Source organism: Insolitispirillum peregrinum (assembly GCF_900156605.1).
In the GTDB taxonomy this organism is placed as follows: Bacteria; Pseudomonadota; Alphaproteobacteria; order Rhodospirillales; family Rhodospirillaceae; genus Insolitispirillum; species Insolitispirillum peregrinum.
In genome coordinates this window covers 746,550-794,815 of the sequence record NZ_FTOA01000002.1, presented here as the reverse complement: position 1 = coordinate 794,815, position 48,266 = coordinate 746,550, and the positions used below count along the sequence as shown (strand labels likewise).

Annotated in this window: 55 protein-coding genes (1 of these 55 only partly in view); 29 read left to right on the top strand and 26 right to left on the bottom strand. The window is 61.6% G+C overall.

Annotation, left to right across the window (positions count from 1 at the left end):
- From BW995_RS20745 to BW995_RS07620, 15 genes are all read left to right on the top strand, one after another.
- A partial coding sequence (locus tag BW995_RS20745; protein WP_175617011.1) for a histone H1-like repetitive region-containing protein occupies positions 1 to 636 on the top strand: 636 nt, incomplete at its 5' end.
- A 135-nt stretch (positions 637 to 771) separates the two neighbouring features.
- Complete coding sequence (locus tag BW995_RS07685) at positions 772 to 2,613, top strand: extracellular solute-binding protein (protein ID WP_076399556.1); 1,842 nt, start codon at positions 772 to 774, stop codon at positions 2,611 to 2,613.
- 14 nt (positions 2,614 to 2,627) lie between these two features.
- On the top strand, positions 2,628 to 3,743 hold the full coding sequence (locus BW995_RS07680; protein ID WP_076399555.1) for a microcin C ABC transporter permease YejB: 1,116 nt from the start codon (positions 2,628 to 2,630) through the stop codon (positions 3,741 to 3,743).
- Complete coding sequence (locus tag BW995_RS07675; RefSeq protein WP_076399554.1) at positions 3,740 to 4,783, top strand: ABC transporter permease; 1,044 nt, start codon at positions 3,740 to 3,742, stop codon at positions 4,781 to 4,783. The genes BW995_RS07680 and BW995_RS07675 overlap by 4 nt, the downstream gene beginning before the upstream one ends.
- Before the next feature lie 5 nt (positions 4,784 to 4,788).
- Positions 4,789 to 6,408, top strand: a complete 1,620-nt coding sequence (locus BW995_RS07670) for an ABC transporter ATP-binding protein (protein WP_076399553.1) — start codon at positions 4,789 to 4,791, stop codon at positions 6,406 to 6,408.
- Between the two features lie 61 nt (positions 6,409 to 6,469).
- Positions 6,470 to 7,693: a murein transglycosylase A gene (gene mltA / locus BW995_RS07665; protein ID WP_076399552.1), complete on the top strand. Its 1,224-nt coding sequence runs from the start codon at positions 6,470 to 6,472 to the stop codon at positions 7,691 to 7,693.
- Between the two features lie 63 nt (positions 7,694 to 7,756).
- On the top strand, positions 7,757 to 8,419 hold the full coding sequence (locus BW995_RS07660) for an MBL fold metallo-hydrolase (RefSeq protein ID WP_076399551.1): 663 nt from the start codon (positions 7,757 to 7,759) through the stop codon (positions 8,417 to 8,419).
- A 66-nt stretch (positions 8,420 to 8,485) separates the two neighbouring features.
- Positions 8,486 to 9,469, top strand: a complete 984-nt coding sequence (locus tag BW995_RS07655; protein ID WP_076399550.1) for a DnaJ C-terminal domain-containing protein — start codon at positions 8,486 to 8,488, stop codon at positions 9,467 to 9,469.
- A gap of 239 nt (positions 9,470 to 9,708) precedes the next feature.
- Positions 9,709 to 10,215 carry a FixH family protein gene (locus BW995_RS07650; protein WP_076399549.1) on the top strand — a complete coding sequence of 169 codons (507 nt, stop codon included), beginning with the start codon at positions 9,709 to 9,711 and terminating at the stop codon, positions 10,213 to 10,215.
- Between the two features lie 138 nt (positions 10,216 to 10,353).
- A complete protein-coding gene (locus BW995_RS07645) occupies positions 10,354 to 12,747 on the top strand; it encodes a heavy metal translocating P-type ATPase metal-binding domain-containing protein (RefSeq protein WP_076399548.1) in 2,394 nt (797 codons plus the stop codon).
- Positions 12,744 to 12,965: a cbb3-type cytochrome oxidase assembly protein CcoS gene (gene ccoS, locus BW995_RS07640; protein ID WP_076399547.1), complete on the top strand. Its 222-nt coding sequence runs from the start codon at positions 12,744 to 12,746 to the stop codon at positions 12,963 to 12,965. Before BW995_RS07645 ends, ccoS begins: the two co-directional genes overlap by 4 nt.
- Positions 12,952 to 13,689: a Crp/Fnr family transcriptional regulator gene (locus tag BW995_RS07635; protein ID WP_139332806.1), complete on the top strand. Its 738-nt coding sequence runs from the start codon at positions 12,952 to 12,954 to the stop codon at positions 13,687 to 13,689. The genes ccoS and BW995_RS07635 overlap by 14 nt, the downstream gene beginning before the upstream one ends.
- A 158-nt stretch (positions 13,690 to 13,847) precedes the next feature.
- Positions 13,848 to 14,672, top strand: coding sequence for a 3-methyl-2-oxobutanoate hydroxymethyltransferase (gene panB / locus BW995_RS07630; protein WP_076399546.1), 825 nt, complete (start codon positions 13,848 to 13,850; stop codon positions 14,670 to 14,672).
- Positions 14,673 to 14,783: 111 nt separating this feature from the next.
- Positions 14,784 to 15,662 carry a pantoate--beta-alanine ligase gene (gene panC / locus BW995_RS07625; RefSeq protein ID WP_076399545.1) on the top strand — a complete coding sequence of 293 codons (879 nt, stop codon included), beginning with the start codon at positions 14,784 to 14,786 and terminating at the stop codon, positions 15,660 to 15,662.
- Between the two features lie 167 nt (positions 15,663 to 15,829).
- Positions 15,830 to 16,228 (top strand): NifB/NifX family molybdenum-iron cluster-binding protein, encoded by a 399-nt coding sequence (locus tag BW995_RS07620; RefSeq protein WP_076399544.1) that lies wholly within the window; start codon positions 15,830 to 15,832, stop codon positions 16,226 to 16,228.
- Between the two features lie 220 nt (positions 16,229 to 16,448).
- Here the strand turns inward: BW995_RS07620 and BW995_RS07615 are convergent, their stop codons facing one another.
- Together BW995_RS07615 and BW995_RS07610 are read right to left on the bottom strand one after the other, a co-directional pair.
- Positions 16,449 to 18,023 (bottom strand): PepSY-associated TM helix domain-containing protein, encoded by a 1,575-nt coding sequence (locus BW995_RS07615; protein WP_076399543.1) that lies wholly within the window; start codon positions 18,021 to 18,023, stop codon positions 16,449 to 16,451.
- Positions 18,024 to 18,407: 384 nt separating this feature from the next.
- Complete coding sequence (locus tag BW995_RS07610; protein ID WP_076399542.1) at positions 18,408 to 18,845, bottom strand: carboxymuconolactone decarboxylase family protein; 438 nt, start codon at positions 18,843 to 18,845, stop codon at positions 18,408 to 18,410.
- 66 nt (positions 18,846 to 18,911) lie between these two features.
- On the opposite strand from BW995_RS07610, the gene BW995_RS07605 reads away from it, so the two are divergent.
- Positions 18,912 to 19,388 (top strand): MarR family winged helix-turn-helix transcriptional regulator, encoded by a 477-nt coding sequence (locus tag BW995_RS07605; protein ID WP_076399541.1) that lies wholly within the window; start codon positions 18,912 to 18,914, stop codon positions 19,386 to 19,388.
- Between the two features lie 73 nt (positions 19,389 to 19,461).
- On the opposite strand, the gene cysK is transcribed toward BW995_RS07605, so the two are convergent.
- From cysK to coaBC, 4 genes are all read right to left on the bottom strand, one after another.
- Positions 19,462 to 20,421, bottom strand: coding sequence for a cysteine synthase A (gene cysK, locus BW995_RS07600; protein WP_076399540.1), 960 nt, complete (start codon positions 20,419 to 20,421; stop codon positions 19,462 to 19,464).
- A gap of 102 nt (positions 20,422 to 20,523) precedes the next feature.
- Positions 20,524 to 20,979, bottom strand: coding sequence for an RrF2 family transcriptional regulator (locus BW995_RS07595; protein ID WP_076399539.1), 456 nt, complete (start codon positions 20,977 to 20,979; stop codon positions 20,524 to 20,526).
- A gap of 65 nt (positions 20,980 to 21,044) precedes the next feature.
- Positions 21,045 to 21,524 (bottom strand): dUTP diphosphatase, encoded by a 480-nt coding sequence (gene dut, locus BW995_RS07590; protein WP_076399538.1) that lies wholly within the window; start codon positions 21,522 to 21,524, stop codon positions 21,045 to 21,047.
- Positions 21,525 to 21,530: 6 nt separating this feature from the next.
- Positions 21,531 to 22,763, bottom strand: coding sequence for a bifunctional phosphopantothenoylcysteine decarboxylase/phosphopantothenate--cysteine ligase CoaBC (gene coaBC, locus BW995_RS07585; protein WP_076399537.1), 1,233 nt, complete (start codon positions 22,761 to 22,763; stop codon positions 21,531 to 21,533).
- Between the two features lie 410 nt (positions 22,764 to 23,173).
- Here coaBC and BW995_RS07580 point away from each other — a divergent pair, with 410 nt between their 5' ends.
- From BW995_RS07580 to BW995_RS07570, 3 genes are all read left to right on the top strand, one after another.
- Positions 23,174 to 24,412 carry a polyhydroxyalkanoate depolymerase gene (locus tag BW995_RS07580; RefSeq protein ID WP_076399536.1) on the top strand — a complete coding sequence of 413 codons (1,239 nt, stop codon included), beginning with the start codon at positions 23,174 to 23,176 and terminating at the stop codon, positions 24,410 to 24,412.
- 177 nt (positions 24,413 to 24,589) lie between these two features.
- A complete protein-coding gene (locus tag BW995_RS07575; protein WP_076399535.1) occupies positions 24,590 to 25,048 on the top strand; it encodes a YcgN family cysteine cluster protein in 459 nt (152 codons plus the stop codon).
- A gap of 21 nt (positions 25,049 to 25,069) precedes the next feature.
- Positions 25,070 to 25,780, top strand: a complete 711-nt coding sequence (locus BW995_RS07570; protein ID WP_245821322.1) for a M48 family metallopeptidase — start codon at positions 25,070 to 25,072, stop codon at positions 25,778 to 25,780.
- A 6-nt stretch (positions 25,781 to 25,786) separates the two neighbouring features.
- Here BW995_RS07570 and BW995_RS07565 read toward each other — a convergent pair whose 3' ends face one another.
- Positions 25,787 to 26,866: a glucosaminidase domain-containing protein gene (locus BW995_RS07565; protein WP_139332805.1), complete on the bottom strand. Its 1,080-nt coding sequence runs from the start codon at positions 26,864 to 26,866 to the stop codon at positions 25,787 to 25,789.
- A 231-nt stretch (positions 26,867 to 27,097) separates the two neighbouring features.
- Between BW995_RS07565 and BW995_RS07560 the strand changes: the two genes are divergently transcribed.
- The 10 genes from BW995_RS07560 (at position 27,098) to BW995_RS07520 (ending at position 38,018) form a co-directional block, all read left to right on the top strand.
- Entirely contained in the window at positions 27,098 to 28,387 is a 1,290-nt protein-coding gene (locus BW995_RS07560; RefSeq protein WP_076399533.1) for an NAD(P)/FAD-dependent oxidoreductase, read from the top strand.
- Positions 28,388 to 28,413: 26 nt separating this feature from the next.
- The gene (locus BW995_RS07555; RefSeq protein WP_076399663.1) at positions 28,414 to 29,847 is read left to right on the top strand and encodes a hypothetical protein; all 1,434 of its coding nucleotides are present in this window, start codon (positions 28,414 to 28,416) and stop codon (positions 29,845 to 29,847) included.
- A 211-nt stretch (positions 29,848 to 30,058) separates the two neighbouring features.
- Positions 30,059 to 31,711, top strand: a complete 1,653-nt coding sequence (locus BW995_RS07550) for a DNA/RNA non-specific endonuclease (RefSeq protein WP_076399532.1) — start codon at positions 30,059 to 30,061, stop codon at positions 31,709 to 31,711.
- Positions 31,712 to 32,309: 598 nt separating this feature from the next.
- Positions 32,310 to 32,699, top strand: a complete 390-nt coding sequence (locus BW995_RS20965) for a GntR family transcriptional regulator (RefSeq protein ID WP_217696053.1) — start codon at positions 32,310 to 32,312, stop codon at positions 32,697 to 32,699.
- On the top strand, positions 32,651 to 32,977 hold the full coding sequence (locus BW995_RS20960) for an FCD domain-containing protein (RefSeq protein ID WP_217696052.1): 327 nt from the start codon (positions 32,651 to 32,653) through the stop codon (positions 32,975 to 32,977). The genes BW995_RS20965 and BW995_RS20960 overlap by 49 nt, the downstream gene beginning before the upstream one ends.
- Positions 32,978 to 32,981: 4 nt before the next feature.
- The gene (locus tag BW995_RS07540; RefSeq protein WP_076399531.1) at positions 32,982 to 34,079 is read left to right on the top strand and encodes a branched-chain amino acid ABC transporter substrate-binding protein; all 1,098 of its coding nucleotides are present in this window, start codon (positions 32,982 to 32,984) and stop codon (positions 34,077 to 34,079) included.
- A gap of 168 nt (positions 34,080 to 34,247) precedes the next feature.
- The gene (locus tag BW995_RS07535; protein WP_076399530.1) at positions 34,248 to 35,162 is read left to right on the top strand and encodes an ABC transporter permease subunit; all 915 of its coding nucleotides are present in this window, start codon (positions 34,248 to 34,250) and stop codon (positions 35,160 to 35,162) included.
- A complete protein-coding gene (livM, locus tag BW995_RS07530) occupies positions 35,162 to 36,481 on the top strand; it encodes a high-affinity branched-chain amino acid ABC transporter permease LivM (RefSeq protein ID WP_076399529.1) in 1,320 nt (439 codons plus the stop codon). The genes BW995_RS07535 and livM overlap by 1 nt, the downstream gene beginning before the upstream one ends.
- A complete protein-coding gene (locus tag BW995_RS07525) occupies positions 36,478 to 37,305 on the top strand; it encodes an ABC transporter ATP-binding protein (RefSeq protein WP_076399528.1) in 828 nt (275 codons plus the stop codon). Before livM ends, BW995_RS07525 begins: the two co-directional genes overlap by 4 nt.
- Complete coding sequence (locus BW995_RS07520) at positions 37,305 to 38,018, top strand: ABC transporter ATP-binding protein (protein ID WP_076399662.1); 714 nt, start codon at positions 37,305 to 37,307, stop codon at positions 38,016 to 38,018. The genes BW995_RS07525 and BW995_RS07520 overlap by 1 nt, the downstream gene beginning before the upstream one ends.
- Before the next feature lie 313 nt (positions 38,019 to 38,331).
- On the opposite strand, the gene rplQ is transcribed toward BW995_RS07520, so the two are convergent.
- The 19 genes from rplQ to rplP form a co-directional block, all read right to left on the bottom strand.
- Positions 38,332 to 38,763 (bottom strand): 50S ribosomal protein L17, encoded by a 432-nt coding sequence (gene rplQ / locus BW995_RS07515; protein WP_076399527.1) that lies wholly within the window; start codon positions 38,761 to 38,763, stop codon positions 38,332 to 38,334.
- A 237-nt stretch (positions 38,764 to 39,000) separates the two neighbouring features.
- Positions 39,001 to 40,017, bottom strand: a complete 1,017-nt coding sequence (locus BW995_RS07510) for a DNA-directed RNA polymerase subunit alpha (RefSeq protein WP_076399526.1) — start codon at positions 40,015 to 40,017, stop codon at positions 39,001 to 39,003.
- Positions 40,018 to 40,221: 204 nt separating this feature from the next.
- Positions 40,222 to 40,614, bottom strand: coding sequence for a 30S ribosomal protein S11 (gene rpsK, locus BW995_RS07505; protein ID WP_076399525.1), 393 nt, complete (start codon positions 40,612 to 40,614; stop codon positions 40,222 to 40,224).
- A 25-nt stretch (positions 40,615 to 40,639) separates the two neighbouring features.
- The gene (gene rpsM / locus BW995_RS07500) at positions 40,640 to 41,008 is read right to left on the bottom strand and encodes a 30S ribosomal protein S13 (protein WP_076399524.1); all 369 of its coding nucleotides are present in this window, start codon (positions 41,006 to 41,008) and stop codon (positions 40,640 to 40,642) included.
- A gap of 126 nt (positions 41,009 to 41,134) precedes the next feature.
- Positions 41,135 to 41,791, bottom strand: a complete 657-nt coding sequence (locus tag BW995_RS07495) for an adenylate kinase (protein ID WP_076399523.1) — start codon at positions 41,789 to 41,791, stop codon at positions 41,135 to 41,137.
- Complete coding sequence (gene secY / locus BW995_RS07490) at positions 41,788 to 43,134, bottom strand: preprotein translocase subunit SecY (protein WP_076399522.1); 1,347 nt, start codon at positions 43,132 to 43,134, stop codon at positions 41,788 to 41,790. The genes BW995_RS07495 and secY overlap by 4 nt, the downstream gene beginning before the upstream one ends.
- A 205-nt stretch (positions 43,135 to 43,339) precedes the next feature.
- A complete protein-coding gene (gene rplO, locus BW995_RS07485) occupies positions 43,340 to 43,813 on the bottom strand; it encodes a 50S ribosomal protein L15 (protein ID WP_076399521.1) in 474 nt (157 codons plus the stop codon).
- A gap of 60 nt (positions 43,814 to 43,873) precedes the next feature.
- Positions 43,874 to 44,062 (bottom strand): 50S ribosomal protein L30, encoded by a 189-nt coding sequence (gene rpmD, locus BW995_RS07480; RefSeq protein WP_076399520.1) that lies wholly within the window; start codon positions 44,060 to 44,062, stop codon positions 43,874 to 43,876.
- 11 nt (positions 44,063 to 44,073) lie between these two features.
- Entirely contained in the window at positions 44,074 to 44,703 is a 630-nt protein-coding gene (gene rpsE, locus BW995_RS07475; RefSeq protein WP_076399519.1) for a 30S ribosomal protein S5, read from the bottom strand.
- Between the two features lie 13 nt (positions 44,704 to 44,716).
- A complete protein-coding gene (gene rplR, locus BW995_RS07470) occupies positions 44,717 to 45,088 on the bottom strand; it encodes a 50S ribosomal protein L18 (protein ID WP_076399518.1) in 372 nt (123 codons plus the stop codon).
- Between the two features lie 11 nt (positions 45,089 to 45,099).
- Positions 45,100 to 45,636 (bottom strand): 50S ribosomal protein L6, encoded by a 537-nt coding sequence (rplF, locus tag BW995_RS07465; RefSeq protein ID WP_076399517.1) that lies wholly within the window; start codon positions 45,634 to 45,636, stop codon positions 45,100 to 45,102.
- A gap of 13 nt (positions 45,637 to 45,649) precedes the next feature.
- Positions 45,650 to 46,048, bottom strand: a complete 399-nt coding sequence (rpsH, locus tag BW995_RS07460) for a 30S ribosomal protein S8 (RefSeq protein ID WP_076399516.1) — start codon at positions 46,046 to 46,048, stop codon at positions 45,650 to 45,652.
- A gap of 15 nt (positions 46,049 to 46,063) precedes the next feature.
- Entirely contained in the window at positions 46,064 to 46,369 is a 306-nt protein-coding gene (gene rpsN, locus BW995_RS07455; RefSeq protein ID WP_076399515.1) for a 30S ribosomal protein S14, read from the bottom strand.
- 19 nt (positions 46,370 to 46,388) lie between these two features.
- Positions 46,389 to 46,934, bottom strand: coding sequence for a 50S ribosomal protein L5 (gene rplE / locus BW995_RS07450; RefSeq protein ID WP_076399514.1), 546 nt, complete (start codon positions 46,932 to 46,934; stop codon positions 46,389 to 46,391).
- A gap of 12 nt (positions 46,935 to 46,946) precedes the next feature.
- Positions 46,947 to 47,261 carry a 50S ribosomal protein L24 gene (rplX, locus tag BW995_RS07445; RefSeq protein ID WP_076399513.1) on the bottom strand — a complete coding sequence of 105 codons (315 nt, stop codon included), beginning with the start codon at positions 47,259 to 47,261 and terminating at the stop codon, positions 46,947 to 46,949.
- Complete coding sequence (gene rplN, locus BW995_RS07440; protein WP_076399512.1) at positions 47,261 to 47,629, bottom strand: 50S ribosomal protein L14; 369 nt, start codon at positions 47,627 to 47,629, stop codon at positions 47,261 to 47,263. Before rplN ends, rplX begins: the two co-directional genes overlap by 1 nt.
- Positions 47,630 to 47,675: 46 nt before the next feature.
- Positions 47,676 to 47,912, bottom strand: a complete 237-nt coding sequence (gene rpsQ / locus BW995_RS07435; protein ID WP_076399511.1) for a 30S ribosomal protein S17 — start codon at positions 47,910 to 47,912, stop codon at positions 47,676 to 47,678.
- A gap of 36 nt (positions 47,913 to 47,948) precedes the next feature.
- Positions 47,949 to 48,146, bottom strand: a complete 198-nt coding sequence (rpmC, locus tag BW995_RS07430) for a 50S ribosomal protein L29 (protein ID WP_076399510.1) — start codon at positions 48,144 to 48,146, stop codon at positions 47,949 to 47,951.
- 3 nt (positions 48,147 to 48,149) lie between these two features.
- Positions 48,150 to 48,266: the 3' portion of a 50S ribosomal protein L16 gene (gene rplP / locus BW995_RS07425; RefSeq protein WP_076399509.1), read on the bottom strand. 303 nt of this gene lie beyond the right edge of the window; the window shows 117 of its 420 coding nt (coding positions 304-420); the start codon falls outside the window, past its right edge; its stop codon occupies positions 48,150 to 48,152.

Here is a 48,266-nt window from a genome sequence, read left to right as displayed (position 1 = left end):
GAGAAGCTCGCTGCTGAAAAGGCCGCAGCGGAGAAGCTCGCCGCCGAAAAGGCTGCGACGGAGAAGCTCGCTGCTGAAAAGGCTGCAGCGGAGAAACTCGCCGCCGAAAAGGCTGCGACGGAGAAGCTCGCCGCCGAAAAGGCTGCGGCAGAGAAGCTCGCTGCTGAAAAGGCCGCAGCGGAGAAGCTTGCCGCCGAAAAGGCTGCGACGGAGAAGCTCGCTGCTGAAAAGGCTGCAGCGGAGAAACTCGCCGCCGAAAAGGCTGCGACGGAGAAGCTCGCTGCAGAAAAGGCTGCCACGCAAAAAGTAGCCGCCGAGAAGGCCACAGCAGATAAACTCGCGGCCCAGAAAGCCGCAGCCGAACAAGCCGCAGCCGAAAAGGCTGCTGCCCGTCAGGCCGCACGAGAAGAGGCCGACCGCAAGGCGGCAGAACGCAACGCGGCCATCGCCCAGCGCGCTACTCAGGCTACATCGACGCAAACGACCGCCACCAAGGCAACCACCGCCCCCGCCAGCCCGACGACCAGCTCTTCTGCCGCCAAAGCTCCCGCCTCCAGCACTCCGGCTGCGAGCACGGGAGGGGCGGTTATCAAGCGTGCCCACATGAATGCAAACGGCCAGTGGGTGTGGGAATAAGCCCCTCGTTGTGTCCGTCACACGGGTCTGGACACCACGGGTGGCAGGCTTGATTGATCCGATTTTGCAACCCATTATGAGGGCGTGTCATCCGTGACACGCCCTCTCCCTGCTGCTTCAGGAGCTTGCCGGCCCATGCTTTCTGTCTCCCGTCGTGCGCTGCTGGCGCTGCCGCTGTGGTGTTCTGCCCTGTTTGTGGTCCCGGCTCTGCCAGCCTTTGCCGGTGATGCTCCCCGCCATGCCCTGACCCTGCACGGCAGCCCGAAATACGGGCCGGACTTCAAGCATTTTGCCTACGTGAACCCGGACGCCCCCAAGGGTGGCGAGTTGAAGCTGGCGGCGATGGGCAGCTATGACACCTTCAACAGCTTTACCATCAAGGGAACACCTCCGGCGGGCATTGGTATGGTGTACGAAACCCTGCTGACCCCGGCGGCCGACGAAGCCTTTACCGAATACGGCCTGCTGGCCGAAAGCGTCACCCTGGCGCCGGACAACACCGCTGTCACCTTTACCCTGCGCCCGCAGGCCAAATTCAGCGACGGCAAGCCGGTCACCCCCGAAGACGTGATCTGGTCGTTCAACACCCTGAAAGAAAAAGGTCGGCCCTTTTACGCCTTTTATTATGGCGATGTGAAAGAGGTCAGCAAAAGCGGTCCCCGTCAGGTGACCTTTACCTTCAAGGATGGCAGCAACCGCGAATTGCCGCTGACTCTGGGGGAAATGCCGATCCTGCCGAAACATTTCTGGGACGGCAAAGACTTCTCGGCCAGCACACTGGAGCCACCGGTTGGCAGTGGCCCTTATCGCCTGAAGAGCTTTGAAGCCGGGCGCTATGTGGTCTATGAGCGCGTCGCCGACTGGTGGGCCAAAGACCTGCCAGTGACCCGGGGCCTGTATAACTTTGACACCATCCGCTACGACTATTACCGCGACACCACCGTTGCGCTCGAGGCGTTCAAGGCCGGAGCCTATGACGTGCGGCCGGAAAACGTCGCCAAGCTGTGGGCCACCGGCTACGACTTCCCCGCCGTCAAGGACGGCAAGGTGCTGAAGCTGGACGTGCCGCACAAGATGCCCTCCGGCATGCAGGGCTTTGCCTATAACCTGCGCCGTCCGCTGTTCCAGGACGACCGGGTGCGGCAGGCGCTGGCGCTGGCCTTTGATTTTGAATGGTCGAACCAGAACCTGTTCTACGGCCAGTACCTGCGCACCGTTTCCTATTTCGACAACTCGGAACTGGCCGCCACCGGCCTGCCCGGCAAGGATGAACTGGCGCTGCTGGAGCCGTTGCGCAAGGACCTGCCGCCCGATGTCTTTACCACGGTGTATCAGCCCCCCTCGACCGCCGGAGACAATGGCCTGCGGGTCAATCTGCGGCAGGCGATGGAGCTGCTGAAGGCAGCGGGCTGGAGCGTGAAGGACGGCGTGCTGACCAACGCGCAAGGCCAGCCGTTCCGCTTTGAAATCCTGCTGTCCGACCCGACATGGGAACGCATCGCCCTGCCCTTTGCCCAGAACCTGAAGCGACTGGGGATCGAAGCGTCGGTGCGCACCGTTGACAGCGCCCAGTACCAAAGCCGGATGGATACCTTTGATTACGACATGACGGTCGAAATCTGGGGCCAGTCGCTCAGCCCCGGCAATGAACAGCGTGATTTCTGGGGCTGTGCCGCCGCCAAACAGGATGGCTCGCGCAATACCACCGGCATTTGCTCACCAGCGATTGATGCCCTGATTGAAAAGGTGGTGCAGGCGAAAGACCGCAACGAGCTGATCACCGCCACCCGTGCCCTTGACCGCGTGCTGTTATGGAGCCATCAGGTCATCCCGCACTGGCACATTTCCAGCAGCCGGGTTGCGCTGTGGAACCGGTTCGGCATGCCTGCCGTCTCGCCGATGCAAGGCATGCAATTGATGGCCTGGTGGGCGGACCCCAAAGGGCTGCCGGTCGGTTTTCAGCCCAAAGCCGAATAAGGGGGCCTGCACCGATGGGCGCGTACATCCTTCGCCGTCTGCTGCTGATTCCGCTGACCCTGTTGGGTATCCTGACGATCAACTTCTTTATCGTCCAGATTGCCCCCGGCGGCCCGGTGGAACAGGCAATTGCCCAGATCAAGGGCACCGCCGTTGATGCCACCAGCCGCCTCAGCGGTGGCGGCGAAGGGGAAGTCCGCAGCCCCTCCCCCGGCTCCTCTGCCAGTGGATCGGGCGGCAGCCCGTCGTCCAGCTATCGTGGGGCGCAAGGACTGGACCCGGCCTTCGTCGCCCAGCTTGAACGTCAGTTTGGCTTTGATAAACCGCTGCACGAACGTTATCTCCAGATGCTGCGCGATTATCTGGTGTTTGACCTTGGCGACAGCTTTTTCCGTGGCCGCAGCGTGTTCACGCTGGTGCTGGAAAAGCTGCCGGTGTCAGTGTCGCTGGGGCTGTGGTCAACGTTGCTGATCTACATCATCTCGATCCCGCTGGGGATTGCCAAGGCGGTGCGCGATGGCTCGCGCTTTGATACCGCCACCAGCTGGGCAATCATCATCGGCTATGCCATCCCGTCGTTCCTGTTCGCCATCCTGCTGGTGGTGCTGTTTGCCGGAGGCAGTTATCTCAACTGGTTCCCGTTACGCGGCCTGACCTCGGAAAACTGGGCCACCCTGTCATGGGGCGGCAAGGCGCTGGATTACCTGTGGCACATGGCCCTGCCGGTGCTGGCGCTGACCATTGGCGGCTTTGCCAGCCTGACCATGCTGACCAAGAACTCGTTCCTCGAAGAAATCAACAAGCAGTACGTGATCACCGCCCGCGCCAAGGGGCTGGAAGAAAAGCAGATCCTCTATCGCCATATCTTCCGCAACGCCATGCTGCTGGTGATCGCCGGTTTTCCGGCGGCACTGGTGTCGATCCTGTTTGCCGGCAGCGTGCTGATCGAGGTGGTGTTCTCGCTCGACGGGTTGGGGCTGCTCGGCTACGAAAGCGTGGTCAACCGCGACTACCCGGTGATTTTTGGCACCCTTTACGTGTTCACCCTGATTGGTCTGGTGCTGAACCTGATCAGCGACGTTACCTACACCCTGGTCGATCCGCGCATTGACTTCGAGGCCCGCCAATGAGCCGCCGCTTAAGCCCCCTCACCCGCCGCCGCCTGTCGGCCTTTTGCGCCAACCGTCGCGGCTTCTGGTCGCTGTGGATTTTCCTCGCCCTGTTCCTGCTGACGCTGGGGGCCGAGTTCCTCGCCAATGACCGCCCGCTGCTGGTGGCCTATGACGGCGGGCTGTATGCACCGGTGCTGAAAGACTACCCAGAAACCACCTTCGGCGGCGACTTTGATACCTATGCCGATTACCGTGACCCCTATCTGCAAGGATTGATCAGCGAAAAAGGCTGGATGATCTGGCCGCCGATCCGCTTTTCCTATCAGACCGTCAATCAAAACCTGCCACAACCGGCCCCCAGCCCGCCGACCACCACCAACTGGCTGGGCACCGATGACGGGGGCCGCGATGTGCTGGCTCGCCTGATTTACGGCTTTCGCCTGTCGATCCTGTTTGGCCTGACCCTGACCCTCACCTCGTCGGTGGTCGGTGTCGCGGTCGGGGCCGTTCAGGGCTACTTCGGCGGCTGGCTCGACCTGCTGGCCCAGCGCTTTCTGGAAATCTGGTCCGGTTTGCCGCAGTTCTTCATTCTGGTGATCGTCTCCAGCGTGATGATCCCCGGCTTCTGGACCCTGCTGATCGTGCTGATGCTGTTCTCGTGGACCTCACTGGTGGCAGTGGTGCGCGCAGAATTCCTGCGGGCGCGCAATTTCGACTATGTGCGCGCCGCCAGGGCCCTGGGCATGTCCGACCTGCAGATCATGGTCCGCCACGTCCTGCCCAACGCCATGACCGCCACCCTGACCTTCATGCCGTTCGTGCTGTCCGGTTCGATTGTGGCCCTGACCTCGCTGGACTTCCTCGGGCTGGGCTTGCCACCGGGCAGCCCGTCGCTCGGCGACCTGCTGCAACAGGGCAAGGAAAACCTGCAGGCGCCATGGCTGGGGATCACCGGCTTTCTCACGCTGGCGGTGATGCTGTCCCTGCTGGTGTTCATCGGCGAGGCGGTGCGCGATGCCTTTGACCCACGCAAGACCACCCAGCGCAACACGGGATAACCAGCATGACACACCCTTCTGCGACCCTGCCGGTTTTATCGGTGCGCGATCTGGCGGTGGCCTTTGGCTCTGGCGACCGGCAGGTGATGGCGGTCAAAGGCGTCTCGTTTGAGCTCTACCGGGGCCAGACGCTGGCGCTGGTCGGGGAATCCGGCTCGGGCAAGTCGGTCTCGGCGCTCAGCCTGCTGCAGTTGCTGCCCTATCCGTTTGCCAGTCACCCGCGCGGCAGCATCACCTTTGAAGGCCAGGAACTGCTGGGAGCCTCGCCCACCGCCCTGCGCCAGATTCGCGGCAACCGCATCGCGATGGTGTTTCAGGAGCCGATGACCAGCCTGAACCCGCTGCATTCGATTGAAAAGCAGGTCGGCGAAGTCCTGATCCTGCACCGGGGCCTGCGCGGCGACGCCCTGCAGGCCCGCATCATCGAGCTGCTGGAGCTGGTCGGCCTGCCCGATCCGCGCCAGCGGCTGAATGCCCTGCCGCATGAACTGTCCGGCGGGCAGCGTCAGCGGGTGATGATCGCCATGGCGCTGGCCAACGAGCCGGACATCCTGATTGCCGACGAGCCGACCACCGCGCTGGATGTCACCATTCAGGCGCAAATCCTGCGCTTGCTGAAGGATTTACAGGCCCGGCTGGGGCTGGCGGTGCTGTTCATCACCCACGACCTGACCATCGTCCGCCGCATGGCCGACCATGTGTGCGTGATGAAGGACGGCGAGATCGTCGAATCGGCCCCGGTGCAGCAGTTGTTTCAGGCCCCGCAACACCCCTACAGCCGCCTGTTGCTGGCCTCGGAACCCGGCGGTGCCCCGGCCCCGATGGTCGTTGACGCCCCAACGGTGATGGCGGTCGAAGACTTCAAGGTGTGGTTCCCGGTCAAAAAGGGCCTGCTGCGCCGGACGCAGGGACATATCAAGGCGGTCGATGGCATCAGCCTGTCGGTACGGGCGGGACAGACGGTTGGGGTGGTTGGCGAATCCGGCTCGGGCAAGACCACCCTTGCCATGGGCCTGCTGCGCCTGACCCAAGGTAGTGGCGCGGTGACCTTTGGCGGGCAGCGGATCGACACCCTGTCACCATCGGCCTTGCGGCCCTTGCGGCGGGAAATGCAGATCGTCTTTCAGGACCCCTATGGCAGCCTGTCACCCCGCATGACCGTCGGCGAGATCGTCGGCGAGGGGCTGGCCATCCATGCTGCCTCGGCTCCGCAGAGCGAGCGGGACGCACAGGTACTCGCCGCCTTGCAGGAAGTCGGCCTGTCTGCCGAACACGCCGACCGCTATCCGCACGAGTTTTCCGGCGGACAGCGGCAGCGCATCGCCATTGCGCGGGCACTGGTGCTGAAACCGCGCTTCATCGTGCTCGACGAGCCGACCAGTGCGCTGGACCTGTCGATGCAAAGCCAGATCATCGACCTGTTGCGCGGCCTGCAACAGCGTTATCAGTTGGCCTATCTGTTCATCAGTCATGACCTGCGGGTGGTGCGGGCACTGGCCGACCATCTGGTGGTGATGAAGGATGGCAAAGTGGTTGAACAAGGCCCGGCCAGTGATATTTTTGCCGCCCCCCGCCATCCGTACACCCGCGACCTGATGGCTGCTGCCTTTGATCTGGTCGGGTGATCCGGCCCCCGTTCGCACACACAGCAAGACCCTGACGGTCTACCAAGGAGTCCTTTTCACCATGCGCTCTCACGCACCGGGCAAACAGCCTGCCGCTTACTCCGGTTTTGCGGCAGCAGGCAGGAGTTTTGTCCGCTGGCTGGCCCTTGCCGGACTGGCCGTTGCCGTTGCGGGCTGTGCAAGCTCCCCCTCCTCGTCGCCATCATCGTCCACTCCGGCGGCAACGGGGTCTGCGCTGGTCAACAAGCCCGGCGAGCTTCCCGGCTTTGTCGGTGACGGGCGCAACACCAGCTATCCCGAACTGCCCCGCCTGTTCACGCTGGCCGCGCCGCTGCCCGCCTCGGTGGTGAAAGACGAGACGCTTGCCCCGATGCTGGCCACCCAGCGCAAGGTGGTGAACGCGCGCACCTTCCCCGCCAGCCAGCCGCTGGATGGTCTGCCCGCACCGGTGACCCAGCGCAGCGCACAGGCAGTGCTGGAGGCGCTGGAACGCTGGAGCCACAGCAACCGCCCCTTGAGTGATTTCGTGCAGGGCTATCAGTTGCAGGGCGACGGACGCGGCAACGTGCGCTTTACCTCGTACTACACACCGACCATTTCCCTGTCCGACCGGCGCGGCGGTGCCTTTACCGTCCCCATCTACCGCAAACCCGACGGTAACGGCCCGTTCCCGTCGCGCACCGACATCAGCCGGGGGGCGCTGGCCGGGCGCAATCTGGAAATCGCCTGGACCAACAGCCTGATTGACCTCTATTTCCTGCAGGTGCAAGGCTCGGGGGTTGGCATTTATCCCGATGGTCGCCGCCGTCTGCTGTCCTATGGTGGCAAGAACGGTCATTCCTATGTCAGCATTGGCCGCAAGCTGGTCGAGCAGGGGGAAATTCCCGTCGATCAGGTGTCGATGCAGACCATCCGCGCCTGGATGACCAGCCATCCGGGACAGGCGGAATCGGTGATGAACCTCAATGGCTCGTATACCTTCCTCAGTTTTGCCCAGAACGAGGTCACCGGCTCGGCGGGGGTGCCGCTGACCCCGCTGGCCAGCGCGGCCACCGACTCCACCATCCTGCCGCCGGGCACGGTGGTGCTGATCGAAATGCCGATTCTCGATGCCGCCGGGCGGGTTGACCATTATCAGCCGCGCCTGCTGGCGGTGCAGGACCGTGGCGGTGCCATCAAGGGCAGCGAGCGTCTGGATATTTATGCCGGTGCCGGACCGCAAGCCGAGCAAATGGCCGGGACCCTCAAGCACTTTGGCCGACTGTGGCTGTTATTGCCGAAATAATGCGATTATAAGGTAACGCACGGAACGGACCGATAACCCTGCCGCTGGCAGAAGGGGATGGCGATGGCAGAGCAGACCTTTCAGTTTGGTGACTACGAGCTGCGGCAGGTGGTGACAGCCCCGCCCTATTACGAGAACTGCTATGTGGTCCACCATCGCCCGACCGCCAGCACCATGATCGTTGATCCCGGTGCCAGCCCGCGCGAGATTCTCGCCGCCGCCGACCGGATGGGCGGAACTGTCACCGCCATCCTGCTGACCCACGGCCATCCCGACCACGTTGCCGGATTGCAGCAGGTGGCCGACAGCACCAAGGCCCCGGTCTATGCCCACCGCAACGAACAGGTGATTCTGGATGCGGCAGCGGAATGGGGCATGGCCCTGCTGCGCACCGCACTGACCGTGCCGCCGGTCACCTATTTCGCCGATCAGGCGGTTCTGGATCTGGCGGGCGGGGTCACGGTGGTGGCAACGCCGGGACACACACCGGGGGGGGTCTGCTACAGCTTCCCCGGCTTTGCCCTGACCGGTGATACCCTGTTTGATCACGGCTTTGGCCGCACCGATTTTCCCGGCGGCGATCCGGCCCATCTGCGCGCCTCGATCACCGCCTTTCTTGACGCCGTGGCTCCGGAAGACCAACTGTTTTCCGGGCACGGCGGGCCGTGGGCGGCGGCGGTCGCCCGTGTCTGGTGGCACAACGGCGGTGCAGCCATGCTGGGATAACCCCCTGCCCTGATCACCCTGCCGCCACTGTCTGTACTGTTTATTCAAGGGAGCTGAGGCTCTGCCATGCGGGACCCCTACGAGCTGCTCGGCGTTGGCCGAACCGCCACCCAAAGCGAGATCAAGACCGCCTATCGCAAGCTGGCGCGGACGCTGCACCCTGACCTGAACCCCAACGACCCGAAAGCGGAAGACCGCTTCAAGGAAGTCTCGTCCGCCTATGAACTGCTGTCGGACGACGACAAGCGCAAGCGGTTTGACCGCGGTGAAATCGATGCCGAAGGCCACGAGCGGCGGCGCGCCCACACCGGCCAGCGCCGTTCGTCTGGTTTTGGTGGTGGCGGCTTTGGCGGTGCGGGCTTTGGCGGGCGCACCAACAACAACCGGGGCCAGAACACCTGGTGGTTTGAAGACCTGCTGAACGACGAGGACGACTCTCCGTTTGCGGCGGGCCGTGGACCGGGCGGACGTCAGCACACCTCACCCAAGCGTGGTACCGACACCCGCTATCCGGTGACGGTCAGCTTTGAGGATGCTGCCATGGGCTGCTCGCGCCAGATCACCCTCAGCGGCGGCAAAACCGTTTCGGTCAAGGTGCCCCCGGCCAGCGAAACCGGCAAGATTCTGCGCCTGAAAGGCATGGGAGCCCCCGGCATGCATGGCGGCCCCGACGGCGATGCGCTGGTCGAGGTCACCGTCAGTCCCCACGGTGTTTTCCGCCGCGAGGGCGTGGACGTGCTGGCCGACATCCCGGTTTCCCTGACCGAAGCCGTGCTGGGGGCCAAAATCACCGTGCCGACCGTCGATGGCAAGGTAACGGTCACCGTCCCCGAAGGATCGAACACCGGCACCACCCTGCGTCTGCGCGGGAAAGGCATCCCTAGGGATGGCAAACCGGAAAGCGGGCGCGGCGACCAGTTGTGCAAGCTGAAAATCGTGCTGGACGACCCGGCAGACCCCAAACTGAAATCAATGGTCAGCAAGCTGCATCACGAAGGCGGCAGCAGCGGAGTGATTGCCGCCCTGCGTGCCAAGCTGGGGCTGGATTGATCAACGGTCTGGCCGCGGCTACGGTTGAGGCAACCGTTACCAACCCGTGTTGCCAGAGGCAACCGTTACCAAAATGTAGGGCTGCCCCGCTCGCCGCAGGGGGTGTGTTCTGGCAATGGCCGTGGTAAAGGAAGGGGCTTCCGGCCAAGACCGGACGTCCCGCACCCGGACATCCCGCGCCCGGCGCGGCTCGCGTTTCTCCCGGTACGATGAACCCGGTACGATGAAAAGGACTCTTCATGGTTAAGCAGCGCCCCGATGGCTGGTGGTATCCGTGGATCTTCGTTGGCATGTTCATGGTGGTTCTGTCGGTCAACGCCGCCATGCTGTACTTCTCGACCTCGACCTTCAACGGTCTGGAAACCCGCCATGCCTATGAAGAAGGCAACAGCTACAACGCCCTGATCGCCGCCGAAGAAAAGCAGAAGACGCTCGGCTGGTCGGTGCAACTGGGGGCCGAATCCGCCCAGACCACCGCCGATGCCGCCAACGGCCCGCGTCTGGTCCGCCTCAGCCTGACCATCAAGGACAAGAACGGTGCCCCGATCGAGGGCATGGAAGCCCAGTTGCAGATCCGCCGCCCGACTCTGGAAGGCTATGACCAGTCGGTGACACTGGACCCGGTTTCGCCCGGCTTTTATGCTCGTACCGTCGAACTGGCGATGCCCGGCCAGTGGGAAATCCGCCTGATGGCCCGCCATGGGCAGGACAGCTATCGCCTGCGCGACCGCATCGACGTGCGCTGACGCAGGCCCGGCAATCTGCCCCCCCCGGCCACCTGCCCCCAACGACACACGTCCCGTCTGTTGACCGCATGACATCTCCCCGGAAAGCGCCGCAGCACCGCTTTCCGGTCTGTGCGTTCATGTTGCAAGAGGTTCGCCATGTCTGCCTCCTCCGCCCCCGACATCAGCCCGAAAGTCTGCCTGCACTGCGGCAGCCCGATCCTGAGCGACGACGGAACCCATCCGGAGGGCAGCAGCGACGATTTTTGCTGTCGCGGCTGCAAGGCGGCCTATGAGCTGGTCAATGGGCTGGGTCTGTCCAGCTATTACCAGCGCCGCTGCATTGACCCGGACAGCAAACCCTTGCGCCCCGAGGATCACGAGGCTGAAACCGACCTGTCGGCCCATGTCCAGACCGACAGCGACGGCATCCACACCCTGCATCTGATGGTCGAAGGCATCCATTGCGCCGCCTGCGTCTGGTTGATCGAAACCATTCTTGGCCGCCAGCCAGACGTTGTGCAGGCGCGGATGAACATGACCACCCGCCGCCTGATCCTGCGCTGGCAGGGAGACGGCAGCGCCAGTGCGCTGGTCGATCCGATCAACCGTATCGGCTATCGTCTGGTGCCCTATGATCCCGCCGCCCTCAATCTGGAAACCGTCCGCCACGAAAAGGAACTGCTGCGCTGCATGGCCGTCGCCGGGTTTGCGGCGGGCAACGTCATGCTGCTGTCGGTGTCCATCTGGGCCGGGGTGGACATGGGGGAATACACCCGTGACATGTTCCACTGGCTATCCGCCCTGATTGCCTTTCCGACCATTGCCTACACCATCCGGCCCTTTTCACGCTCGGCACTGGCGGCCCTGCGCAATGGCCGCACCAACATGGATGTGCCGATCACCCTGGGGGTGATGCTGGCCGCCCTGATGAGCCTGTGGGAAACCATCCACGGCGGCCATCACGCCTATTTTGATGCTGCCGTCACCTTGCTGTTTTTCCTGCTGATCGGGCGCTATCTCGACAGCCGGGCGCGTGGACAGGCCCGCTCGGCCGCCGAACATCTGCTGGCGCTGGGGGCGCAGGCGGTGACCGTCCTGCGCGACGACGGCAGCCGCGTGGTGCTGCCGCCCCGGCAGGTAGAGGTCGGAATGGTGGTGCTGGTCGCCGCTGGCGAACGCATTGGCGTGGATGGCGTGGTGCGCGATGGTCAGTCCGATGTCGATACCAGCCTGATCACCGGCGAATCCCTGCCGGTCAGCATCAAGACCGGCGACAAGGTGTTTGCCGGGACGATGAACCTGTCCAGCCCGTTGCAGTTGACGGTACAGGCGGTGGGCGAAGGCACCCTGCTGGCTGAAATCGTCCGCATGATGGAAGTCGCCGAGCAGGGCCGGGCGTCCTATGTCGCGCTGGCCGACCGGGTGGCGCGCTATTACGCGCCAGTGGTGCACATCATGGCCTTACTGACCTTCAGCGGCTGGATGATCTTTACCACTGCCCCCTGGCAACAGGCCCTGCTGACCGCGGTGTCGGTGCTGATCATCACCTGCCCGTGCGCCATTGCGCTGGCCGTGCCGGTGGTGCAGGTGATTGCCTCGGGCCGCCTGCTGCGCCGGGGGGTTCTGCTGAAGTCCGCCACCGCTCTGGAACGCCTGACCGCCGTCGATACGGTGGTGTTTGACAAGACCGGCACCCTGACCCTGGGCAAGCCGGTTCTCGAACGCCCCGACAGTGCCCCATGGAGCACCGAAGACCTGCGGATTGCCGCCGGCATGGCTGCCAACAGCCGCCATCCGCTGTCGCGGGCGCTGGTCAGCAGTTGTCTGGCGCCGGTGCTGGACGGGATCGAGGAAATCCCCGGCAAAGGTCTGCGCATGGTGCAGGCCGATGGGGAAACCCTGCTGGGCAGCCGCAGTTTTTGTGCGGTCAGCCACGAGCAGGGCATCACCAGCGAAGGGCCGGAGCTGTGGCTGCGTCGCCCGGATCGGGAGGCGGTGCAATTCCGCTTCAGTGACGCCCTGCGCCCCGATGCCGCCGAGGTGGTGCGCGCCCTGCAGGGCAAGGGCATTCAGGTCGAACTGCTGTCCGGCGACCGCGAGCCGGTGGTGCGCCGGATGGCCACCGCGCTGGGTATCTCCCACTGGCAGGCCGAAGCCTCCCCCGCCGACAAGTGTGCCCGACTGGAAAAGCTGCAGGGCGCAGGCCGCAAGGTGCTGATGGTCGGGGATGGTCTGAACGATGCCCCGGCGCTGGCTGCCGCCACCGTGTCGCTGTCGCCCTCCACCGCCGTCGATGTCAGCCAGACCGCTGCCGATGCCGTCTTTCAGGGCGAACGCCTGTCGCCGGTGCTGGAAGTGCTGGAGGTCGCCAAAAAAAGCGATCGTCTGGTTAGGGGTAACTTTGGGCTGGCATTGGCGTATAATGCTGTCACCATTCCGATGGCTGTCATGGGCATGGTGACGCCCCTGATTGCATCGATTGCCATGAGCAGTTCATCGGTGCTGGTCATTGCCAATGCCATGCGTCTGGTGAAAGGACGGCAGTCGTGACTTCGTTGTTGATGTTGATTCCGGTTGCACTGCTTCTTGGGCTGATGGGGCTGGTCGGGTTCTTGTGGGCCCTGAAGAGCGGCCAGTTTGATGACCTCGACGGTGCTGCCAACCGCATTCTGTACGATGATGATGACATGCTGGCTCCCCCTGCCCGCCCGGCAGAACCAGCGGCACCCCCTTCCACGGTAACGGAGAAACCGGGTGAACGGTCCTGATCCTCTGCTGAAGCTGGTCGCGGACAGCGGCCCCCTTTGTCGGTGTTGTGATCTGGAAGACAGCGCGTTCTGCGCTGGCTTGAGTCCCGAAGGCCTGCGGCGGTTGCGCTCGATTCGGGGGAATTTGACCTGTGAAGCCCAGGAAACCGTATTTCGTGAAGGGGATAACGCCGAAAACATCTATTCGGTGGTCGAGGGCTGCATCAAGCTGTCCAAGCTGTTGTCCGATGGCCGTCGGCAAGTGATCGGCTTTCTGTTTCCCGGTGATTTCTTCGGCTTTTCCCCCAGCGGTGCCTATGGCTACACCGCCGAGGCCATTTCGCCTTCCACCCTGTGCCGCTTTTCCGAACAGCGGATGAAAGCCCTGCTTGCCACCACGCCCGAGCTGGAACAGCGCCTGCGCACCCGGCTGGTGATGGAGCTGGCTTTCGCACAGGAACAGATGCTGTTGCTGGGCCGGATGAGCGCCCGCGAAAAGATTTCCCACTTCCTGCTGATGCTGTCGCGCCGGGCCGTCGCCCGCCAGGACCCGCCCAGCCCGATTGCGGTACCAATGAGTCGCCTCGACATGGCCGACTATCTGGGGCTGACCATCGAAACAGTCAGCCGCACCCTGACCACCATGAAAAAGGACGGCCTGATCGCCCTGCCGTCTCCCGGTATTGTCGACCTGCTGGACCGGGACGGCCTGCACCGCATTGCCGATGGCCGGGATGGTGGTTAAGGCCGTGGGCTTTGCGCTTTCGTGAGGTCTGAAAACACGCTACAACGGCTTCCCCGCTGCCCGCAGCCGCTGGCGGCCAGCAAAGCATGACAAGATGGTGCCCTTCCGTTGCCTCCCGCGACGGAGAAAAACCCCCGGCACCCAAGGGAGATACGACGGTGAGCGCCCAAGCCCAGATCAAGCGCCAGACGGTGGTCGATATTGTTGCCCACAAGAACGGGCAGCCGGTGGTGATGCTGACAGCCTATACCGCCCCGATGGCCAAACTGTTCGACCCGCATGTGGACATGCTGTTGGTCGGTGATTCTCTCGGGATGGTCCTGTACGGCATGGACACCACTCTGCCGGTGACCCTCGAGATGATGATTGCCCACGGGGCGGCCGTCGTCCGGGGATCGCAGCAGGCGATGGTAGTGGTGGACATGCCGTTTGGCAGCTATCAGGAAAGCCCCGCCCAGGCCTTTCGCAACGCGGCCCGCGTGCTGTCCGAAAGCGGAGCCGCCGCCGTCAAGCTGGAAGGTGGCGAGGAAATGGCCGAAACGGTCGAGTTTCTGGTTCGCCGGGGCGTGCCGGTGGTCGGCCACGTCGGCCTGACCCCGCAACATGTCAACGCCTTTGGCGGCTTCCGCTCGCGCGGACGCAGCGAGGCCGAGGCCGACAAGATTCGCCGGGACGCACAGGCCATTTCCGATGCCGGAGCCTTTGCCATGGTGATCGAGGGCACCGTCGAGCAGCTGGCGCGGGAAATTACCGCCAGCGTCAACGCCGTCACCATCGGCATCGGGGCCTCGCCCGCCTGTGATGGGCAGGTGCTGGTCAGCGAAGACATTCTTGGCCTGTTCACCGACTTCCGCCCGAAGTTCGTCAAACGCTATGCCGACCTCGCCAGTACGGTCAGCGACGCCGCCGCCACCTATGCCGACGAAGTCCGCAGCCGCGCCTTTCCGTCTGCCGAGTATTGCTTCGGGGTCAAAAAGGGATAATACAGGGGCTGCCAGACCAGAGCACGGTGCCACCATCCCCCGTGGTGCACCGTCCCGCTCCTGAGTGTTGGTAAAAATCTCTGTATTGTGTTGATGGGAAAGGGGCCGGGGATGGGCCTGTCTGCCGCACGTAAAATCGAAGTTGTCACCACCGTTGCCGAGTTGCGCGCCCGCATCGCCGAATGGCGGGCCGAGGGGCTGACCGTTGGTCTGGTTCCCACCATGGGGGCCTTGCACGAAGGCCACATGAGCCTGTTCCGTCAGGCCAAGATGATGGCCGACAAGGTGGTGGTGTCGGTGTTCGTCAATCCGACCCAGTTCGGGCCGAACGAAGATTTCGACGCCTATCCGCGCAAGCTGGAAGAAGACTGCTTCAAGGCCAAAATGGCCGGGGCCAGTCTGGTGTTCGCCCCAGCGGTCGAAGACATGTATCCCAAGGGCAATGCGACGCTGGTCGATGTCACCGGCCCGATCGTCGATTGCCTGTGCGGTCTGGCCCGTCCGGGACATTTCCGCGGGGTGGCGACGGTGGTCAGCAAGCTGTTGCTGATGGTGTTGCCCGACGTGGCAATTTTTGGCGAAAAGGATTACCAGCAGCTGATGGTCATCCGCCGGATGGTCACCGATCTCGCCATTCCGGTCCGCATCGAAGGTGCTCCGATCCACCGCGAAGTCGATGGCCTCGCCCTGTCCTCGCGCAATGCCTATCTCAGCGACAGCGAACGCGCCAACGCCAACCGGCTGTACAAAAGCCTGTGGCAGGCCGGACAGGACATTCTGGGCGGCAAGCGGGTTCAGGACGCCCTCGACTGGGTGGCCGACGAACTGGTGCGGCTGGGCTTTGGCCGGATTGACTATCTGGAACTGCGCGACGCCGAAACGCTGGCCGAAATGGACCGGCTGGACCGTCCGGCCCGGCTGTTTGCCGCCGTGTTCATGGGCAAGACCCGCCTGATCGACAACCTGCCGGTCGAACCGCGCCCGCAATAAGAGGCATCAGGGGCCAGAGTAAATGACAGGCTCTGGCTCCAAGCCTGTTTTTTCTTTATGATTATCAGACGCTCCCCCAAGCGAAGGGCCGCCCGGATGAGACTCCGGCGATGCCCGTTCCTGTTGTCACGTTCCGGCACCCGCCGGAACCGAACCAGAGGCCTGAGATGGACGAGCGCAAACTGATTGCTGTTGCGGTGCGCGAAGATGGTACCGTTTCCCCCCACGCCGGACGGGCTTTGCTGTGGGCGGTGTATGATGTCTGGCCCGGCCAGCCTCCCGTGCAAGCCTATGCCATCCAGTTGAACGAGCAGACGTGCCTGCATGTCTGGCACACCCGCGCCTACCCCGAACGTCATCCGCTGCACGCGGTGGACGTTGCCATTGCCGGCAGCGGCGGCGAAGGCGTCCAGCGCCGTCTGGCCGAGCGACAGACCCTCCTGCTCACCACGGCCGAGCAGGACGTGGACAAGGCGGTGGTGGATTACTGTGCAGGCACGCTGGCTGCGGGCTTGCCGCATGACGAGCGCGAGTGTCTGGGGGATGGTCACGCCCACGCGCATTAGAGCAAATCCCGAGCAGATGGACACATCTGCGACGACGTATTTGCTTAAATAACAAATCATTAGAGCATTTATCGTGATCCATGGAGACCGAGAAATGCTCTAGAGCATTTTCAAGTTGACCGTCTCCGGTCAACGGCTCGGAAAATGCGGCCCTGAAAGGGAAGAGCGTTTTCGCTCGGTATGAAAACGCTCTGAAGTTCTGAGCACGAAAGCGGGGCCATTATTGCCCCGCACCCCCATCCCACGGCAGGGGCACCATCACCTGATGGATCACCCCGTCCCAGCCCTCGACCGACAGCCATAGGGGTTCGGCGGTGGCAGGCAGCGGCACATGGGCGTGCAGGCTGAACGGTGATCCGTGCGCCAGCTCACCCAACTGCTCCGGCTCCAGCCCGTCCGGCTTGCCATAGCGCAGGAACATGCCACGGAACGGCGGATAGTCTGTGCCGGTCACATGCAGGCGGTAATCATGCACCAGCCCAACGCCCGGTTCGCGGCGCGGCGTGCGGTCCTGTGGCGTGCTGAGCGTCAGGGTATAGGCCCCGATCTGGACCGTTTGCTGATGCTCGGGCGTCGGGAACAGTGATTTGCCAGTCAGATAAAACGGCAGGGTGGACAGCGGGATCAGCAGGACCAGCGCACTGAGATAAATCCATCCCCGTTGCCAACGGCGCTTCAACACCGGCGACGGCGTGGCCGGGCGGGTCCGGTGCCGCCAGATGGTCATGCCGCTGATTGCCAGCGCGCACAGCATCAGCCCGCACAGCAGCCACAGCAACCGCAACGGCCAGCCACCAAAGGCCCCGACGTGCAACGAGCGCATGATTTGCTGGGTCATCACCCAGCCCGACGCCTCGCTACCGGGGGAGACTTCCGTCAACGCGCCGGTCAGCGGATGGGCATGGGCTTCGTCCATCAACAACGGAGCCGAGCCAACGCCATACAGGGTCAGACTGTCATAGGCCGAGGCAGGCAGCGCGATGTACAGCGGACGAAAGCCCGGACGGGCCTGCTGCATCGCCGCCAGCGCCTGATCAAGCACCAGCGTCGGGGCCGGAGGTTGCTGCCCGACCATGACCAGCGGCAAATCCTGCCGTGGCGTCAGATGATGGGCCTCATCGGTGCCCAACGAGACCCCACTTTCCAGCAGGGCCAGATAAATCAGGAACCATGTGCCGGTGATCGCCATCAACCCGACAAACCACAGCGACCAGATCGCCAGCAGGCGGTGCAGATCACCCCAGAACGACCGAGGCCCCTTGTCGCGCCGCAAGCGCGGGTGCAGATAGGCGCGCCAGAATTTCTTGTAGACCACCACCCCGGTGATCAGCGACCCCAGCAGCGGCAGCCCCGTCGCGCTGACCACAAACCAGCCGCCCGGATAGACCAACAGCCAGCCGTGCAGCGAGCGGAAAAACGAGCGCAACGACATACCGCTGGTCACCGCCTGCACCTGCGCCGTCACCGGATTGACCCACGCCGTTTGCTCGAACCCGCTGGGCAAGGCCACCTTGACCGCCACCGCCAACGGAGTGGCAGCATCCAGCCACACCAGGGCACTGACCCGCCCGGTGGGGAGACTGGCCTGTGCCGCTGCCGCCAATGCCGACAGCGGAGCCGCCGGGCCGTCTTCGCTGACCCGCAGGGCCGGATTGAACAGCCAGGTCAGTTCCGGGCTGATCACCGCCAGACATCCCGTGACGCACACAAACAGCATGAACAGCCAGACCGGCATCGCCAGCCAGGAATGCCACAGGAACCACAGGCGACTGCGAGAGGATTTGGGAGAGCTCATCGGGCGATCCGCATCGTTTCAAAAACAGCCCGGTCAACACCGGGACTGCTGAAGCAACGATGCGGAAACGCCTTTTTTCAGAAAAAACCTGTTTAGACCAGCATGCGTTAAACCTGATGCCATGGTACACGACAGTTTGGGAAGAGGGACGTGGAGCGCTGCTCCACACCTCGCTGGGGCCGTCAGGCCCCAGACCCCACTCCTTTGATATTGGAAGAAAAAATGGGGGTCCGGGGGCTTTGTTCCCCAGGCAGGTGCGGACGGCAGTCTGCCATTCTCCACCAACTGTCGTGTACTGTGACCTGATGCATGCACGCTGGTCTAACATTTTATCTGTCGCAGTGATTTTGCGCAAAACCGGTTCCCACTTTTGCGCTCACTGCTCTACACCGAAAAGCGCAAGCCACCGGCAATGCGGTTCCACGCATTGATGATGGCAATGGCACTGGTCAGCGCGGCCAGTTCGGCGGGCGCAAAGTGGGCGGTAACCTCGGCTTCGGCGGCGGCGCGCTCCGGGTGATCAGCCATCAGGGTCAGGACTTCGGTCCACGCCAGCGCCGCCCGTTCCTGCGCCGAGAACTGCGGTGCCTCGCGCCAGACCGACAGCAAATCCAGCTTGTCCTGCGGCACCCCCAGTTTGCGCGCCAAAGCCAGATGATAGTGGGTGCAGAAGGTGCAGGCATTCAGATGCGACGCGCGCAGCTTGACCAGTTCGACCAGCGCAGGGTCAAGAACGCTCACCGCCTGACTGGCCACCCGCAATCCGTCGGGGACACCAGCGATATGGGCGGCAAAGTCGGCATAGGACAGCAAAGGGGACATGGTTGGATCTCCGGGATGGCCTGTGATACTATTCGAACTCGAAGATGATATTCGAGGTCTGATATTATGAGCAAGCCCCTATCCCCTCCCCCAAACCGGCGACCGGCCATTCCCGCCCCCGGCGAAGGCAAACGCGGCGAACAGGGCCACATCGGCTATCTGCTGCAACAGGCCGCCGCTGCCCACCGCCTGCGGATGGAGCGCGCCCTGTCAGACCTGCGCGTCACCCCGCCGCAGTTTGCCATTCTGACCATGATTGCTGCCTATCCCGGTATTTCCAACGCCGATCTGGCCAAGCTGACCTCGCTGACCCCGCAAACCATCACCGTCATCGTCGGCAATCTGGAAAAAGCGGGATCGATCGAACGCCAGCCCAGCGCCAGCCATGGCCGGATTCTGGAAAACACCATCACCACCGGTGGGCAATCCCTGCTCGCTGACTGTCGGCAGCGGGTGGCGGTGATCGAGGCTGAACTGCTGGCCGATTTGCCTGCCAACGACGAGCAGGTCCTCCGGCGCTGGCTGGTCCGCACCACCCTGTGAGCATGAAAAAACGGCCTCCCACTGGGGGAGGCCGTCGTTCAAGGCGTAACAATCACATCCTGACGATGCAGGATCAGGCGTCTTCGAACAGCGCCGTCGACAGGTACCGTTCGGCAAAGCTCGGCAGGATGACCACAATCTTCTTGCCGTCAAATTCCGGCCGGGCGGCCACTTCCAGCGCGGCGGCCAAAGCCGCACCACCGGAAATCCCCACCGGCAGACCTTCCAGACGGGCCACCCGACGGGCGGTGGCAAAGGCGGTCTCGTTGCCGATCTGCACCACTTCGTCGAACACGTCCTTGTTCAGCACACCCGGCACGAAACCGGCACCGATGCCCTGAATCTTGTGCGGGCCCGGAGCGCCACCCGACAGCACCGGGCTGTCTTCCGGCTCGACCGCAATCACCTTCACCCCCGGCTTGCGCGCCTTCAGCACTTCGCCAATGCCGGTGATGGTGCCGCCGGTGCCAACGCCGGAAATCAACACGTCAACGCCGCCATCGGTATCGACCCAGATTTCTTCGGCGGTGGTCGCACGATGCACCGCCGGGTTAGCCGGGTTTTCAAACTGCTGCGGAATGATGGCGTTCGGCAGTTCGGCCACCAGTTCCTTGGCACGCTCAACCGCCCCCTTCATGCCCTTGGCCGCCGGGGTCAGCACCAGTTCGGCCCCCAGATGCTTCAGCATCTTGCGGCGTTCCACCGACATGCTTTCCGGCATGGTCAGGATCAGGCGATAGCCCTTGGCGGCGCAGACAAAGGCCAGCGCAATGCCGGTGTTGCCCGAGGTCGGTTCAACCAGCACGGTATCCTTGGTCAGCTTGCCTTCGGCTTCGAGGGCTTCGACCATCGCCAGACCGATGCGATCCTTCACGCTGGCCAGCGGGTTGAAGAATTCACACTTACCCAGAATCTCGGCCTTCACCCCGGCATCGGCGGCCAGACGGGACAGGCGGACCAGCGGAGTCGCGCCAATGGTGGCGAGGATATCGTCATAAATACGGCCACGGAAGGAAGCGGTGCTGTCAGCCATGCTATTTCCCCTGTCTTTTGTGTGAATAGTGATTCATATAATCACTGCTTGGTGTATTTTAAGCGTCCTCCGCCCGGATTGCAACCGGCAGAGGGGACTTTTTCAGATGGTGAAGTCCATCTTTTCTTCGGCCTCGCAATCCAGCCCGCTTTTCCACGCCTTCATGCACAGATCATCAATCGAAATCTCGTCCAGCCGCTTCATCAGGTCTTCCTGCAGGTCCATCCACATCGGACGAACCACCTCCAGCCCCAGCGGGCTGCCCGGCAGGTCCTGATACAGGTCTTCTTCGGTTTCCATGGACTGCACGACGCGGACGATCTCGCCAACGGTGATCCGCCGCCGTTCGCGCGCCAGCCGATAGCCACCACGCGGGCCGCGCACCCCGACCAGCACCCCCGACCGCACCAGATGTTGCAAGGTCTGTTCAAGATAGCGGCGGGGAATGTTCTGGCGGCGGGTGATTTCCCGGCTCTGCACCGGCTCGCCCCCCGCGTGATAGGCGATGTCGAGAACGGCTTCGATGGCAAACAGCATCTTTTTGGAGGGGCGGAGCATGGCAGGGCCTCAAACAGTCAACAGCACAAGTCGTTACAATGACACGCCAATACAGGCACAACCTCTTACGGGCGGGCCGCAACCGTCGCACTGGTACCGGTCGATCCGAACCCACCGGTCCCGCGTTCGCTGGACGGCAGTTCGGCGCAGGACTGCCAGGCGGCCTGCACCACCGGCGCAACCACCATCTGGGCAATCCGCATGCCGCGTTCGATCACGAACGGTTGTGAGCCGTGATTGATCAGGATCACCTTCACTTCGCCCCGGTAATCGGCGTCAATGGTCCCCGGCGCATTCAGCACCGTCACCGCATGCTTGGCCGCCAGCCCCGAGCGCGGGCGCACCTGCGCCTCAAAGCCATCGGGCAAAGCCATCGCCAGACCGGTCGGCACCAGATCCCACGCACCGGGTGCCAGCATCAGCGGCTGATCGGCCGGAATGGCGGCGTGCAGGTCCATGCCTGCCGAACTGGCGGTGGCATAGGCGGGCAGGGGCAGGCCTTCGCCATGGGAAAGAACGGTAACGGGCAGCGAGATGGTAGACATGAAGCCTCAGGCGGTTACGGGGGAAAAACGGGTGGCAATACGGTCGGCCAGACGGCGGGCAACGGCGGTCTTGTCCAGCGTCGGCCAGGACTCGACGCCCTCGTGATGCACGAGATGAATGGTGTTGCTGTCACCGCCAAACGTACCGCTGGCCGGAGACACGTCGTTGGCACAGATCCAGTCACAGCCCTTGCGTGCCAGCTTGGCGCGGGCGTGGTCAATGACCTGTTCGGTTTCAGCGGCAAAGCCCACCACCAGCGCCGGGCGCAGGGTGGCAGACTGGGCGATGGTGGCCAGAATGTCGGGATTGGGCACCAGATGGATCGCTGGCGGCGGCGCGCCCGGCGTTTTTTTCAGCTTTTGCGGGGCACTGCCATCAACACCCCAGTCGGCCACCGCCGCCGCAAAGACGGCAATATCCAGCGGGGCTGTTTCGGCCATCTGCACCCGCTGGCAGGCCGCCAGCATCTCGCGGGCCGTTTCGACTGCAACCGTGGTGACTCCGATCGGCGGCGGCAGGGTGACCGGGCCACTGACCAGCGTCACCTCGGCCCCCAGTTCAGCCAGCGCCCGCGCAATCGCGTGGCCCTGCTTGCCGGACGAGCGGTTGGCGATCAGGCGCACCGGATCAATCGGTTCATGGGTCGGGCCACTGGTGACCAATGCCCGCCGCCCGGCCAGCGGCTTCCACGACTGGCGCTGAAAGAAATCAAGGATGGCAGCCATCATTTCCGGCACTTCGGCCATCCGGCCCGCCCCGGTCTCGCCACAGGCCAGCATGCCGTCATTCGGGCCAACGGTCATCACGCCACGCCGGGTCAGGGTGCGCAGGTTGTCCTGCGTCGCCGGATGGTTCCACATATAGCTGTTCATCGCAGGCGCAATCAGGACCGGCTTGTCGGTGGCCAGCAGAACCGTTGCCGCCAGATCGTCAGCCATGCCCGCCGCTATCCGGGCCATCAGGTCCGCCGTACACGGTGCCACCACCAGCAGATCGGCCTCGCGGGACAGGCGGATGTGGCCCATTTCGGCCTCGTCGGTCAGGGAAAACAGGTCCTGATAGACCTTGTTTTCAGACAGGGCGGCCACCGTCAGCGGCGTCACGAATTCAGCCCCGCCTTTGGTCAGCACACAGCGCACGCTCGCCCGTTGATCGCGGAGACGACGGATAAGGTCCAGGCTTTTGTAAGCGGCAATCCCACCCGAGATCATCAGCAGGATACGGCGTCCGGCGAGCATGGGGCGTTTCCTATGAATATTACGTCCTGAATATGTAGATATGAGAGCGCAGGCCCTTTGGCAAGCGCCATTTTACACTTGTATCGGATTATTTATCACAAAAGACCACATCAGACATGGTTATTCCGGTATCCGGGCGTCTGCAGACGAACAGTACCCGAGTCTCGGGCCGGGGAATTTATCCTATCCTCAGAAATTCACCGCCATGGTTCTTTTTTCCAGTTGCCACGCAACATTTGTTATGACAAAACCGCTATTGAAGTAACAAAATTATAACAATCAACTGGACGCAGGGATCCCCCTTCAAAGTCGGAACCGTCCGGTTCATCTTCAAAAGTCACAGGGATGGCGCCACGCGCCCTATCATCACAGCGCGCGGTTCAGATTATCGTTTGGAGGGTGTTTTCGGAATGCTGTACCAGTTCCATGAGATGCAACACGCAGCGATGGCTCCCATGCGCCTGTTGGCGCAGACGGTGCAATCGATGTTCTCGCACCCTTGGCTGCCGATGTCCTATACCAGTTCTGCCCGTAGCCTTGCCGCCAGCGCGGAACTGTTCGAGCGGATGACCCGCCAGTACCCCAAGCCGCCGTTCAACCTGCCGACCACCACCGTTGACGGGGAACAGGTCAGCGTGACCGAACGGGTGGTGATGCGCCTGCCGTTCTGTGACCTGCTGCATTTTGAACGGGGCAATGGCCCGCATTTGCACCCCCGCGTGCTGCTGGTGGCCCCGATGTCCGGCCACTATGCCACCTTGCTGCGCGGCACTGTCGAAGCCCTGCTGCCGGAACATGAGGTGTACATCACCGACTGGGTCAACGCCCGCGATGTGCCGCAGGTGGCCGGTAATTTCAATTTCGACAGCTATGTCGATTATGTGCGGACCTTCCTGGAATTCCTCGGCCCGCAAACGACGGTGATGGCCGTCTGCCAGCCCAGCGTACCGGTGATGGCCGCCGTGGCGCTGATGGCCGAAGACAACGACCCCAACCGCCCGGCCAGCATCGTGCTGATGGGGGGGCCGATCGATACCCGCCGCAGCCCGACCGCGGTCAATGCCTTTGCTGACGAGCACCCGATGGACTGGTTCCTCGACCGGGTGATTCACAGCGTGCCGATGACCTACGCCGGTCGTGGCCGCCGGGTCTATCCCGGTTTCCTGCAGCTCAGCGGTTTCATGTCGATGAACATGGACCGTCACGTCAACGCTCACCTGCACTATTACCGCCACCTGATCAAGGGCGATGGCGACTCGGCGGAAAAGCACCGGGAATTCTATGATGAATACCTGTCGGTGATGGACTTGCCGGGCGACTTTTACCTCGACACCATCCGCGAAGTGTTCAAGGAACACAGCCTGCCGCGCGGGGTGCTGGAAGTCCACGGTCGCCGGGTTGATCTGGGGGCGATCACCGACGTTGCCCTGCTGACCGTCGAAGGCGAAAAGGACGACATCACCGGCGCAGGCCAGACCGTTGCCGCCCATGACCTGTGCCGCAACCTGCCCGCCCGCTTCCACCGCCAGCACCTGCAGCCGAAGGTCGGCCATTACGGCATTTTCAACGGCCGCCGCTGGCGCGAAGAAATCATGCCGATCGTGCGCGAGTTCATCCTGACGCACCGCAACAACCGCACCGGGGCATAACTGGCGCATAACCGGCACACGGTTTCCTCCCCTGAGGGCAAAGCACCCCGTCACCGGCCACAAGAGCCGGGGCGGGGTGTTTCCATTGATCGCTGTTGACCGAATGCTGACGGCTGGGTAAGCAAGCGCAAACGCCGCACACAGATGAAGTGCGGACCCACAACAAGGAACAGGCCGATGGCTGACGATCTCCCTTTCTGGAAAACGGTGCCGCTTGCCGAAATGACGCCAGAACAATGGGAATCCCTGTGCGATGGCTGCGGGAAATGCTGCCTGCACAAATTGCAGGACGATGACAACGAAGACGGAACCCCGGGCGAATTGCACAAAACCAACGTCGCCTGCCGCCTGCTGGACCTGAATTCCTGCAAGTGCTCAAAGTATCCGAAACGCTGGGATTTTGTGCCGGACTGTGTGCAGTTGTTCCCGCAATTCATCCCCAAAGCCTACTGGCTGCCGTCCACCTGCGCCTATCGCCTGATCCACGAAGGCAAGGATCTGGAATGGTGGCATCCACTGGTGTCCGGTGACACCGAGAGCATCCACAAGGCCCGCATGAGCCTGCGCGGACGGGCGATTTCCGAGCGGAAGGTCGGGATGCTGGAATACCACATCGTCGACTGGCCGGATTTGTAAATCCTGACACGAGGCTTCCCCGTGCCCCCACCCGCCGCCCCACCCCTGATGCTTGAGCTTGGCAACGGCAGACAAATTGCCATCGAACTGAAGCTGTCCACCACCGCCCGTCGCCTGTCGATGCGGGTGGACGGGTTGCGCGACCGGGTGGTGGTGGTCCACCCGCCCGGCATCTCGCGGCGGGTGGCGCTGGGGTTTGTGCAGGAAAAACGCGCCTGGGTGCAAACCCGGCTGGCAGCACTGCCTCCACGGATTCCCTTTGCCGCCGGGGCGGAGATCCCTCTGCTCGGCCAGCCCCATCGCATCTGCCCGGCCCCCGAGGCTCGCCGTGGCGTTTGGGCCGAGGACGGCGTTTTGTGGGTCAGCGGCCAGCCGGAACATTTGCCGCGTCGCGTCCGTGATTACCTGATCCGGCGGGCGGAAGACGAAATCACCCCGCGCGCGCACCGACTGGCGTCCCACTTGGGCCGACGGCTGAACCGGGTCTCCTTTCGGGATGTCCGCAGCCGTTGGGGAAGCTGTAACAGCCACGGGGACATGACGTTCTCGTGGCGGCTGGTGCTGGCCCCGGAACCCGTCCTGTCCTATGTCGTCGCCCACGAAGTCGCCCATCTGGTCGAACTCAATCATTCTCCCCGTTTCTGGGCGCTGGTGGAAGACCTCGCCGGAGATTACGCCGCCGACGAACGCTGGCTGAAAGATCACGGCAGCCGTCTGCATCGCTATGGGTAAACAGCCTCAGCGTTTGGTCGGCTGCGGGCGTTCTTCCAGACTGGCCATTTCCAGCGGCGTCGAGGACAGCCGGGCATCATCAAGGGCGGGCAGATTGTTGCCGCGCATCAAATCGTGCAAAGTATCGACATAGGCGGTGCCACGTTCAGAATAACGGTGCAAGGTGTTGGCCAGAGTATACCCACGCACCGCCTCCCCCCGTTCGCGCACAGCCGCCCGTTCCTGCCGGAACGGGGCATAGGCGCGGTGGGTGTTGAGATTATGGGCATAGGCCTTCACCGCCAGCAACAGACTCGGAAAGCTTTTCACCGCATGCGATGTGCCGGGGGCAGCGTCCTGTGGCGTCATGCCCTTGCTGCGATTCCACGTCCATTGCCCGAACAGCGCATTGCCGGTGCGGGCAAAACGGGATGTCCCCCAACCCGACTCCTCGGCGGCCTGCGCCAGTGCCAGCGACGGCGGCACCACGTCCAGCCGGGTCAACAGCGCCTTGTACTCGCCGGGGGCCAGCCCGTATTCCCGCACCTTGCCATCCAGCCAGTGCTGTTCATAGGCGCGGAAATGGCCGGTGGTCTTTTTCTGCTGCAAGATCACTTCGACCCGTTCACGGTCGGCGGTGATTTCTTCGTTCACCCGCAGGATCAACGGCAACAGGGTGCGCAGGAACAGACTCTTGCGGAATGCCGAGTCCCGCAGAACGCTCAGATCATCCGGGATCGAGGCCAGAAAGACGCGCGGCACCGGCTGGTCATCGCGGATGACATCATACAGGCCATAGCCAAGGTCCCGATACAGGGCCCGCACCATTTCGGCGCTCATCTGGGCCGAAACCCGATCCGATGCCGGGACGGTATCAATGATTGGCGCGCGCGGCGGCAAGGCGGCAATGCCCAACAGGCGCGCCAGCAACGGCAATGGTTGGGGCACAGCACCACTGACCTTGCTGGCGATCTCGCCCCCCACCGCCGGAACCAGCGTCCGCTGCAACAGGTCTGGCACCGTCGCCCCGTATAGCAAGGCCGTATTGACCCAGATAAAGGCCAGTCCGGCGAGAGTCCCTTTGGTTAATGGCGGCGTTTTCGGCACGGCAACAGTCCGGATGGTTTCAGGGCAGTCTCCCCTTGTACGGGAATGACCCTAAACAAAGTCTGAAGATGGTCCTCAGGCGTTTTTCCATCAGTCTGACGATAAACGGCATGCCCCATTCCATCCGCGAATAACCTGTTGCACAAAGGTCGCTTGGCATCATGCTGCACAGCAAGACACACTGTTCCGGTCACCTGAAGCGTCGGTGATACCACAAAAGAGTGCCGCCCCATGCTCAACGATCCCCATTCCCATGGCCTGTGGGAAATTTCAGCCCCGGCCGCCCCGCAAACCTCATCCCTCACCGCGTCACTGACCGCCGATGTCATCATTGTCGGGGGCGGCTTCACCGGCTGCTCTGCCGCCCTGCATCTGGCCGAAAACGGCGTGAAAGCCGTCGTGCTGGAAGCCGTTGAGGTCGGCTATGGCGGGGCCGGGCGGAACGTCGGTCTGGTCAATGCCGGCATGTGGGTGATGCCCAGCGATCTGACCAGAACGCTGGGGACTGATTATGGCCAGCGCCTGCTGACCGCGCTGGGAGATGGCCCGCAGTACGTCTATGGCGTGATCAACAAGTACGGCATTCCCTGCGAAGCCGAACCGGTTGGCACCCTGCACTGCGCCGTCGGGCAAAAGGGCCTCGAAGAACTGCAACAGCGCGAGGCCGAATGGCAGGGGCTGGGGGCGCCGGTGGTTCTGCTCAACGCCAGCGATGCCGCCGCCAAACTGGGCACATCGGTCTACACCGGGGCCCTGTGGGACAAGCGGGCCGGAACCATCCAGCCGCTGGCCTATGTGCGCGGGCTGGCCAAAGCCGCCCTCGCCGCAGGCGCCCGGATTTTCACCGGCACCCCGGTGCTGGCCGTTGAGCGCAGCGGAAACGGCTGGACCGCCCGCACCGCCAACGGCAGTGTCACCGCCCCGTGGGTGGTGATGGCCAGCGATGCCTATACCCGCATGGATGGCCCGTGGCCCGCCCTGCGGCAGGAACAGGTTCACCTGCCCTATTTCAACTGTGCCACCCGTCCGCTGTCCGCCGAACAACTGGCCGGGATTCTGCCCGAGCGGCAGGGATGTTGGGATACCCGTTCGGTGCTGCATTCCTACCGGCTGGACCATGCCGGGCGGATGGTGATCGGCAGCGTCGGGTCCTTTGCCGGAACCGGTCACGCAGTACATCGCGCCTGGGCCAAACGGGCACTGGCGGCGATCTATCCGTCGCTGGCGAATGTCGAATTCGAAGCAGAATGGTACGGCAAAATCGGCCTGACCGCCGACAACCTGCCCCGGTTCCACCGGCTGGCCGAAAACGTGATCAGCTTCAGCGGTTACAATGGCCGTGGCATTTCGCCCGGTACGGTGTTCGGACGTGAAATTGCCGACCATATTCTGGGGAGAAAGGGCGCGGAAGACTTGCCCTTGCCGCTGACCGACCCGCATGATGCCAAGTGGCAGAAAGCTCAGGAAGCCTTTTATTCCTTGGGTGCCCAAGTGTCTCATCTGATGCCGGTCACATTCTAAACATGTCTTCGTCTTCTGCGCCTGCCATGGCAGGCCTTGTTCGCATTCGTCTGATTTGTTCGACGGTGGCGGTGGTGGTGATCATCATCGCCGCCATCGTCGGCGAGTTCACCGCCCTGCCCGCTGCCAAGACCGCCGCTGCTGCCGCAACGGTGGTCTTCATGCTTTTGGAGGCGGTGGCGCTGACGCGCGGGGGCCATATCATGCTGGCCTTTTGCCTGGCGGCGACCGTCGTGACCCTGGCTATCCACCCCCATGGCGGCGAGGTGGTGATGCACGGGCTGAACTCGGCAGCCTTTGTGATTGGCCTGTTTGCCGCCGTCAGCCTGTTGCGCGATGCGGCAGAAACCTCGCCGCTGATCCAGCGATGCGGAGATGTGATGGTCCGCCAGCCCCCCGGACGGCGCTATACCGTGCTGTCGGTCGGCAGCCACCTGATTGCAGTGATCCTGAACTTTGGCGTCCTCACCCTGTTGGGGGTGATGGTCCAGCGTGGCAACACCCTCGACGCCGCTGGCGGCGACCAGCGGATTGCCGACATTCGCAAGCAACGGATGATGACCGCCCTGTTGCAGGGCTTTGCCATGATGACCGTCTGGTCGCCGTTGTCGGTGTCCTTTGCCGTCATGCAGGCCGCCATTCCCGGTGTTGATCTGGCCCACCTGTTGCCGGTGCAAGGGGTGCTGACCGTCCTGCTGCTGCTGCTGGGCTGGGCGATTGACCGGCTGACCTTTCCCCCCGGCCTGCGCGGCACCATCACCACCCCGCTGCCCAAGCCGGCGGAGCCTCCGTCGTGGGCTCCGATGGGGCAGTTGGTGCTGCTGGTCGGCAGCGTCATCACCGCCGTGCTCGGCATGGCATGGCTGCTGGATATCCGTCCGGTCATTTCGGCGATGGTGGTGGTCCCGATCAGTGCCTGGCTATGGCTGGCGGTGCAGGTATGGCACAGCAGCCCGCTGTTGGCGCCGGTGCTGGCAACCCGCCGACTGGCGCGGCGGCTGGAAATCTCGATGCCCGCCTTTCGCACCGAGTTTGCCGTTCTGGGGGGGGCCACCTTTTTCGGCGCAGTGGCTGCCGCATACCTGACACCCTCGACCATTGCCGATCTGCTGGCCCATGTCGCCCTGCCGCCGATCCTGCTGACCATTGCGCTGGTGTGGGGGATGATGGTGGCGGCCCGCTATGGTGTGCCGCAGATCGTTTCCGCCACCCTGATCGGCAACGGCTTGTCGGGGCTGGCCACCCACGGCATTCACCCGCTGGTGCTGACCAGCGGCCTGATGGGAGCCTGGGCCTTGTCTGCCTGCACCACCCCGGTCGGAGCCGCCACCCTCAGCATCGCCCGCCAGTCCGGCGTTTCGACCAAAGTCGTTGGCCGTGACTGGAATGGCCGCTTTGTTCTGAGTGGTTCGGTGGTGGTCGCGGTGTGGATGGTTGTCCTTAGAGCGTTTTTACACTGAGTGAAAACGCTCTACGTTTTCAGTGCCACATTTTCCGGGTCGTTGACCGTAAACGGTCAACTTGAAAATGCTCTGGCCTGATGATCTGAGCCCTGCGGCCCTGATAATCGGCAAGGAAGTAATTCCCCAAGGACACACCCCACAGAGAACACAGCGCGGCACACTCCGGATCGCCTATCATGGCCTTTCCAACCACACCCGGAGACGCCCGATGACGCGAGCCTGCCTGTATATCGCCTATGATATTACAACGGCCAGCTATACCCAGACCCTGCTCAAGACGGTCGATGACACGACCGTCACCGAGCTCAGGCAAGAGCTGCGCGAGCGTCCCAATGGGGTGTTTGCCATTCTGTCGTCGTATCACAGCGGGTCAATCCAGCCCTGCGGCACCTGTACCCGCAAAGATGTCCACAACAACACCCATTCCATCGCCTTCTGGTCACCGTCGTGGGAATATTATGACGGTTATCATCCGCATGATCTATTGCACGATTACTACCGCCCCGGTACCCAGTCCGGTCACTTGATCGCCGATTCCTGCGGTGGACCGCGCTGCTGCAAAAACCTGGTCCCGATGCGCACCGAAACCAACCTGTCGCAGTGGAAAACGCAGTTCGAAAGCGAACTGTCCAGGGCCCCCGGCTTTTCGATCTGCAAAATCACCTGCACCTACAACGATGGTCTCGACCCGCGCATTCCGACCAGAATCGGCGGGCAAAGCATCAATTTTCAGCTGTCTGACCTGTTCGAGGCCGATGCCATAAAAAAGCAGGGTAACACTCTGGCGACTCTGGTTGGCGGCTGGCTGCAAGAAAACGCCCTTGATCTGAAAACCAGCTTTGACACCTGTTACGCCACCCCACGCACGCTGCATGAAAAGATCCGCACAGCCCTGTCCGCCAGAGCCCCCAACGACAGCCTGTCCGCCGTCCCGTTACTCACCAGGATCGGCACCCATCAGGGCAGCGCCACCCAAAGCGTCATGATCCCCAAAGCCCCGTCCGTCACCGTTGACAGCGGCAAGCTGTGGGCGTTGCTGGACACCCATCACAAGAGCAGAACCGCCGTTGATTACAGTGGCGTCCTTGGCCTGACTCCGTTCCGTGAGGATCTGATTTCAGATTTCCGGTCCGCCAAAAAAATCCGGCAACTGGACCGGAAACGGATTTATGCCCTGCCACCCCGCCACAAGCGCCCCTATGAGGTGCTGGATTATCTGGCGCTCAAGGGTTTGCTGGATGATTGTGTGCAGAATGAAAACGGCAGCTTTGTTGCCATTGACGGCCAGTATCTTCTCAAGAATTTCCGCTCCACGTCTTTCACGCAGGAAATGAAGGCGCTGATCATCGTCACCAATCAGTGGTTTTTACGGCAGAGGGAATCCGACTTGTGGAGCAAAACCAGTGTCCCGGTCGACTGGCTCTCCCTGCAAGGCAACATCTATCGCTCTGACGCCAAAAATCAGGGCGATCCCGGCGATATTGGGGATGGCATCGTGCTGGACCCGCAGATCGATCATATTGCCCCGGTTTCCCCCAGTTCAGGCCCGATCAAGCCCAAGTCGGCCCTGCGCAAAGCCCGCTTTTCCCCCTATGCCCGCCCGTACTCCATTTCCTCGGCCCCGACGATGGATTGGGGGTTTCACCGTGGCCCCAGCATTTTCAGCAATGCCCAATTGACCAGCCCTCAATTCAACAACAAGAAACGCAATAGATACTATCTGGATGATCTTTGCCTGATTTACGCCAAAGAACTTCCAGACGAAGTCGATATCAGCTTTGATATGGAAGAAGAATATACCTTCAAATCCGGCAACAACATGTTTTCCCTTGTGGATGAAATCTATAAAACAACGAAATAATCAGGCTGACTCAATCGACTACAATTGATGGTAACGACCAAAATTTTAGAGCGTTGTGCGAAAAGTGGGAACCGGTTTTCGCAGAAACAATGCGACAGAACAGAAGGTTAGACCCGCGTGCCTGCATCAGGCTCAACGCACGCGGGTCTAGAGCCGTGAGCGAAAAGCGCGCCCCAGTCTGGGCCAGCACACTGCGACCGCTCCGAAGAGAGGGAGGGCGCAGCGATCAGGCACGGGACTGGAGCCGCTTTCCGCAGACCGATTCGGCATTTCTCCCGATTCGCAGACTTTTCCTCTGACATTTTTACCGATTCGCAGACCATTCATCTTCGCATTTGCGAAATGAAAGAGGGTTCAATTGTTCCCACCCGTCAAGGTAGCCCCCTGATATTCCATGACTTTTTAACAGAGCAGCCCTGCATGCCACGAAAGGAGGCAGGCTGCCTGTTTCAGTATCTTTTGTTACGGCCTGCGCTTTTTCTGTGCAAAAATTATGCAAACAGCCGCCCTGCCCCCCTCTTGGGCTGTTTGATCTTTACAGGCGCATGGGAGGTATGCGAAATATGGTATACGATATCTCAAACGGTGGTGAATCCAGATGAGCCGCTCACTTGACCATCTGCACCTGCCTCAGGTGAGCCGGATCACAACATCCGATTACATTGCTCAGGCACTCAAGAGCGCCATCATCGGGGGAAGCATCCCGCCAGGAGAACCACTAAGACAGGATGAAATCGCCGCCCAGTTTGATGTCAGCAAGATTCCCGTCCGCGAAGCCCTGAAGCGTCTGGAAGCCGAAGGTCTGGTGACCATCGAACGCAATCGGGGGGCTGTCGTCGCCGGGTTCTCATCCGACGAAATCACCGAATATGTTGAGATTCGCGCCGCCCTGGAAAGCTTTGCCGCCCAGCAGGCAGCCTCGACCTTGCCTGGAGCCACATGGACAATTTCCGGCTGCAGGAAGAGGCGGGCACCCGCACCGAACTGAACTGGCTGTTCCATTCCACCCTGTATCGCGATGCCAACCGGCCGATCCTGATGGCCGAACTGCGCTCGCTGTACGACAAACTGGAACGCTATGTCCGGGCCTCACTGGCGCTTGATGCCGGTGAACCGATCCGGTCCAACATCGGCCATGTTGGCATCCTCGAGGCCTTTCGCCGTCGGGATGCCGATGCAGCCGCACAGTTAACCCGTGCCCACGTCCTCGAAGCGGGGGCATCTCTTGTCACTTACATTCATACAAATAGACCAAGCGGAGGCTAAAAGGATGAACAAGAAGACGTTGCTGGCGACGTGCTGCGTGGCCCTGATGGGAATGACGGGCGTTGCACACGCTGATCTGGCGGTCGGCATTGCCGGCCCGATGACCGGTCAGTATGCCTCCAACGGGGACCAGATCCGCAAGGGTGCCGAACAGGCGGTGGCCGACATCAACGCCAAGGGCGGCGTGCTGGGCCAGAAGCTGAAGCTCGAAGTGGGCGACGATGCCTGCGATCCCAAGCAGGCGGTGTCTGTCGCCAACACCATGGTCAACAAGAAAATCGTCTTCATGCACGGCCACTGGTGCTCCAGCTCGACCATTCCGGCCTCGGACGTGTACAACGAATCCCAGATCCTGATGGCCACCGTCTCCACCAACCCCAAGGTGACCGACCGCGGCCTGAAGAACATCTTCCGCATCATGGGCAGCGATGACCAGCAGGGCAAGGTCGGCGGCGATTACATTGCCGACCACATGCAGGGCAAAAAGGTCGCCGTCCTCGACGACAAGAGCGCCTATGGCAAGGGCCTGGCCGACGAAATCGCCAAGGAACTGGCCGTCAAGAGCATCACCCCGGTTCTGCGTGAGTCGATCACCGCTGGTGAAAAAGACTACACCGGCATCATCTCCAAGCTGAAGACCGCCAGCGTCGACGTGCTGGCCTATGGTGGCTATCACACCGAAGTCGCCCTGCTGCTGCGTCAGGCCGAACAGGCTGACCTGAAGCTGACCGTCATCAGCGGTGACACCATGACCAACTCGGAACTGGTGACCGCCGCCGGTCCGGCCGCCAACAACGTGATGTTCACCTTTGCTCCTGATCCGCGCAAGAACGCTGACTCGGCTGCGGTGGTGAAGGAATTCCGTGACGCTGGCGTCGAGCCGGAAGGCTATGTCCTGTACGCCTATGCCGCCATGCAGCTGTTCGCCGATGCCGCCAACAAGGCCGGCAGCGTCAAGTACACCGATCTGCGCAAGGCGATGGCGTCGAACACCTTCAACACCGTGGTTGGCCCGCTGAGCTTTGACGACAAGGGTAACCTGAAGTCGCCGGGCTTTGTGATGTACAAGTGGCAGGACGGCAAGTACGACAGCGTGCAGTAACAGCTGTCACCGGCTGGGGCAGGGGGGAAACACTCTCTTGCCCCGGCCTTTCTTTTTCTTTCCCGTCACGTTTTACCGGCATCACCACCGTGGCTTCCCACGGCGGAGGCCGTCCTGTTATCGATGGGTGGCGTTTCCCCTGCCCCCGTTCGGACCCGCGGAGACTTTATGGCTCAGGCTCTTCAACAGTTGATCAATGGGCTTACCCTGGGATCGGTCTATGGACTGATCGCCATCGGGTACACCATGGTCTATGGCATCATCGGCATGATCAACTTCGCCCACGGCGATGTGTACATGGTCAGTGCCTTTATTGCGGTGACCACGTTCACCCTGCTGGCGGCTTTGGGCGTAAGCTCGGTCCCGCTGGCCTTGCTGGTGGTTCTGGTGGTCGCCGTCCTGTTCACCTCGGCCTATGGCTGGACCGTCGAACGCACCGCCTATCGCCCGCTGCGCAATTCCACCCGTCTGGCCCCGCTGATTTCGGCCATCGGTATGTCGATCTTCCTGCAGAACATGGTGCAGGTGACCCAGGGGGCCCGTGTGAAGCCGGTGCCGCCGATGCTGTCGGACGGGATCACCCTGTTCACCAGCGGGTCTTACAGCGTGCGCATTTCGTCGGCCCAGATCCTGATCATCGTGCTGACCGTGGTGCTGATGGCGGGCTTTACCTGGCTGATCACCCGCACCGCCTTTGGCCGCCAGCAGCGTGCCTGTGAACAGGATCGGCTGGTGACGGCGTTCCTCGGCTATAACGTGGACCGCATCATCTCGCTGACCTTCATGATCGGGGCCGCGCTGGCCGCCGTCGCCGGGGTGATGGTCACCATGTATTACGGTGTGGTCGATTTCTACATCGGCTTTGTCGCCGGCATCAAAGCCTTTACCGCCGCCGTGCTGGGCGGGGTTGGCTCGCTGCCCGGTGCCATGCTGGGGGGCCTGATCATTGGCCTGCTCGAGTCGTTCTGGGCGTCCTATCTGTCGCCGGAATACAAGGATATCGGCACCTTCGTCATTCTGATCATGGTCCTGATGTTCCGCCCCAGCGGTCTGCTGGGCCGTCCCGAAGTGGAGAAGGTCTGATGACCGCCATTGTTCACGCGCATCACACCCCGACCCTGTCCGAACGCCTGAAAGATGCCTCGGCAGCCGCCTTCATTGCGCTGATCCTCGGCATTCCGATGATCGGCATGACCACCGTTGATCAGGGTGGCTTTCTGGCGGTGATGACCCGCTGGCCGCAACTGGCCCTGTTCGTCGGCCTGACCTTTGCCGGTCGCATCCTGTTCAGTCTGGCACTGGAAACGATCAAGCGCCGCTCGCAGGGGCGCAAATCCGGGAAAAGCGCCGCCTCGGCCGCCGAAGCCGCCAATGCCGCCCTGAAACGTGGCACCAAGCCGGAAAGCGTCATCGGCTGGCTGGCCGTTGGCATCGCCGTCGCTCTGCCGATCTTCTTTTCCGAAGACCGCTACATCATCGACATCGCCACCTCGGTGCTGATTTACATCATGCTCGGTTGGGGCCTGAACGTGGTGGTCGGTCTGGCCGGGCTGCTCGATCTGGGCTATGTGGCGTTTTACGCCGTCGGGGCCTATACCTATGCCCTGCTGTCCACCCAGTTCGGCTGGGGATTCTGGGAAGCCCTGCCGGTCGCCGGGGGCCTCGCCGCCCTGTTCGGCGTGCTGCTCGGCTGGCCGACACTGCGCCTGCGCGGTGACTATCTGGCCATCGTGACCCTCGGCTTTGGGGAAATCATCCGCCTGCTGCTGGTCAACTGGACCGAGCTGTCCGGCGGCCCCAACGGCATCACCTCGATCCCGCGTCCGTCGGTGTTCGGCTATGCCTTCCTGCCGCCCGATACCGAAGGCAGCATTGCCGACCTGCTCGGCATCGAATTCTCGCCGATGCACCGCCTGCTGTTCCTGTACTACCTGATTCTGCTGCTGGCCCTGCTGACCAACCTGTTCGTCACCGCCATGCGCCGTCTGCCGCTCGGTCGGGCGTGGGAAGCGGTGCGCGAAGACGAAATTGCCTGCAAGGCAATGGGGATCAACGTCACCACCGTCAAGCTGTCGGCCTTTGCCATCGGTGCCATGCTGGGGGGTTTTGCCGGGGTGTTCTTTGCCGCCCGTCAGGGCTTCATTTCACCGGAAAGCTTTACCTTCAGCGAGTCGGCCATCATCCTTGCCATCGTGGTGCTGGGCGGGATGGGCAGCCAGTTGGGCGTGGTGCTCGCCGCACTGGTGCTGGTCATGCTGCCGGAACTGGGCCGTGACTTTGCCGAATACCGCATGCTGCTGTTCGGCTTTGCCATGATCGTCATCATGGTCTGGCGTCCGGGCGGAATTCTCGCCAACCGCGCCCCCACCCTGATCCACGTCCCGACCGGAGACAAGGCATGACCGGCAAGACCCTGCTCTCTGTCCAGAACCTGACCATGCGCTTTGGCGGCCTGACCGCCATCGACAACCTGTCGCTGAACGTCCCTGATCAGGCCATCACCGGCATCATCGGCCCCAATGGCGCAGGCAAGACCACTTTCTTTAACTGCCTGACCGGCTTTTACAAGCCAACCGAAGGCGCCGTGACCCTCAACCATCCGACCAAAGGCCCGATCCGTCTGGCCGACCTGCCCAGCCACAAGGTGGCGCAGACGGCTCAGGTGGTCCGTACCTTCCAGAACATTCGCCTGTTTGCCCAGATGACCGTGCTGGAAAACCTGGTGGTGGCCCAGCACAACGCCCTGCAAAAAGCCTCGATGTTCTCCATCGCCGGGCTGTTGCGCCTGCCCGGCTATCGCAAGGCCGCCGACGAAGCCATTGAGCGCGCCCTGTCGTGGCTGAAGCGGCTGAACCTGATGGACATTGTGAACGTTCCAGCCGGAGCCTTGCCCTATGGCACCCAGCGGCGGGTCGAAATCGCCCGCGCCCTGTGTGTCAACCCGCTGTTGCTGTGCCTCGACGAACCGGCCGCCGGTCTGAACCCGAAAGAGTCCGCCGAGCTGAACACCCTGTTGCTGCATCTGGTGCAGGAAGAGGGGGTCAGTATCCTGCTGATCGAACACGACATGAGCGTGGTGATGAACGTGTCGGATCACATCTGCGTGCTGAACTATGGCCGCAAAATTGCCGAAGGAACGCCCGCCGAAATTCGCGTCGACCCGAATGTCATCAAGGCCTATCTGGGTGAAGACGAAGACGACCAGCCGGTGGAGAAAGCATCATGATGTTGCAGATGACGGGCGTTCATGCCCATTACGGGCACGTCCATGCCCTGCGTGGTATTGATCTGTCGGTTCAGGTCGGTGAAGTGGTGACCCTGATTGGCGCCAACGGGGCAGGGAAGTCCACCCTGATGACCAGCCTGTTCGGGGCACCGCGCTGTTCGTCCGGCCAGATCATTTTCGACGGCGAAGACATCACCAGACTGCCAACGCACCAGATTTCCCATCGTGGGATTGCGTTGGTGCCGGAAGGACGTCGCATTTATCCGCGGATGACCATTCTGGAAAACCTCCAGATGGGCGTTTCCTATGCTGACCCGTCGAATTTCGAGGTCGATCTGAAGCGGATGGAAGCCCTGTTCCCGATCCTCGAAAGCCGTCGTCATCAGGCTGCCGGTACCTTGTCCGGCGGTGAACAGCAGATGCTGGCCATCGCCCGCGCCCTGATGAGCCGTCCCAAGCTGCTGCTGCTCGACGAGCCATCGCTCGGGCTGGCTCCGTTGTACATCCGCAAGGTGTTCGAGATCATTCAGGAACTGAACCGCGACTATGGCATGACCATCCTGCTGGTCGAACAGAACGCCAATCACGCCCTGAAGGTGGCTCACCGGGCCTATGTGCTGCAACACGGCGAAATCGTGCTGAGCGGCACCGGGCAGGAACTGCTGAGCGACCCAGCGGTGCGGGCGGCCTATCTCGATGGTGGCAGCCATTAGAGCAGCGCGCGTTAGACCTGACGCCACAATACACGACAGTTGGTGGAGAATGGCGGACTGCCGTCCGCACCTGCCCGGGGGACGATGCCCCCGGACCCTCATTTTTCTTTCAATATCAAATGAATGGGGTCTGGGGCCTGAAGGCCCCAGCGAGGTTTGGAGCAGCGCTCCAATATTTTATTCTGTCGCATTGTTTTTGTGGGAACAGATTACTGCTTTTCGCATAATGCTCCAGGAATTCCCCCCATCAGCAAAGAAAAAGCCCCGTTGTTTCCAACGGGGCTTTTCCACGCAATCCTGAAATCAGGACAGCTTATTCACCGGCTTCTTCGATGGCGGCCAGTTCGGCAGCCACGCGGGCCTTGTCTTCGGCACCCTTGGCCGACAGATCACGGTCCACCAGCTCGATCACGGCCATCGGGGCAGCATCGCCATAGCGGAAGCCAGCCTTCAGGACGCGGGTGTAGCCGCCTTCACGGGTCTTGTAGCGCTCGGCCAGGACCGAGAACAGCTTACGGACCACGTCTTCTTCACGGATGATCGCCAGAGCCTGACGACGGGCGTGCAGATCGCCGCGCTTGCCCAGAGTGATCAGCTTTTCAGCAACCGGACGCAGGTCCTTGGCCTTCGGCAGAGTGGTCTTGATCTGCTCGTGCTTCAGCAGCGCGGTCGCCATGTTGGCAAACAGAGCCTTGCGGTGGGACTTCGTGCGGTTAAGCTTGCGGCCGGACATACCATGACGCATGGGAACTCTCCTCTCATCCTGGCCCCGCGCACGGAGCCGATCAAAAATATCTTTTCCCCGCCGTCGACGACCAGTTGAGGCCATCAGACATGCAATCGGTCGAAAACAGGTGCAACCGACGATGCAGGAAAAGAGTGACCCGGAACGGGTCGCGCAAAGCCTCAGACTTTGCATCCCTCATCACGAGGGAAAGGAAAAGCGGGCATCAGGACCAGTCCTCTGCCCGCACCTTCAGAGTTAGTACGGCTCTTCCAGCTTCTTGGCCAGATCTTCGATGTTTTCCGGCGGCCAGTTCGGAATTTCCATCCCGAGATGCAGCCCCATCTGAGCCAGAACTTCCTTGATCTCGTTCAGCGACTTACGGCCGAAGTTCGGAGTCCGCAGCATTTCTGCTTCGGTCTTCTGAACCAGATCCCCGATGTAGATAATGTTGTCGTTCTTCAGGCAGTTTGCCGAGCGAACGCTCAATTCCAGTTCATCGACCTTGCGCAGCAGGTTCTTGTTGAACGGCAGCTCTTCTTCTTTCCGTTCTTCAAAAGCCGCCTGCGGCTCGTCGAAGTTGATGAACAACTGCAACTGATCCTGCAGAATGCGCGCTGCCAGGGCAACGGCATCTTCGGGCGAAACAGCGCCATTGGTTTCAACGACCATGTTCAGCTTGTCATAGTCAGTGACCTGACCGACACGGGCGTTTTCAACCTTGTAGGACACCCGGCGCACCGGCGAGAAGATCGAGTCGATCGGAATCAGACCGATCGGAGCGTCTTCCTGACGGTTGGACGCCGCCGCCACATACCCTTTACCGGTATCGACGGTCAGTTCCATTTTCAGTTCGGCATTGGTGTCGAGGTGGCAGATCACCAGATCCGGGTTCATGATTTCGATGTCATGACCGGTTTCGATCTGCGAAGCAGTCACTTCACCCGGACCTTTGGCGATCAGGGTCATCCGCTTCGGGCCTTCGCCATGCATGCGCAGGGCCAGAGCCTTGATGTTCAGGATGATGTCGGTCACATCCTCACGGACACCAGCGACCGAGGAAAATTCGTGCAGTACGCCATCAATCTGAATGGCGGTCACGGCAGCCCCCTGAAGGGAGGACAGCAGAACACGGCGCAGGGCATTACCCAGCGTCATACCGAAGCCACGCTCCAGCGGCTCGGCGACTACGGTAGCCATCCGGCGCGGATCGTCGCCCGGCTCGACATTGAGCTTCGACGGTTTGATCAGTTCCTGCCAGTTCTTCTGAATCACGAGCGTGCCCTCATCCAAACAGGGTCAACAATTAGTCGGCGCGGGAAGGTCTTGTGGGGTTGCTTCCGGGTCACCCGAAACACCCTTGGGACGAAACCCCAGCCAGACACAGCCCAAATCGGACCAGTATGTCCAGCACGCCAAAACCGCCTTACCCCGGGTGCATCACCCGGGGCGGCGGCATAAGGAGTACGACGCAGCGTCTTAGACGCGGCGGCGCTTGCGAGGACGGCAGCCGTTGTGCGGAACGGGCGTCACATCGCGGATGGCAGTGATCGAGAACCCGACCGCCTGCAGGGCGCGCAACGCGGACTCACGCCCCGAACCCGGACCACAGACTTCGACTTCAAGAGTCTTCATGCCGTGTTCCTGAGCCTTGCGGCCGGCATCTTCAGCCGCAACCTGGGCGGCGTAGGGGGTGGACTTACGTGACCCCTTAAAGCCCTGCATCCCGGCAGACGACCAGGAAATGGTGTTGCCCTGAACATCGGTGATGGTGATCAGGGTATTATTGAAGCTCGCATTCACGTGGGCGATACCCGACATGATGTTCTTGCGTTCGCGCCGACGCGGACGCGCAGCAGCTGCCTTGGCCATTGCCGTATCCTGCTCTCTTTACTGATTACTTCTTCTTGCCCGCGATCGGCTTGGCCGGACCCTTACGGGTGCGCGCATTGGTATGCGTGCGCTGGCCACGGACCGGCAGACCACGACGATGGCGCAGACCGCGATAGCAGCCCAGGTCCATCAGACGCTTGATGTTCATGGCGACTTCACGACGCAGGTCACCTTCGACCTTGTAGTCGCGGTCGATCAGTTCGCGCAGACGCAGCACGTCTTCGTCAGACAGCTGGTTCACCCGCATCGAGTCGGCGATGCCAACTTCGGTGCAGATGTCCTTAGCGAACTTGGGACCAATGCCATAGATGTAGGTAAGCGCAATGACAACGCGCTTGTTGGTCGGAATGTTAACGCCAGCGATACGCGCCAAAGCCCGTACTCCTTATCTATTCAGCGTGCCGTGTTTCCGCATCAGGCGCCGCTGCTGCAATCGATTATCCGAAGGGGTGACTCGGAAGGTGCGCGATTATAGGCAAAGAGTCACCCATGTCAACCATCAGGCCCCAAGAATCCCTTCGAGTTCCTTGGTCACCACGTCAATATCCTGCGTTCCGTCGATGACGTGCAGCAGTTTCTTGCCTTCGTAATAGGGCAAAAGCGGCGCAGTTTGAGCATGATAGGCCTCCAGACGGCTGGTGACCGTCTCGGCGTTATCATCCGCGCGACGCTTGAATTCGGTGCCACCACAGTGGTCACAGACGCCATCCACGTTCGGCTTGCTGAACGAGTCGTGGTAACCGGCACCGCACTTGGCACAGGTGAAACGACCAGTGATTCGTTCAACCAACAGAGAATCGGGCACGCGCAGTTCAAGAACGGCGTCGAGTCCCATGCTCTTCTTGGCCAACAGTCCATCCAGCGCTTCCGCCTGCGCAACAGTGCGCGGGAAGCCATCCAGAATAAAGCCATTGGCAGTGTCCGGTTGGTCCAGACGCTCGTCAATGATGCCAATGACGATCTCATCAGACACCAGTTTGCCAGCGTCCATCACTTCCTTGGCTTTTTTACCGACTTCAGTGCCCGCAGCCACGGCAGCACGCAGCATGTCGCCGGTAGACAGCTGGACAATGCCGTATTTCGCCTGCAGACGCTGGGCCTGGGTCCCCTTGCCACCGCCAGGAGGACCCATGAAAATCAGTCGTTTCCCCTTCATGCTTTACGCTTTCCCCTGAGTTTGGACTTTTTGATGAGTCCCTCATACTGGTGCGCCAGCAAGTGGGACTGGATTTGCGCAACCGTGTCCATGGTAACGGTCACCACAATCAACAGACTGGTCCCACCGAAATAGAACGGTACCGAGAAACGGCTGATCAAAAACTCGGGAAGAATCGAGATAAAGACCAGATAGCCAGCCCCCAGAACGGTCAGACGGGTCAGGACATAGTCAAGGTAATCAGAGGTATTCTTGCCCGGACGAATGCCCGGAATGAACCCTCCATGCTTCTTCAGGTTTTCCGCCGTATCCGCCGGGTTAAACACCACAGCCGTATAGAAGAACGAGAAGAAAATGATCAGGGCCGCGAACATTGCCATGTACAGCGGCTGTCCATGCCCCAGCCACGCCGTGATCTCGCGCATCCAGGCCGGACCCGTATCAGCGCTGAACTGGGCAACCGTGCTCGGCAGCAACAGGATCGAGCTGGCAAAGATCGGCGGGATCACGCCAGAGGTGTTGATCTTCAGGGGCAGGTGGGTGCTTTCGCCACCGTAAACACGGTTCCCCATCTGGCGTTTCGGATACTGCACCAACAGACGACGCTGGGCGCGTTCCATAAACACGATGAAGGCCACCACCACCACGGCCATCACCAGAATGCCGATGATCACCGCCGGATGCAGCGCACCCGTGCGGCCCAGTTCCAGTGTTGCCGCCAGAGCGTGGGGCAGGTTGGCGACGATACCGGTGAAAATGATCAGGGAGATGCCGTTACCGACTCCACGGGCGGTGATTTGCTCACCCAGCCACATCAGGAACAGCGTGCCACCAACCAGTGTCACCACAGTGGTAAAGCGGAAGAACCATCCCGCATCCGGCACGGCCGGCCCCATACTGCTGGACATTGACTCGAGACCGACTGCAATGCCATAGGCCTGCATGGCGGTGATGATCACCGTCAGGTAACGAGTGTACTGGTTGATTTTCTTCCGGCCCGATTCGCCCTCTTTTTTCAGGGCCTCCATCTGCGGGCTGATCGCGCTCATCAGCTGGAGAATGATCGATGCCGAAATGTAAGGCATGATGTTCAGGGCAAAGATGGCCATACGCGACAGGCCGCCACCGGCGAGCATGTCGAACATGCCAAGGATGCCCCCCTGATTCTGCCGGAACAGATCCTGCAACACATGCGGATCAATGCCCGGAAGGGGGATGTAAGTACCCAGTCGATAGACGATAAGCGCACCCAGTGTGAACCAGATACGCTTTTTAAGCTCGGTGGCCTTGGCAAAGGTGCCCAGGCTCATATTAGCGGCAAGCTGCTCGGCGGCGGATGCCATGCGGTGCTCCGGTGTCCTTCAAGTGCGTGGCGAGCTTATCAGATTTGGCGAGTGTTGCACGCGCAAATCCCAAGCGCCTTCGCGAAATGGTGACGGCGGCTTGAAGCCGCCGCCTAACCCGCTTGCAGGTGCTCTAAGGCACCTTGTCTTTGTGAAGGCAAGACTCCGGAGAATTTAGGCTACGGCTCCTGCCTTCCCAACAGACTTATTCTTCAGCCGCGACGGCGGGCAGCACAACCTTGCCACCAGCCTTTTCAACAGCTTCGATAGCCGACTTCGAGGCACCGGCGACTTCAAAGGTCAGAGCGACCTTGATTTCACCATTGCCCAGCAGGCGGATACCATCGCGAGCGGACTTCACCAGACCAGCCGCCACCAGAGCGTCGGCGGTAATGGTGCTGCCAGCAGCGAACTTGCCAGCGTCGACAGCAGCCTGGATGCGATCCAGGTTCATCGGCACATAGCTCTTGCGGAAGATGTTGGTAAAGCCGCGCTTCGGCAGGCGACGGTAGATGGGCATCTGACCGCCTTCAAAACCGTTGATCGACACGCCGGTGCGGGACTTTTGGCCCTTCACACCGCGGCCGGCAGTTTTGCCTTTGCCCGACCCGATGCCACGACCGACACGAGTGCGGTCTTTGGTGGCGCCGGGATTGTCGCGGAGTTCGTTCAGTTTCATCGCACGAATCCTAATGTTCAGAGCAGACAGGCGGCTGACTGACCGCCTGTCTGTCCGGCGTTACTCCGCCGGTTCCACCTGCACCAGGTGCTGGACCTTGTTGATCATCCCGCGGACCGAAGGGGTATCTTCGAGTTCGCTGGTACGACCAATCTTGTTCAGCCCGAGGCCAATCAGGGTAGCACGCTGGTCGCTACGACGACCGATCGGGCTGCCCGTCTGCTTGACTTTGATCTTAGCCTGCGCCATGACCCGTCTCCTTATTCGCTGGCCGAGACGTCAGCAGCGCCTTCAGCAGCGCCGTCAACGGTCCCGGAACCTTCGCGGCGGGCCACGATGTCACCCACCTTCTTACCGCGCTTGGCGGCAATCATGCGCGGGCTGTTCAGGCTGACCAAAGCGTCGAAGGTGGCCTTGATCATGTTGTAGGGGTTCGTGGTGCCGGTGCACTTGGCAACGACGTCCTGGACACCCATGGTTTCAAAGACAGCGCGCATCGGGCCACCGGCGATGATACCGGTACCGGCCGGAGCCGTACGCAGCAGCACACGGCCTGCCCCAAAGTGACCCTTCACATCATGGTGCAGGGTACGGCCTTCACGCAGGGGGACACGCACCATGGTGCGCTTGGCCTGCTCGGTGGCCTTGCGGATGGCTTCGGGGACTTCACGAGCCTTCCCGGTGCCATAGCCAACGCGGCCTTTATTGTCACCAACCACAACCAAAGCAGCGAAGGCGAAACGACGGCCGCCCTTAACCACCTTGGCAACGCGGTTGATGTGAACCAGCTTATCAACGAACTCGTCGTCGCGCTCCCGCTCAACATTGCGGTCACGCCGGTCACCGCGATCGCGATCGCGCCCGCGCTCAGCGTTCGGAGTACGTGCCATTGTGAATAATCCCTTAGAACGAAAGTCCGCCTTCACGCGCCGCGTCAGCCAGGGCCTTCACCCGGCCATGGTACATGTAAGCACCACGGTCAAACACGACATCCTTGATACCCGCCGCAAGGGCGCGCTCTGCAACCAACTTGCCAACGGCCGCCGCAGCGGCAGAATCGGCACCGGTCTTCAGATTTTCGCGCAGATCCTTGTCCAGCGTGGAAGCGGCGGCAAGGGTGCGGCCAGCCACGTCGTCGATGACCTGAGCGTAGATATTCTTGGAGGACCGGAAAACTGACAGGCGGGGACGCCCGGCAGCCTTCTTCTTCAAGGCATAGCGCACACGGCTGCGGCGGCGCTCCACCTGCTTGACGTCCTTCTTTGACTTCGCCATGACCGTGTTCCTTACTTCTTCTTGCCTTCCTTGCGGAGGATGGTTTCGGTCGAGTACTTCACACCCTTGCCCTTATAGGGTTCAGGCTTCCGGAAGGACCGAATTTCCGCCGCAACCTGGCCCACCACCTGCTTGTCAGCGCCCGAGATTTCGATCTGGGTCGGAGACGGCACCTTGACAGTGATACCAGCGGGAACCGGATACATGATGTCGTGCGACATGCCGAGGCTGATCAGCAGGTTCGTGCCCTGCAGAGAAGCGCGGTAGCCGACGCCAACGATATCCAGCGTCTTGGAGAAGCCGACGGACACGCCCTTCACCAGGTTGTTGATGCGAGCACGGGTGGTGCCCCACATCATACGAGCCTGCTTGTGGGTGGCCTTCGGGGTCACAACGACCTTGCCGTCTTCGACCGTGGTGTCAACCAGGTCGGGGGACAGCGTGAACTGCAGTTCGCCCAGCTTGCCCTTGGCGGAGAGAACGTCACCTTCGATGGTGACGCTCACACCCTGGGGCAGCTCGACGGGATATTTACCAACGCGAGACATCCTAGGGCCCTCCTTAGAACACGCGGCAGAGGACTTCGCCGCCCACATTGGCCTGACGGGCTTCGTGATCGCTCATCACACCACGCGGGGTGGACAGGATCGAGATACCCAGACCATTGTAGACCTTCGACAAGTCCTTGATCTTCGAGTACACGCGGCGACCCGGCTTGGAGACACGAGCGATCTCCTTAATCACCGGCTGGCCTTCGTGGTACTTCAGTTCGATGCGCAGCTCGTCCACACCCGAACGAACGTTGTAACGTTCGTAACCACGGATGTAACCTTCGCGCACCAGCACGTCCAACAGGGTGGCGCGCAGGTTCGAGGCCGGCGACACAACCGCCGACTTGCGAGCCTGCTGGCCGTTACGAATGCGGGTGATCAGATCACCCAACGGATCGGTCATCGACATAGGTCTAGTCCTCCCTTACCAGCTAGACTTGACCATGCCGGGGATCTGCCCCCGCGACGCAAGGTCGCGAAGCATCACACGACCCAGCTGGAACTTGCGGTACACACCACGCGGACGACCGGTAACTTCGCAACGGTTGCGATACCGGATCTTCGACGAGTTGCGCGGCAATTCCGCAAGCTTAAACACGGCCACAATCCGATCCTCGGGGGAGGTGGACTGGTCCTTGATGATCGCCTTCAGGCGCGCACGGCGGCTGGCGAATTCGCCAATCATCTTCGCGCGCTTCTTGTTACGCTCAACTGAGCTAGCCTTAGCCATCTCTAGTGCTCCCTGCGCCTCAAGCCTTCATGAACGGCATGTCGAAGCCCGCCAGAAGCGCACGCGCTTCATCGTCGTTCTTCGCGGTGGTGCAGATCGTGATATCCATCCCGCGCACCTTATCGACTTGGTCGTAGGCGATTTCCGGGAAAATGATCTGCTCTTTCAGGCCCATGTTGTAATTACCACGGCCATCAAACGCCTTGCCGTTAACGCCGCGGAAGTCGCGAACGCGCGGCAGGGCAATGGTGATCAGACGGTCGAGGAATTCAAACATGCGGTCCTGGCGCAAGGTCACCTTGCAGCCAACCACCATGCCTTCGCGCAGCTTGAAGCCGGCGATCGACTTGGTTGCGCGGGTAACAATCGGCTTCTGCCCGGACAAAGCGGTCAGGTCGGTGACAGCACCTTCCATCTTCTTCTTGTCGAGGGCAGCTTCACCAACACCCATGTTGATGACAATCTTTTCCAGCCGAGGAATCTGCATCGGGTTGGAATACCCGAATTGTTCCTGCAGCGACTTGCGAACTACGGAAGCATAGTGCTCACGGAGACGTGCAGCCATCGTTCCCACTCCTTACTTGTCAAGGAGTTCGCCGGAACGCTTCGCGAAGCGAACCTTGCGACCATCCTCGAGAACGCGGAAGCCAACGCGAGTCGGCTTGTTGTCCTTCGGGTCGATGTGGGCGACGTTGGACACATCGAGAGAAGCTTCCACCGCGACAATGCCACCTTCGGAGACATTGGTCGGGCGGGTATGCTTCTTCACCACATTGACACCACGCACAACAACGCGGTTCTCTTTGGGGAGCGAGCGAATGACTTCGCCCTGCTTGCCCTTGTCCTTGCCGGTGAGCACAACGACAGTGTCACCCTTACGGATCTTCTGCATTACAGCACCTCCGGCGCCAACGAGACGATCTTCATGAAACGTTTCGCACGCAGCTCACGAGTCACGGGGCCGAAAATGCGGGTGCCGATAGGCTCACCCTGCTTGTTGATCAGCACCGCAGCGTTGCGGTCGAAACGAATGATGGAACCGTCGGGGCGGCGCACAGGGAAGGCGGTACGCACGATCACCGCACGATGGACATCACCCTTCTTCACGCGACCGCGCGGAATTGCTTCCTTAACGGACACGACGATGATGTCGCCAACAGCGGCGGTCTTACGATGAGACCCGCCAAGAACCTTGATGCACTGCACCCGGCGTGCGCCGCTGTTGTCAGCGACGTCCAGGTTGGTTTGCATCTGAATCATGGCACCAGTTTCCTTAACTGTTTTACTGTTACCGGTTTACACTGACTTATTCGGCGTCAGCAACCAATTCCCAAGTCTTGGTCTTGGAAATCGGGCGGCATTCACGAATGCGCACGATTTCGCCAACTTTGGCCTGGTTGTTTTCATCGTGGGCAGCATACTTTTTGCTGCGCTTGATGAACTTCTTGTAGAGCGGGTGCATGAAACGACGCTCGACCTTGACCGTGATGGTCTTGTCAGCAGCGTCGCTCACAACCACGCCCTGGAGAATACGCTTGGGCATGTTGAAACTCGCTTCTGTCCGCAGAAGGCGCGGATATTACATCGCCTTGGTGCGTTCGTGAAGAACTGTTTTGATCCGGGCGATATCTTTCCGCACCTGCCCTTGGCGGGCGGTGTTCTGGAGCTGACCCGTAGCCTTCTGAAAGCGCATGTTGAACTGCTCTTTCTTCAGGTCGATCAGCAGCTCCTTCAGCTGATCGTCACTCTTGGCACGCAAGTCTTGGGCGGCGCTCATCACTTAAGCCTCCCCACCGAGACGGGCAACGAACTTGGTCTTGATCGGCAGTTTCGCCGCGGCCAGTTCGAACGCGCCGCGGGCAACAGCCTCAGGCACACCGTCGATTTCAAACATGAT

What these genes read in the sequence shown, in the direction of transcription:
- mltA (WP_076399552.1), top strand. Translation starts at nt 6,470, where the DNA reads ATGCGCTCTCACGCACCGGGCAAACAGCCTGCCGCTTACTCCGGTTTT.
- BW995_RS07595 (WP_076399539.1), bottom strand. Translation starts at nt 20,979, where the DNA reads ATGCTCCGCCCCTCCAAAAAGATGCTGTTTGCCATCGAAGCCGTTCTC.
- rplQ (WP_076399527.1), bottom strand. Translation starts at nt 38,763, where the DNA reads ATGCGTCATGGTATGTCCGGCCGCAAGCTTAACCGCACGAAGTCCCAC.
- rpsQ (WP_076399511.1), bottom strand. Translation starts at nt 47,912, where the DNA reads ATGCCCAAGCGTATTCTCCAGGGCGTGGTTGTGAGCGACGCTGCTGAC.
- BW995_RS07615 (WP_076399543.1), bottom strand. Translation starts at nt 18,023, where the DNA reads ATGAGCTCTCCCAAATCCTCTCGCAGTCGCCTGTGGTTCCTGTGGCAT.
- BW995_RS07560 (WP_076399533.1), top strand. Translation starts at nt 27,098, where the DNA reads ATGCTCAACGATCCCCATTCCCATGGCCTGTGGGAAATTTCAGCCCCG.
- rplE (WP_076399514.1), bottom strand. Translation starts at nt 46,934, where the DNA reads ATGGCTGCACGTCTCCGTGAGCACTATGCTTCCGTAGTTCGCAAGTCG.
- secY (WP_076399522.1), bottom strand. Translation starts at nt 43,134, where the DNA reads ATGGCATCCGCCGCCGAGCAGCTTGCCGCTAATATGAGCCTGGGCACC.
- BW995_RS07525 (WP_076399528.1), top strand. Translation starts at nt 36,478, where the DNA reads ATGACCGGCAAGACCCTGCTCTCTGTCCAGAACCTGACCATGCGCTTT.
- coaBC (WP_076399537.1), bottom strand. Translation starts at nt 22,763, where the DNA reads ATGCTCGCCGGACGCCGTATCCTGCTGATGATCTCGGGTGGGATTGCC.
- BW995_RS07675 (WP_076399554.1), top strand. Translation starts at nt 3,740, where the DNA reads ATGAGCCGCCGCTTAAGCCCCCTCACCCGCCGCCGCCTGTCGGCCTTT.
- BW995_RS07580 (WP_076399536.1), top strand. Translation starts at nt 23,174, where the DNA reads ATGCTGTACCAGTTCCATGAGATGCAACACGCAGCGATGGCTCCCATG.
- rplN (WP_076399512.1), bottom strand. Translation starts at nt 47,629, where the DNA reads ATGATTCAGATGCAAACCAACCTGGACGTCGCTGACAACAGCGGCGCA.
- BW995_RS07650 (WP_076399549.1), top strand. Translation starts at nt 9,709, where the DNA reads ATGGTTAAGCAGCGCCCCGATGGCTGGTGGTATCCGTGGATCTTCGTT.
- rplO (WP_076399521.1), bottom strand. Translation starts at nt 43,813, where the DNA reads ATGAAACTGAACGAACTCCGCGACAATCCCGGCGCCACCAAAGACCGC.
- BW995_RS07540 (WP_076399531.1), top strand. Translation starts at nt 32,982, where the DNA reads ATGAACAAGAAGACGTTGCTGGCGACGTGCTGCGTGGCCCTGATGGGA.
- BW995_RS07645 (WP_076399548.1), top strand. Translation starts at nt 10,354, where the DNA reads ATGTCTGCCTCCTCCGCCCCCGACATCAGCCCGAAAGTCTGCCTGCAC.
- rplX (WP_076399513.1), bottom strand. Translation starts at nt 47,261, where the DNA reads ATGCAGAAGATCCGTAAGGGTGACACTGTCGTTGTGCTCACCGGCAAG.
- BW995_RS07610 (WP_076399542.1), bottom strand. Translation starts at nt 18,845, where the DNA reads ATGTCCCCTTTGCTGTCCTATGCCGACTTTGCCGCCCATATCGCTGGT.
- rpmD (WP_076399520.1), bottom strand. Translation starts at nt 44,062, where the DNA reads ATGGCGCAGGCTAAGATCAAAGTCAAGCAGACGGGCAGCCCGATCGGT.
- BW995_RS07495 (WP_076399523.1), bottom strand. Translation starts at nt 41,791, where the DNA reads ATGAAGGGGAAACGACTGATTTTCATGGGTCCTCCTGGCGGTGGCAAG.
- rpsE (WP_076399519.1), bottom strand. Translation starts at nt 44,703, where the DNA reads ATGGCACGTACTCCGAACGCTGAGCGCGGGCGCGATCGCGATCGCGGT.
- livM (WP_076399529.1), top strand. Translation starts at nt 35,162, where the DNA reads ATGACCGCCATTGTTCACGCGCATCACACCCCGACCCTGTCCGAACGC.
- rpmC (WP_076399510.1), bottom strand. Translation starts at nt 48,146, where the DNA reads ATGAGCGCCGCCCAAGACTTGCGTGCCAAGAGTGACGATCAGCTGAAG.
- rpsH (WP_076399516.1), bottom strand. Translation starts at nt 46,048, where the DNA reads ATGTCGATGACCGATCCGTTGGGTGATCTGATCACCCGCATTCGTAAC.
- panC (WP_076399545.1), top strand. Translation starts at nt 14,784, where the DNA reads ATGGGCCTGTCTGCCGCACGTAAAATCGAAGTTGTCACCACCGTTGCC.
- BW995_RS07520 (WP_076399662.1), top strand. Translation starts at nt 37,305, where the DNA reads ATGTTGCAGATGACGGGCGTTCATGCCCATTACGGGCACGTCCATGCC.
- BW995_RS07655 (WP_076399550.1), top strand. Translation starts at nt 8,486, where the DNA reads ATGCGGGACCCCTACGAGCTGCTCGGCGTTGGCCGAACCGCCACCCAA.
- rplF (WP_076399517.1), bottom strand. Translation starts at nt 45,636, where the DNA reads ATGTCTCGCGTTGGTAAATATCCCGTCGAGCTGCCCCAGGGTGTGAGC.
- BW995_RS07660 (WP_076399551.1), top strand. Translation starts at nt 7,757, where the DNA reads ATGGCAGAGCAGACCTTTCAGTTTGGTGACTACGAGCTGCGGCAGGTG.
- BW995_RS07535 (WP_076399530.1), top strand. Translation starts at nt 34,248, where the DNA reads ATGGCTCAGGCTCTTCAACAGTTGATCAATGGGCTTACCCTGGGATCG.
- rpsK (WP_076399525.1), bottom strand. Translation starts at nt 40,614, where the DNA reads ATGGCCAAGGCAGCTGCTGCGCGTCCGCGTCGGCGCGAACGCAAGAAC.
- rpsN (WP_076399515.1), bottom strand. Translation starts at nt 46,369, where the DNA reads ATGGCTAAGGCTAGCTCAGTTGAGCGTAACAAGAAGCGCGCGAAGATG.
- BW995_RS20965 (WP_217696053.1), top strand. Translation starts at nt 32,310, where the DNA reads ATGAGCCGCTCACTTGACCATCTGCACCTGCCTCAGGTGAGCCGGATC.
- BW995_RS07555 (WP_076399663.1), top strand. Translation starts at nt 28,414, where the DNA reads ATGGCAGGCCTTGTTCGCATTCGTCTGATTTGTTCGACGGTGGCGGTG.
- BW995_RS20960 (WP_217696052.1), top strand. Translation starts at nt 32,651, where the DNA reads ATGGACAATTTCCGGCTGCAGGAAGAGGCGGGCACCCGCACCGAACTG.
- BW995_RS07680 (WP_076399555.1), top strand. Translation starts at nt 2,628, where the DNA reads ATGGGCGCGTACATCCTTCGCCGTCTGCTGCTGATTCCGCTGACCCTG.
- cysK (WP_076399540.1), bottom strand. Translation starts at nt 20,421, where the DNA reads ATGGCTGACAGCACCGCTTCCTTCCGTGGCCGTATTTATGACGATATC.
- BW995_RS07685 (WP_076399556.1), top strand. Translation starts at nt 772, where the DNA reads ATGCTTTCTGTCTCCCGTCGTGCGCTGCTGGCGCTGCCGCTGTGGTGT.
- BW995_RS07575 (WP_076399535.1), top strand. Translation starts at nt 24,590, where the DNA reads ATGGCTGACGATCTCCCTTTCTGGAAAACGGTGCCGCTTGCCGAAATG.
- BW995_RS07605 (WP_076399541.1), top strand. Translation starts at nt 18,912, where the DNA reads ATGAGCAAGCCCCTATCCCCTCCCCCAAACCGGCGACCGGCCATTCCC.
- BW995_RS07670 (WP_076399553.1), top strand. Translation starts at nt 4,789, where the DNA reads ATGACACACCCTTCTGCGACCCTGCCGGTTTTATCGGTGCGCGATCTG.
- rplR (WP_076399518.1), bottom strand. Translation starts at nt 45,088, where the DNA reads ATGGCGAAGTCAAAGAAGGACGTCAAGCAGGTGGAGCGCCGCCGCAGC.
- BW995_RS07550 (WP_076399532.1), top strand. Translation starts at nt 30,059, where the DNA reads ATGACGCGAGCCTGCCTGTATATCGCCTATGATATTACAACGGCCAGC.
- BW995_RS07620 (WP_076399544.1), top strand. Translation starts at nt 15,830, where the DNA reads ATGGACGAGCGCAAACTGATTGCTGTTGCGGTGCGCGAAGATGGTACC.
- dut (WP_076399538.1), bottom strand. Translation starts at nt 21,524, where the DNA reads ATGTCTACCATCTCGCTGCCCGTTACCGTTCTTTCCCATGGCGAAGGC.